Below are 57671 nucleotides of genomic sequence, written 5' to 3'. Positions count from 1 at the left end.
CTATCACACCTTGATGTAAAAACACCACTTTGTTTGAGACTTCACGAGCAAAGCGCATTTCGTGAGTGACAATTAACATCGTACGTCCCTCCTCTGCTAAGTCTCGCATAACGGTCAGCACTTCATTGACCAGCTCAGGATCAAGCGCAGAAGTTGGCTCATCAAACAACAATACGCGTGGCTGCATAGCAAGTGCACGAGCGATAGCAACACGCTGACGCTGACCACCTGACAAGTTGGCAGGATAAGCGTCTTTTTTGTCAAGCAAACCAACTTTATCTAGCAGTTTCTCTGCATCACTGATGGCTTGCTCTTTTTTAATTTTTAATACTTGCGTTGGCCCTTCAATGATGTTTTGTAGAATTGTCTTGTGTGGCCACAAATTAAAGTTTTGAAAGACAAAACCCACACGGGCACGTAAGCTGTCGAGCTGCTTATTGTCTACCGCCTGCATCTCACCGGACTTGGTTGGCTTTAGCATGAGCTCTTCATTGCCAACACTGATATGTCCTTGCGTGGGCTTTTCAAGTAGATTAATACATCGTAGTAAAGTCGATTTACCAGAGCCAGAAGATCCTAAGATAGAGATGACATCGCCATCGTAGGCAGTCAACGATACACCTTTGAGCACAGCCAATGAGCCAAAGCTTTTATGAAGATCTTGTAACTCTAAGGCAATAGGGCGAGTCGAGTTTGCGGCAGTCTCAAGCATGGGTTAGCAGATTTCCAATAAAAATAAATAAAGGGAGAAGCGTCATAATAACTTAAAATGATACTAATAAGTTTTATAGGGCTATTGCGCCACATTGTCGCTTAAAACAGGACCAAAAGGCAAACTTTCTATCTGTTTTTTATGCTTGATACATCTTGTTTCTGTACCCATAAAAATAGCTCAGATAGCATTGGCATATCTGAGCTCACATATATTAGTAGCGTTTGTTATACAAAGGTAGTAATAGTCAGTTCAACTACTAGCTCAAGTAATAGACACTCTATAAGCTTATTACTCATGACTTGATAGGTTAAAATTAGTAGGTTGAGACATGTTCTTCTGATTCGCTACCATCTAGTATTTCAGATTCGTCAGCTACTTCAGACTCATCAGCCGTAGCAATGGCAACGTCATTGTTCATCATATCACTATCAGCGTCGCTAGGCATATCATCCGAGGCGTATGCTGTATCTTCACTGGTGGCCATGGCAGTGTCATCGTCTACATTGGTGACACCCTGCTCCACTTCTGCTTGAGCATCCATAGCTGTCTCATCTTCGTTCACTGGTGTCTCATTGTCCGCACAAGCGCCTAAGGCTAAAACAGATGCTGCTAACGAAGCAAACAACCACTTTTTGAGCATTGGTTTATGCATTGTTGTCTCTATTGTGTTGGTTTTTTTCATGGTCTTCATTTTAATTCTCCGCGGCTCTTTGGCACTGGTAGGATTCGAAATTTTCTAAACGCATTCAGTGATTATTGAGTTTAGTAAATGCTTGGTGATTTAGTACTCAACTATACTGATAACCGCTTGTCACTACCTTAGTAGTTACAGCACAGTTATGTTAAAAGTGCGTAACCACGTACGTATTAAGTTTTTTGTATTATTATTTTGAGTTAACACTCTTACAAATAGATAGTATTTTGAATTAACTCTTATGTTTATAAAAACTGATAAAGTCAGCATAAGTGACAAGAATTGCTGAGTAAAGGCAGTTACTGTTCACAAATTCATCTTTACTATCGACTGTAACTCCTCTATGTTAAATAGCATAACGCTGTGAGTCCGATAAAACGTAAACTCTGGCCAACGATACTCAATTATTAATGAAAAACTCTCATCCACAGACACAAGGAAAATCTTTTATGAGTCAATCAAATACCGCAGACGTCGCTACTTATATGCAACAAGTCGGCAAACAAGCACGTGCAGCGTCGCGTACGCTTGCCGCTGCTAATACTGGCGATAAAAACTCAGCATTGTTAGCGATTCATGATGTATTAGTTGATGCAAAACAAGATATTTTATCTGCTAACAAAATCGATATGGATAACGGTCAAAAAAACAACCTTGAAACAGCGCTTCTAGATCGCCTAGAGTTAAATGAAGATCGGTTTGAGGGCATGCTCCAAGGCCTAAAAGATGTCGCAGCACTACCTGATCCTATCGGTGAAGTCACAGACATGACCTATCGTCCATCTGGTATTCATCTAGGTAAAATGCGCGTGCCACTTGGCGTCGTTGGCATGATTTATGAGTCGCGTCCAAACGTTACTTTAGAAGCTGCTTCTTTAGCTCTAAAATCAGGCAACGCCATTATTCTACGCGGCGGCTCAGAAGCATTTGAATCCAATCAAGCAATCGCGAAATGTATTCATCAGGGCCTAAAAAAAGCTGGCCTCTCTGAGCATAGCGTGCAAGTATTACAAACCACAGATCGCGCCGCTGTTGGTGAACTTATTACCATGACTGAATATGTCGATGTCATTGTACCGCGTGGTGGCAAAGGTCTGATTGCCCGTATCAGTAATGATGCCAAAGTGCCTGTAATCAAACATCTAGATGGCAATTGCCACACCTTTATCGATAGCGATGCCGATCCAAAAATCGCCATCGATGTCAGCGTCAACGCTAAAACGCATCGCTATGGCACGTGCAATACTATGGAGACGTTATTGCTCGATGATACAGTTGCAGACGAGCTATTACCGCAGATTGCTGAAGCCATTATCCAAGCTGATGACGCCATGCAACTACGTCTCGATGACAAGGCGCAAGCTATCTTAAGTGATAATGCTAAGCTCGAAGGTCATCTATCGGCTGCAACTGATGAGGACTGGGATACTGAATATCTAGCGCCTATTTTAGCGATTAAAATCGTGTCAGGCATTGATGAAGCCATTGAACATATCAACACCCATGGCAGCCATCATACCGATGTCATCATTACTGATAACTATACTAAGTCGCAGCGCTTTATCCGTGAAGTGGACTCAGCCAGTGTCATGATCAATGCTTCTAGCCGTTTCGCAGATGGTTTTGAGTATGGCTTAGGCGCAGAGATTGGTATCTCAACCGACAAGATTCACGCGCGTGGCCCTGTAGGTCTTGAAGGCTTAACTTCACAGAAGTGGATTGTCTATGGACATGGCGAGACGCGCGCTTAACTTGTTGTCTCTTGTTAACTTATTACCCCTTAACCTACCATTTATGGCGTAACCTCAAGTATAATCCACAAAAAAACGTCAGCTTAATTGCTGGCGTTTTTTTATTAATGGTAAATGGGCCATAAAAAATCAGTTACTCAATAAAAAACCAAGATAAAAGTCAGGTTGCAACATAACGAAAAAAACCATATAGGAACGTGGCCTTATGCAAAGTGGCAAAATCAAGCACTATAACATCGATAAAGGCTATGGCTTTATCGATGTCGATGAGCAAAATGAAGATGTCTTCTTTCATGTCAGTAAAGTGAGGTTGTCACAACCAATCACTATAGGTCAACGAGTCTATTTTAATAGTGAACGTAACGATAAAAGTCAATTGAGAGCAACTAAGGTGACTGATGCTTCGTTGAGTATCGAGCAGAGTACGTCAAGATCAAAACATACGTCAGTACATTCAAACCAAAGTAATCAGAACGACGGCCGGAGACCAAGTAGCGTGAGTAGCCGTAACCGCCATCATACCTCTAGCAATCAACATCAGAGGCATGGCAATAAAAGCTGGAAATCAACTGCTCTTAGCGTACTTATTCTTATTGCCGTTATATTCTTTGGCTATACTGAATTAAAGCCTGCGTTACTCGGTGATGCTCCATCTAATACTACGTCAACCTCTTCTTATGTTGAGACAGATACAAGCGCTATCACAGGCGACCCTCAGGTAGACCAAACCATTGCGCTGATTCAACAAGGTGGGCCTTTTCCGTATCCGAATAAAGACGGTACTACCTTTTATAATCGTGAAGGCAGACTGCCTGCCGAGTCCCAAGGGTACTACCGCGAGTACACAGTACCCACGCCTGGGGTGTCTCATCGAGGAGCGCGGCGTATTGTCACTGGGGGCAACCCTCCTACCGTCTATTACTTGACCATCGACCATTACGACAGCTTTCGAAAGCTTAAGGTAAATTAATATGAGCCAAGCCATTTATTTTATTGATCAAAGCAGTGCAGCACTAAGTGACAGCATTCCTAAGCAGGCTGTTAGCATCCCAATCGGTAAAACGCTTGATAAAAACACCCTTTTGATCAGCTTAGCCAAAGCGTGCGATTTTCCCAGCTACTTTGCTCATAACTGGGATAGTGCGTGGGATTGTTTGACAGATAGTGAAGTTGCGTATCTAGAGCTTAATTTGGCTGAGGTAGAGAACATAAACACTGAGGACTTTAACGTTTTTAAAGGTATCGTTGAAGATGCCTATAAGGACTTCGGCAAGCCGCAACTTTGGGTGGTTGTGCCGACAAGAGACAAGGATTAGTCGCTAATTATCACAAAACCTAAATTTAAGATAAATATAATTTTGTCCCAAATTTAGGTTAATTTATATTTAGAAAAAGGATTGATCTATGGAAATTACTTTAAATGGCTATTACACCTTGATATTAGCCACTTTAGTACTATTGCTAGGGCGGTTTTTGGTTAAGAATATCAAGTTTTTAGAGAATTTTAATATTCCAGAACCAGTTGCAGGTGGTTTAGTAGCTGCAGTCGTTGTTTATATATTAAATATATTTTGGGGATTTAGCTTTAACTTTCACCAAGGATTGCAAACGGCAACCATGCTGATGTTCTTTGCCTCCATCGGTCTGAGTGCTGACTTTAGTAAGCTCAAAGCAGGTGGCACGCCATTATTAGTTTTCACCATTGTGGTGTCCGTTTTTATTATCTTGCAGGATATCGTTGGTGTCGCGATGGCGAGTGCTCTTGGACTTGACCCTTTACTTGGGTTGGTCACAGGTTCTATCGCGCTTACTGGTGGACATGGTACAGCAGGCGCATGGGGCATTACTTTAGAGGAGCAATATGGCGTAGTCGGTGCAACGACTCTAGGTATCGCTGTTGCAACTTATGGTCTAGTCGCAGGCGGCGTAGTCGGTGGGCCTGTAGCTCGTCGTTTGATCCAAAAGCTTGGTATAGAGCCAACTCCCTACAATCAAAGTCCAAGTGATATTGAAAAGGTAACAGGTGCGCAGTCACTATATAGTACCAAGCACGACGAAGACGACATTTTAAATGACAAAGAAATCTTTGAAAGACCTGACCACATTCGTCTTATTACTGCGTCCTCTACCATTGAAACTTTGGCACTGTTTGCCGGTGCACTGGCGTTTGCAGAAACCATGACATTGGTTGCAGCCGATACTTGGTTTGAGTTGCCTACCTTCGTTTGGGCGTTAGCAGGCGGTGTGATTATTCGCAACGTACTAACGATATTTTTTAACTTTGAGATGTTTGACCGTGCCATTGATGTATTAGGTAACGCCTCTTTGAGCCTGTTTTTGGCCATGGCATTGTTGTCACTAAAACTATGGCAGCTGACTGATTTGGCAGGACCTGTACTGATTATCTTAATCGTACAAACGGTGATTATGATTATCTATGTGTACCTAGTAACCTTTAAGGTAATGGGCAAAAACTACGATGCCGCTGTCTTGTCAGCAGGACATTGTGGTTTTGGTATGGGAGCAACGCCGACTGCGATTGCAAATATGCAGGCGGTCACCGATCGCTACCTGCCTTCGTATAAGGCGTTCTTAATTGTGCCAATGGTTGGTGCATTCTTTGTCGATATCGTCAACGCTACAGTATTGCAAATATTCGTTAATTTGCCGTTTATGTAGAAACAAGACTTTTTAGACCAGTCTTAGTAATAATTAAAGCCCCAACTACACTTCGGTTAGTTGGGGTTTTTGGTTAGCGTGTTTACTGATCACGTAGATTAAAGAACAAACCTTACGTTTTTGTTACGCAACTTCTAATGACACCAAAACCATTAGCCGTTATCAATGGTGTATAAAAATATTGAGGTAAATTATGTTAGTGTTTGCAGTAATCATTGTTGTATCAGGTGCCTTATCGTCGGGGCGCTTTGGGGGTTGTATGGGCGACTACCTAGCTGGCTTGAAGGCAACTTGCTGGCGGTCGCAGGCGGCGCACTAACGATATCAGTGGTCATCGAGCTATTACAACCAGCCGTGACTGATAGCGGAATTTGGATCACAGCGGCTTTCACTTTATTAGGCGCCATCGTATTTACAGGTATTGACTACTTGATTGATGAAAAACTCAACTCGGAAGGCGGTGGTGGACTATTGGCTGCTATCACACTTGACGGAGTGCCTGAAAATTTGGCGCTAGGCGTATCACTTTTAAGCGGCAACGTAATGCAAGTCGCTGCATTAGCAGGTTCTATCTTGTTGTCCAACCTTCCAGAAGCGGCCGGCGGTGCCAAAGAGATGCGTGAAAATGGCAAAAGTAACAAGAAAGTGCTCATGCTTTGGATCGGTGCTGCTGTTTTGTTATCGCTTGCTGCTATCTTAGGTAAGGTGCTGCTCAAAGGCGTTGATGAAGAGGTTATTAGTGCTATCGATTGTTTCGCTGCTGGGGCTGTTATTGCTTCTCTAGCGACTGAGGTGTTTCCAACTGCTTTTAAACGCGGCAACCACTGGGCGGGTATCAGTGCGAGTGTTGGCCTGATATTGGCGTTGGCCTTAAATCAGCTTGGTGGTTGATGTGTTTGGTATGGCTGATACGTTGGCTGCCTAATCTCCGTGTACTATAATTCTGAATACTATGACCAAACCATCAATGTTCCAAAGACTCGACTGAGAAGTTCACTATAAAAAGACAGATTGCTTATAACAAAGAAAAAACCGCCCAGCCTAAACTAAGCGGTTTTTTTATCCAATGCTTGATAAGCGCTGGCTTAAGTTAAGAGAACTGGCTTACTGGTTTTTTTCGTAAACTGGTAGCTCTTTACAGATAGCTTCTACTTTACCACGTACATCAGCCAAGACTTTTTCATCACCGCGGCTATCTAGTACGTCGCAGATCCAGCCAGCCAAATCGCTAGCTTGTGCTTCGTTAAAGCCACGTGTAGTAATCGCTGGCGTACCGATGCGGATACCAGATGTGACGAATGGAGATTTTGGATCATTTGGTACAGCGTTTTTATTCACAGTGATATGCGCATCGCCAAGCCATTTGTCCGCTTCTTTACCCGTCATTTCTTGCTTAACCAAGCTTATCAGCATTAGATGGTTTTCAGTACCACCAGAGATGATTTCATAACCACGATCTTGGATGACTTTAGCCATCGCTTGGGCGTTTTTGACAACTTGCTGCTGATAGGTTTTGAAATTATCTTCTAAGGCTTCTTTGAAGCAAACCGCTTTTGCAGCGATTACATGCATCAATGGACCACCTTGGTTGCCTGGGAATACCGCAGAATTGAGCTTTTTCGCCAGCTTCTCATCACGAGCCAAGATCATACCTGAACGCGGGCCACGTAAGGTTTTGTGCGTTGTCGTAGTGACTACATCAGCAAATGGTACTGGGCTTGGGTAAACACCACCAGCGATAAGACCCGCAACGTGTGCCATATCTACCAGTAAGTACGCACCTACTTCGTCAGCGATTTCACGGAAACGTTCCCAATCTACAACCTGTGAGTAGGCTGAAAAACCAGCAATAATCATTTTAGGCTTATGCTCTTTTGCCAAACGCTCAACTTCGTCATAATCGATAAGGCCAGTGCCCTCAACCAATCCGTATTGTACAGCATTATAGTTAAGGCCTGAGAAGTTGATATGCGCGCCATGCGTCAAGTGGCCACCCGCGTCTAGGCTCATGCCAAGTACTGTATCATTAGGCTCAAGAAGTGCTAAAAATACTGCTGAGTTCGCTTGGCTGCCTGAGTGCGGCTGTACGTTGACATACTCGGCACCGAACAATTCTTTTGCACGATCAATAGCCAACTGTTCAACGACATCAACGTGTTCACAACCACCGTAATAACGCTTGCCTGGATAACCTTCAGCATATTTATTGGTAAGGTCTGTACCTTGCGCTTCCATCACAGCTTGCGAGCAATAGTTTTCTGAAGCAATAAGCTCGATATGGTTTTCTTGACGTACACTTTCAGCTTCCATGGCTTTTGAAAGTTCTGGATCAAAATCCTTGATAGATATATCTTTAAACATATAAATGTCCTATATATTGACTATTGTTAGAAAGGAGTTGGTAGAGATAAGAAGCCTAGAGGCGGCATCTCGGTATCAGCAATAGTTTTGATGTGCTCCTGCATTCAGGATATCGCTATAACCAAGTGTAACATGAAAATTTACGTTATGAGCGCAAAAAAGCCCCACCTTCAGCTGGGCAAATCAAATGGTTTTATAACACAAATAAATAGCCAATAAAATAAGTGTTTTACCAGATTTTGGCATGCGCTAAAAACGACTAAATACTTTGTAGATAGTGATGTATATCTGAAAAGGCTGTCTTTAGCTTTGCTAGACCAAAACAACAACAAAAAACCTCATTGATAAATATTTCGAAACCATGTTAGCCATGACCCTCAAATCGTGTCATGATCATATCAATCATGATCGGTAAACTCTGGCATATTATCAATATTGAAAGGTAGTGCATCGTGCGCATGCTGGCGATAATGTGCCATATGTAGTCGATCTTTCGCGCAAAAGTCTGCAATCGCTGGTACAAAACGCGGATCATAAATACGGTGCAACGAATGTGTTTTGGTTGGAATAAAACCGCGTATTAACTTGTGCTCACCTTGAGTACCGGGATCAAAATATGTCAAACCTTGTTCAATGGCAAACTCAATACCTTGGTAATAACATAGCTCAAAATGCAAGCTGTCATACTCCCCAAGCGCGCCCCAATAACGACCATATAAAGTCGCGTTTTCGCTATGAGGTGTGTCGTATAAAAACAAGCTACTGGCGATAATTTCATCATTCTCATTATAAGCTTGCGCTAAAAATAAGTGCTTAGGCATCTCTTTTGCCAATGCCATAAAAAATGCTTCTTTTAAGTATGGCTGTTGTCCGCGAACTGCATAGGTCATTACATAGCAATGATAAAACGTCTTCCAATCCGCCTCAGTAATCTCATCTCCGCATTTACGAACGCAACGAATCCCTTGAGCAGTCACTTTTCTACGCTCAGCACGGATATTTTTACGTTTTTTGGCCGTTAATGTCATTAAAAACGCATCGAAGTCCGTAAAAGGCTGATGGTCTTGTGATAAGTCTATATTTTGCCATAGAAACTGACAACCTTGGCGCTCAAGGATAGGATTGTTTACAGTGAGAGCCTCTATGTCCGTATGAGTTATTTGTGCAGGATTATTCACATTATTAGCAGGCATTAGTGACGTTGCCAGCTTGGCCAATGTAGGGGTTACAAACAATCCATGCCAGCTTGATGCTCCTACTTGCTGGGCAATATCATCTACTCCTGCCATCGCCGTTTTTAAAATATCGGCATCAAGCGTTTCACCAGCTGCCAACCATAAACGCTGTCCCGTAATTGGGGTATAAGGAGAGCTTGTCACCAAACGCGGATAATAATCAAGGCCATAGCGCGCATAAGCCTGCGCCCATGCATGATCAAACACAAACTCACCGCGATGGTGGTCTTTTACAAATACTGGCATGACAGCGACCGCTTGGGAGATATCTACTGGTTCTGTGATGGTGTCATTTGTGGCCTCTTGAACCATACCCTCTGTACGATAGACCAAAACAAATATAGGCAGCCATCCTGCTCGCTCGCCAATCGCTTGTGTATCTATTAGTGCTTGCCAAAAAGCAAACGACATAAAAGGCGTATCAGGCAACTGCCAATCGACTTGACTCTGCCAGCTTGTATCCTTAAGTAGTGCATACTGTAAATTCATAACTCTCACATTGTTTTTTCTTTATGGTTTAGCGTATCAAACGTCAATTATTTTGCTGTCACAATTTGCAAAAGACACGGCCAAAGCAAACAACAAGACTCAAAATCTTTGTTATATCTGTTCAACAAGCATAAAAAAGTCATCTACAATGATGCAGATGTCTTCACTTGTTATATTATATGTTTATACTCATATTAGGGCGTGTTGAACGTTTGACCATGGTCCTGTTAGCCCTTTAACCAAAGGTTTTTACGCTATTGATCAGTTTTATAAATTATAATAAATGAGCTGCAACTAAATAACAGCAGCAAAAAAATGATAATTGCATGGAAAAGATGATATCAGTGTCGATGACTGGTAGAATAAAGCTGTTATTAGATTAATATAATTTAGATACATAGGATATGAGCAAGAACAGTACACTTAGTTCATTATATGAGATTGACATTGAGCGAATTTGTAGTGGATTAGCTATAATATGCGGTCAATCAGTTACTTTTGGATAACTGTCATTAGATAATTTAAATGAAAGTAAAAGGTAACTTTTTAAATATCGTTTTATCGAATATAAATGAACGTTAGTAACAGAAAATTTTTAAGCAGTCTCAAACTTTGGGACTGCATGATGTACTTGATATAGCCATATAGTTCGTTATCGCTTAGTATGATTTGACATTAATAATCATATTTGAGCCTTATTATTAACTACCGACTAAAGGATTACTTTACTAAAATGTCAAAAATTATTTATACAAAAACTGATGAAGCCCCAGCGCTGGCGACTCTGTCGTTCTTACCTATTGTTGAAGCCTTTACGCAGACGGCAGGGATTGTTGTTGAAACCAGTGATATCTCTGTTGCCGCCCGAGTGTTGGCTGAATTTCCTGAATACTTAAATGAAGAACAACGCGTTCCTGACAATCTAGCTGAGCTTGGTCGTCTAACGCAAGAACCTGACACCAATATCATCAAACTACCTAACATCAGTGCTTCTGTGCAACAGCTTAAAGCTGTGATTAAAGAGCTACAAAGCAAAGGTTACGCGATACCTGATTTTCCCGAAGATCCACAGACTGATGAAGAAAAAGAGCTGCGCAAGCGTTTTGGTAAAGCGCTGGGTAGTGCGGTAAACCCTGTATTACGTGAAGGCAACTCAGATCGCCGTGCACCAAAGGCCGTCAAAAACTATGCGCGCAAACATCCACACTCTATGGGTGAATGGAAGCAATGGTCAAGCACGCACGTATCACACATGCATGGCGGTGACTTTTATGATGGTGAGCAGTCTATAACATTGGATAAAGCTCGTACCGTCCGTATGGAGTTGTTGCTCGATGATGGCACCAAAAAGGTCTTAAAGCCTGAGATTGCGTTACAAGACAAAGAAGTTATCGATTTGATGGTTATGAGTAAAGACGCCCTGCTAGAATTTTATGAGCGTGAAATGGAAGACTGCCGCGAAGCAGGAATTTTGTTTTCATTGCATGTAAAAGCCACCATGATGAAGGTTTCACACCCTATCGTCTTTGGTCATGCAGTAAGAATTTACTATAAAGAAGCGTTCGAAAAACATGGTGCTTGTTTTGATGAGTTAGGTATTAACGTCAACAATGGCATGGCTGATTTATACGATAAAATCTCAGTATTACCAGCATCAAAGCGTGAAGAGATTGAGCAAGACTTACATGCTTGTCAAGAGCATCGCCCGCGTCTGGCTATGGTCGACTCTGCAAAAGGTATTACCAACTTCCATTCTCCAAGCGACATTATCGTAGATGCTTCTATGCCTGCTATGATTCGTAATGGCGGTAAAATGTGGGGCGCTGATGGCAAATTATACGATTGTAAAGCCGTTATGCCTGAATCTACTTTTGCTCGTATTTATCAAGAAATGATTAATTTCTGCAAATGGCATGGCAACTTTGATCCAACTACGATGGGTACTGTGCCTAACGTCGGCCTTATGGCTCAAAAAGCTGAAGAGTATGGCTCGCATGATAAGACTTTTGAATCTAGCGATACCGGTATGGCGCGTATTGTCGATGTTGACACCGATGAAGTATTGCTCGAAAAAGACGTCAAAAAAGGTGACATTTGGCGCATGTGTCAAACCAAAGACTTACCGATTCAAGATTGGGTAAAACTTGCTGTACGCCGCGCCCGTGAATCAAATACGCCTGTTATCTTTTGGTTAGACCCATATCGTCCGCATGAAAATGAGCTAATCAAAAAGGTTAAAACCTACTTAAAAGATCATGACACTGATGGTCTCCACATTGAGATCATGTCACAAGTTCGTGCGATGCGTTATACCTTAGAGCGTGTGGCTCGCGGTCTTGATACCATTTCTGCGACTGGTAATATCTTGCGTGATTATCTCACGGACTTATTCCCTATCTTAGAATTGGGCACGAGCGCAAAAATGCTCTCAGTTGTACCTTTAATGAAAGGTGGCGGTTTGTTTGAAACTGGTGCAGGTGGTTCAGCACCTAAGCATGTCGAGCAGCTGGTAGAAGAAAACCATCTACGTTGGGATTCGTTGGGTGAGTTCTTAGCCTTGACTGAATCCTTGGAGCATTTGGCCAAAAACGATGACAATGCCAAAGCGCAAGTATTGGCAGATACGCTTGATAAAGCGACAGAAAAACTGTTATTGAATGACAAATCACCATCACGCAAAACAGGTGAGTTAGATAACCGTGGTAGTCATTTCTATCTAGCTATGTACTGGGCTGAAGAGCTTGCGGCACAAGAACAAGACAGCGAGCTAAAAGAGAAATTCTCTAAACTTGCTCAAAGTCTTGAGAGCCAAGAAGAAACTATCGTTAAAGAGTTTAATGAAGCTCAAGGTAAATCTGTAGATATCGATGGCTACTACTTTGCTGACGAAGAGCTGGCTAAGCAAGCAATGCGTCCAAGTAAAACGTTCAATGAGACTATAGCCTCACTATAGTTTTACTTGCATAACTGAGCTTTAAATCAAGGCACCCCAATGGTTGATTAACCATTGGGGTGTTTTTTTGGCTTAAAAGTTAGTAAAACAAAAGCTCAAGTTAGAGCCTCACAAGCAATGCAAACATAACGCTTGCTTTTTATGAGATTTCAAGCATCCATATGCTTGATGACTGCTTTGCCAAATTCAGAAGTACTAAGTAAAACGGCATCGGGCATTAAACGCTCAAAGTCATATGTCACAGTTTTGTTAGCGATTGCGCCTTTTATACCTTCGATAATAAGATCTGCTGCTTCAACCCAGCCCATATCACGTAACATCATCTCAGCAGACAGTATCAACGACCCTGGGTTTACTTTATTTTGACCAGCATACTTAGGGGCCGTACCATGGGTAGCCTCATAAACAGAGACAGCGCCGCCTTTATTCGCGCCTGGGGCGATACCAATACCACCAACTTCTGCAGCCAATGCATCAGAGATATAGTCCCCATTTAAGTTAAGTGTTGCAACCACTGAGTAGTCAGCTGGACGCATTAGTATCTGCTGTAAAAACGCATCAGCGATGACGTCTTTAATGATAATCTCGTTACCTGTTTTGGGGTTCTTCATCGTCATCCAAGGCCCACCGTCTAACAACTCAGCACCAAAACGCTCTGCAGCTAACTCATAGCCCCACTCTTTAAATGCACCTTCAGTAAACTTCATGATATTACCTTTGTGAACTAGAGTTACATTTGGCAAATCATTATCGATAGCATATTGGATGGCTTTGCGCACTAGGCGCTGTGTGCCTTCTTTTGATACGGGTTTGATACCGATGCCGCAGTTTTCAGGAAAACGTATTTTATCGACACCCATCTCATTTTGTAAAAAGTCGATAACCTTTTGCGCATCCTCGCTACCTGCTTTCCATTCGATACCAGCGTAGATGTCTTCTGAGTTTTCACGGAAAATGACCATATTGGTCAGTTCAGGATGTTGGACTGGGCTTGGTACACCTTCAAACCAACGTACTGGACGCTGACAAACATACAAGTCAAGCTCTTGACGTACTGCGACATTTAGTGAACGAAAGCCGCCACCAACGGGTGTGGTCAGCGGCCCTTTGATGCTAATGACATAGTCTTTTAATATCTCTAGTGTCTCGCTTGGTAGGTAATCGCCCTCATAAATTTTGGCAGCTTTTTCACCAAGGTAGGCTTCCATCCAGATGATTGATTTTTTACCATGATAAGCTTTGTCTACAGCAGCATTGACCACTTTTATCATGACAGGTGTGATATCTATACCGATACCATCACCTTCAACGAATGGAATAATAGGATTATTAGGAACATTTAACGATAAGTCAGCATTGACAGTCACTTTTTCACCGTCTCTTGGTACGATAACCTTTCTATAAGACATAAATAAAACTCCTTGATTATATGTTATGGTTCGCAAGCATACTTAGCGCTCTGCTATAGATATCTCAATGACCAGTACTACAAACACCTTTATTCCATCATGGTTTTATAATTGCAGTTATTTAGCATGATGTTTATTTAGTACACTATCTACTCAATAATGCTGTTGTTGTATCTTACAATGTTAGATGGTTAGTTACTTATTGGCTGAAATATTTATGAGCGATCACTGTTCATGGACAGTATGAGTAGATGCTAGTGCTTACTTTAACATCTATTGTCAGATGGTTTGGTTTCAAAATGTCAGACGATGATATGTGACTCAATTTCTCTTTTTTATGTTATCAAACCTTTTAACTTTTTCTTTTGTTTGGATGTATCTGCCCTATGTCGACATCAAGCCTTATTTTATTTAACAAACCTTACGGGGTACAAAGTCAGTTTCGTGACGATAGTAACAACGACCATACCACTTTATCTGAATTCTTCACTGATAAGTCTTTGAGAGTGGCTGGTCGCTTGGATGCAACGTCAGAAGGGTTACTTATTTTGACAAGTGATGGACGGATAAACAAAGCCATCACGCATCCACCAAAGGCCCCATCACGCATCCACCAAAGGCCAATAAAGGGCATAAACAAGGCAAGACTTACCTAGTACAGGTAGAGGGTATCCCAGCCCCTGAGCAACTACGTCAACTTGAAAAGGGTGTAGTTTTAAAAGACGGTAAGACGCTGCCTGCTAGCGTCAAATATCTAAACGAAGATGAGTTACCGATGCCTCTTTGGCCGCGTAACCCGCCCATACGTAAACGTAAAAGCGTACCAGACTCGTGGCTGATGCTAACCATCTACGAGGGAAAAAATCGGCAAGTACGTCGTATGACAGCACATGTTGGCTTGCCTTGCCTGCGCTTAATCAGATGGTCAGTTGCTGGGTTTGAATTGGGCGATTTGGGTGTTGGTGAGTTTGTACGTATTCACTTAAATAAAGAGCGTTGTCAGCAGTTGGGTATCATGAAGTAACTCAATAAAGATTAAAGCAAATTTGGTGATGATATTTGAAACGTTAGCGTCTCGAATTAGCAAGATTAACCTGCTAATATTCATTATTTGTTGTGTTTTAGCCATCTAGTTTGTCAATTTATTATTCTATTTGACTATTGATTGGCTTATTTATGTTAAGGACATATTATGGCCGCTTGTTATCGTTACCCTCTTTCTGCTCTAGCTATTAGTGTTGCAGCGCTACTTTTTCTTAATGCTTGCCAGCCGGTCACTGAAAGCCCAGAAAGCACAGCTCTCCAAAACGATGAGACGACGACCATAGAAGAGGTAATAGCGCCCTCAACCAATACACAGGCGTCTGAGGTAGATGAAGCGCTTGATTCGCATACAGACCATGATATGCCAAATACAGCGATAAGCGCTGATGATAGACAAGTAAGCGACGTGCTCAAAGATTACACCAAATCGATGACTAGAATGCACGATGAGATGATGATCGGTATGAATTACAATGATCCAGATACCGCTTTCGCTAAGGGTATGCTTGGGCATCATCGCGGTGCATTAGATATGGCAAAAACTCAGCTCAAATACGGCACCGATGAAACTATGCGTAAGCTTGCACAAGAAATTATCGACTCGCAGCAAATCGAGATTGATATCCTAAACAAGTGGCTTGCTAGTCATCCCGATGCTGCTAAACCAAAGCCTGATACTCAAGCCATGCAGCGTGCATACGCTGAAGGTATGGTTACTATGCATGATGAGATGACACTTGGCATCGCAGACCCAGTGCCTGATATGGCGTTCGCTCGCGGTATGCTGCCACACCATATAGGTGCAGTAGATATGGCGATGGTTCAGATGGAGTATGGTAAGGATACAGAGATGCGTAAGCTTGCACAGCAAATCATTGATACACAGCAGCGCGAGATTGAGCTTATGCAAGATTGGATTGCTCTACAAGAGATCGATAATAATGAGCTTAATCAATAGCCGTCGCCAGCACTACGACTAGACTTTTATATATTCTCATATAAACCCCGTGTTAAGAATAACCGCTTAGCAAGGGGTTTTTATAGTGCTACATGGTTGATAGTTATTATCTAAACGCTACGATATTGATAGGCTTGTTCTTGATGATATTGATAGGCTTATTTTTGATAACGCTTCATGCCATCAAGCCACGCTTGCCAAGCCAGAACGGCCTGCTGACTCGCATCGTCCTGCTCTTGGGAGCTCTCTGTTTTCGCCAAACGCAAATTTACCTTATGTGGAAACGCTTTTTCTACTGTATCTTGCGCTTGCATGGCTACGCTAGGCAATACGCTGACACATACTAACTCATCACGGCGGAATAAATAGCAAGTAATCTTGTGCTGAGCATTACTTAAGGCGGTTAGTTGTTTATTATCAGCCTTAATACCATCAATAGCGATAATAACGTCATGAGCCGATATCCCAGCTTTTGCTGCTACGCTACCGCGTTTTACTCGATTGACTTTAAGACCTGCTGGTGTCTCGGTGCAACGTATGCCCCAAGGTATCTTTTTATCAGCCGTCTCTTTGACATCTTCATGAATGGTAATACCGTTTTTCGTCAGTAAGCGCTCAAGGGGTAGCTCCTCCACCCCATTGACATAACGTTGCTCAAAGTCTTCCCAATCGGCTATCGGCATAAACTGACTGATCACTGTACCTATATCAGCACTACTGATACCAATACGCTTGTTGTCGTTTTGCTTTGCTTGCGTATAAAAGGCTTTTACCACATCGAATAGGCGATAGCGACCAGCGCTTTTTTGCTGTAGCGTCAAGTCTAAGCAAAGAGCGACCAATGCCCCTTTATTATAATAACTGATCCCTGCGTTGCCAGTGTTCTCATCGCTACGATAAAGCTTAATCCATGCATCAAAACTGGATTCTGCGACACTTTGATGAGTGCGACCATCGGTTTGGTAATATCTATTAATTTGTTCAGCCAACAGTTTTAGATAACTGGCTTTATCAATCACGCCTGAGGCTTGCAGCATAAAATCATCAATATAAGAGGTAAAGCCTTCAAACACCCAAAGTAGTGGCGTAAACGCTTCCTTACGCAGATCTACGTCTAGCATGACATCTGGACGTACAGTCTTGACCCACCACGAATGAAAGTACTCATGACTACATAGACCCAAGAAGCGCTGATAGTCGCTACTTGGTATCTTAGGCTCATCAATGCTTGGTAAATCGCGGCGCGGGGTGATCAGGCTGGTAGAGTTGATATGCTCAAGACCGCCATAATCTTGACCACTGGCATAAGTCATAAAGGTATAGTCGTCGAATGGCGCATCACCCAGCCAACTGACATACGCCTGACAAATCTGGGTCACATCTTGCTGCAAGCGTCCCATGTTGGCATTGTGTTTGCCAGAGATAAAAAATCGATGACTCAATGCTTGATGCATCTCGTCTTGAACGATAAAATTAAATGAGGTTTGGGCGGCAATCTCAAAAGGATGATCTATCAGCTCATAGTAACTGTCTGCTTGTAAACTATAGCTATGCTTACCATGACCGTCCTGCGAATCAACAGATAGATGCGTGGCCTCAAGACCGCATGCCAATGTGATATCACCATCATCATCAGTCGCCAGATTCTGCTCTGCCAAAAATGTGGCTGGTACGATAAGGCTTACTTGTACCGGTTTTTTCTCTTGCCCTTCTACAGCTAAGGCAAGCGACGTAAAGTTTCCGTACAAACGCTGCTGATCGACATAGGCAGTGCGCACTGATAAGTCGTAACAATAAACTTCATAATGGACGCTTAGTAGCTGCCCAGCTTCAACCTGTGGCAGTTGCCACGTATTTTTATCAATCTTTTGAGCGCGTTGTTTAAAAGAGCTGTCATCACTATGTTCTTTACCCTCTTCATTCTCTATTCGGTAATAAACTGCCGTAATGTTGCGAGCAAACTCACGCATCAAATAACTGCCTGGTATCCATGCGGGCAGCCATAAGCGCGGCGATGCCGTATCTGCCGTAAAGTTCAGAGTAACATCGACTAAATGCTCAAAAAAGCGGTCAAAATCGAGCTGATAACTGATATCAGCGGTAAGTTTTGGTGCAGGCTCGCGGCTTGATGAGCTGTCTTTGGATACGGATAGTGTTGTCATATTAAATACTTATTATAGTGTTTAACTTATGGTAGAAGCCTCAAGTCCAAAACGCAACCAATAAACAACGAGTAATATAGTCAATATTCTCTAAATAAATACAGAGTTACGGTGATAAGCTTTTTGATGCTTCTAATTGGCAAAACATATAGCAAGCAAGGCAGGTTTGTGTCAGTAACGCATTAATCTGACTATATCGACTCGCTTTTAAACTGCCTATAAATAACCTATATAATGAAATTTGAATTAATTTCACTAATATTGGCATTTTTTATGTTTTTTGCCTTGAAAGTTATTATTACCATCTCAATTAAAGATGCTAACTGCTAAAGTTACTTTTATAAATTGAAATAAACTGATGATAATTGACTAATGATTTGGCTTTTGGCTTACTGATTGGCTTTTTTAGGTTTATTACAACCGCATTTAATTTTTTACATAGATATATTTAGGATAATTTATGACTACTATCGCAAAAGACACTGCCGTCAAATTCAATTACACTTTAAAAGACGACGAAGGCAACATTCTTGACCAGTCACCAGAAGGTCAACCACTTGCTTATTTGCATGGCCATAGCAATATTATTCCAGGTCTTGAGCAGCAGCTAGAAGGTAAATCTGCTGGCGAGAAAGTCAATGCAGTCGTTGAGCCTGCTGATGGCTACGGCGAATACCAAGAGCAAGCAGTACAGCACGTGCCACGTGATAACTTCCAAGGCGTTGATGACATCCAACCTGGTATGCAGTTCCAGTCAGAAGCCGGTGGTCAAGTCATGTTAGTTACTGTTACTGAAGTAAACGACAACGAAGTGACTGTTGATGCCAACCATCCACTAGCTGGTAAGCGTCTGACTTTTGATGTAGAGATTCAAGAAGTACGTGCAGCCACAGAAGATGAATTAAACCACGGCCATGTACATGGCGCAGGTGGCGTTGAGCACTAATTTATCAAAAATTAGCTAAAGCGTTTAAAGATGAGTGACACGCGTTACTTATCTTTTAGACCAAAAAACCAGTAGCGATGTCTACTGGTTTTTTTGGTTTAAATGATAAGAGCAGTTGTCTTTAAACCTTATCGTAAAAAAGATGTTATGAATGTCTTGGTAATAGAACACCCTTCTTTCAAACGTAATAAAACCGCACAACGACAGGCGCTATGCGGTTTCTATCACCAACCATCCTTGTTTACGTTATGCTACACCCAATCCCAAGACATAGTATAACTATTAGGCATCCAGCCTTATCATCCGTAATGAGCAATCCATCCCTGAAACAATTTATAAACAACCTACAAATACCAATCCCTAGTATCAAACATAGTATCGTCAAACTGTGCAGTGGGTCTATAATCGCAGATTGCCCTTCGCTTAGTAAGAGGTTGAAACGACATTATCTGTAAGCATATGCTTACAGATAATGTCATATGCTTACAGATAATGTCCGAAGTATTTAGGGCTCTATCGTTGCTTGCAACTTTTCTTTAGGACTAAGTGTCGCTTTCGAATCCGCACTGAGCATCAAGTAGGCAGCCTCGCTGATAAAAGCTTCATCCTCCGGTAGCTGCGGACGTTCATCAGCCTTCATCTTGCTGCGCTCTTCAAATTTTGCATCCATGGCTGCTTGGTAGGTATCCCAATTGGCATACGGGCTCTTACCAGTCGCTATTAGACGTTTGTTTTCAGCTTGCAATGAGCGCTGCTCAATCAACTCCATCTTCGCTCGGCGACTATTTATATCCAAATCAATGGGCTTTTTTTCATCATCCATATCGCGTATGTCATTTAGAGTAGATAGATAAACAAACTGCGGATTTTGCTGTTGACGTATTTTAGATTGCTGGTTCAAGGTGGCAAGAGTGTCTGAAGAAAACTTACCTTCAGGCTTATATGCCGCTGTTTTAATAGTATCCCATGGTAGCGCTTTTTTCTGTGCGCGCTCACCAAAGGTAGCGTCATCATAAATATTGACCAGCTCTACATCAGGTACAACCCCTTTATTCTGTGTACTACCCCCTGTGATGCGATAAAACTTACGCTGAGTTAATGTTGCAGAACCCAGCGCTAGATTATCCAACTGAATTTGTGCAGAGCCTTTACCAGTTGTAGTACTACCAACCACTAGACCTCGGCCATAGTCTTGTATCGCTGCCGCGAAAATCTCACTAGCAGACGCTGAGGATAAGTTTGTGAGTACCACTACCTTGCCATCATATAGCTGTTTACCACCATCATCATCGCGATATACTTGGACATTGCCACGGTTATCGCGTATTTGTACTAATGGTCCACTTTTAATAAATAACCCTAGCATCTTTGCTACTTCATCCAAAGAGCCACCTGGATTGTTACGCAGATCCACCACCAGACCATCGATATTTTCTTTATTTAGGGCTTTGATTGCCTTTTCAGTATCAACACTGACGCTACGATAATCCTCGCCATTGCGACGCGCACGATAGTTCAAATAAAAGCTTGGTATCTCGAGCACACCAATGCGCTTTGGTGTCTCATCAATGTTGGGACGTTGTACCTCTACGACGCGATGAGTGACTCCTGACTCTTCTTGCTCAATAATGTCGCGTACGACAGTAATAGTACGGGCGCTCGCTTCTGGCGTATTAGGCTGACGCACTTTTAGAGTCACTGAAGTGCCACGCTTACCGCGAATCAGACCGACAATCTCGCGCGTTGACCAGCCGACCACATCAGTCATGGTTTTGCCATCTTCAGCGATGCCGATGATGAGATCGTTGGGTTTGATTTGACCAGTTTTGGCCGCAGGTCCACCATCGACTAAAGTGACGATACGTGTATAGTCTGGGTTTTTTCGATCTGGACGAATAGAGACCCCAATACCTTCTAACTGTAAGCTTGACTGAATCTGTAGCTCCGTCGCCTGAATAGGAGCATAATAATTACTATGTGGATCATAAGTGAGCATGGCAGTATTTAGTACTGTCTCCATTATCTCATCGTCTTTTAAACGTGACATCTGCCCTTGTTGACGTGATAAACGGTTTAATAAAATCTCACTTGGCGTACGCTGATCATCACGTACTAAATCTTGACCACGAGTGATATCAGGGTTGTCTAAAAATATCTGCTCTTTGCCTTTTTCACTCTCTTTACCCAAAGAGATACTTATTAACTGAAATTTTAACTGACGCGCCCAATAGTCACGCTGGGCTTTTTTGGTCTTAAAATGTCCAAGTTTTTCGCGGTCGAGAATAATAGTCTCATCGCTTGTCAAATCAAGATCCGTTTTTAGCATTCTTGTGGCCATATCGAAGTACTCATTTGAGCGTTTGCGATAGCGCTCAAAAATATCGACACCAGCAGATAGATCGCCACGTTTGAGACGATTGCCAAACTCGCTTGCATATTTCTTTTTGAATTCATCAACATCAGATTGTAAAAACAACGTATGGTTTGGATCAAGACTGTCTATATACATAGACAAAATTTCACTGCCCATTTCACTATCAAGTGGTTGGTTTAAATAATGACTGCGGTCTAACAGTGCCGCGACTTGCCTGGTTGTAATTTTTTGCTCAGGAGTTTGGACGAAACCTTCAGTGCCGGTATCTGCTACTGCTGTACCATAGCTTTGTGTCAAAATAAGCCCAGCCACGCCAACTGACGCCACGCTGAGTAACCACTGTGCTGGTTGTTTTTTCATCATATGTACCTAGTTGTTTTAAGTGATAAAATACCTAAAATGGGACTTAAATTGTCTTATCAATGTATCTTAAATGAGTTTGTTAATAGAAAATACGTTTCATTCGATATTAGCATGGTCATTAGTTTACAACTGTCTCAAACTGTATAAACAATCTTACACGCTACGTCTGTACATACCAAACTTTCTATCGTCTTTATTGTACGTGCTATCATGTTTGTGTTAGTTATTTAACCGATGCCAGTTATGCATTTATGTTGTGGTCATAACTTTATACTTAAACGGTAACTACGATAAATGTGCTATTACCTATGCCGTTTGCCGAATTATCTGCCGGATCAAAATAGGTCTTACGATCGATAACGGGGATGATATCTTAATAGAAGAAGACAGTTTTCAATCATATTATCCCGATGATGTCGTGATTAAACTAACCATAAAATCAGTAATCAATCACTAATCGAAATTAACAATATAAGTGCATAGCACTCTAAGGATTTTGCCATGTATGGTGTCTTAATGATCGATATCGATAGCACCACATTGACAAACGAAGATGTCAGTTTGCTCAAACAAGCTCAAGTTGGGGGCGTAATTTTGTTTGCTCGTAATGTCGTAGATGCCGCGCAAGTACGCGCGCTATGTGACGATATTCGCTATCATAACCCTGATATTCTCATTGGCGTCGATCAAGAAGGGGGGCGCGTTGCACGATTACGTAATGGGTTTACACCGCTACCTGCTATGGGTAAGCTTGGCGAGTTATTTGATCATGATCCTACGCAAGCTTTAAGCTGCGCCTATGATTGTGGTTATTTGATGGCCGCTGAGGTGTTAGCAGTGGGTATCGATCTTAGTTTTGCGCCAGTACTTGATAGAGATGGAGTTAGTCAAGTAATCGGTGATCGTAGTTTTCATAAAGATCCCCAAGTAATCGTCGCTTTAGCCACGCAGTTTATGCGAGGTATGAGAGCCGCCGGTATGGCAACCACAGGCAAGCACTTCCCCGGTCATGGCGCTATCGCTCCTGATTCTCATGTAGCAGAAGCTATTGATGATCGTAGCCTTGATGAAATACTAGCAAGTGATATGCAGCCTTTTGCTCAGACACTACCGTGGCTTGATGCCCTGATGCCAGCACATGTGATATTTTCGCAAGTAGATGATAAGCCTGCAGGCTTCTCTAAAGTTTGGTTACAAGACATCATCCGCGACAAGCTCAAATTTGACGGTGTTTTATTTTCTGATGATCTATGTATGGCAGGTGCGCAAGCGGCTGGCGACATTAGTGATCGTGTACGTGCAGCCATTAAGGCAGGTTGTGATATTGCTCTAGTGTGCAACGATCGTATTGCCGCCCATGAAGCAGCCAAAACTGCACAAGAACTGCCGTATCCTAATCAAAGCCGCATTAAAACCATGCGCGGCCAAGTGCCATCATGGCAAGGAGATATCGAATCTACTTGTAAACAGTTTGAATATTGGCAACAAGCCAAGGACAGTGTCCTAAAAACGTTCTTTAATGCTCAATCTAATGTATCGCTATCTCAAAGTGAGCATAAAGTACTAGACCCAACTGACTACAGATAGTTTTAATAAGTAAATAGTTTTTATCTTTAATAACGATATTTTGTACAATAAAAAACCGCCCCTTTAAAAGGCGCGGTTTTTTACATTAATGACCAAATTCAATTTTTATTGTGGATCTAATGCTGTACCTTGAGTAGGATCATCACTATCTGGTAATACATCATCGTTGTTGTTATCTAACGGGTTCAAATCTGGGTCTGGCATAGTAGCGTCTACACCGTTGTCATCACCATCCACCGTCATATCATCATTGTTGCTATCCAAAGGATTTAGATCTGGGTCAATAGAGTCGTTGGTAATTGCACCGCTCGCACCAGTATTATTTATTGTCGCTTCGTCATTGACAGAAAACTCGATACGGCGATTGCGGAAACGTCCTTGCTCGGTTGAATTATCAGCGATAGGATCACTCTCACCCATCCCTTTAGTTGTAAGCTTACTAGCGTCAACACCTTTAGAGACAAGATACTCTTTTACCGACTCAGCACGATCACGAGACAACTCCATATTATATGCATCTGACGCTAGGTTGTCTGTATGACCAATAATCACTAATTCGATGTTAGGTACTTCTTGAATAATATTAGCAGCACGGTCAAGGAAAGGTTTATTCACCTCTGGAATAACTGCTTTATCAAGCTCAAAGTTAATCACCTGAATACTTAAAGCACGAGCAACATCACGAGGATCTGGGTTTTCACCAAGATTGTCGACAGCAGCCTCTGCTGCAACTAAACTATTATCAATTTCACTTTGCAAGTCTAGTGGGCCTTCTGCTCTTATAGTCATTGCTGGAGCAGCTGCTTGTAAATCAGAGACAAGCTTATCAAGTACATCTGCATCAGCAGAGTTGACCACGATCTCATCGCCTTTGATAATCATACTGGCGTTTGGCACACTTTTGATAATTGGCAAAATAGAAGCCAATTGTGCTGCAGCTGGCATATCCGTTGCAAAGTTATCATCTACATCTGCACGGCACTTATCAGCCTCATTACCAAAGGTGCTACTCATAGCATTCATAACGGTCGTCTGCAATGTCTCATCACCAACATTCATACGGCAAGCATATAAGGTATTTGCCTCACCAGTAGCAATACGGATAGAGGCAGGTTCCGCACTAGCGGCTACTGCTGCTACCGCTTGACTATCATCTTCAGCTTGCTCTTCAGTAACGACTGGAGTTGCGACAGGTTCGGGGTTATCTTGACAGCCTCTTAATAATGCCCAAGCTAATGCACCTAAGATAATCAGACCTATAATAGGTAGCAAGGCTTTCATGAAACTGCCCGATTCTTCTTCTTTATGCTGTAGTGGCGCCATACTAGTAGTATCAGAAATACGTGTACCAGCGGCCCCAGCGCTAGCACCAATCATGCCAGCGGGAACTACCGCACTGGCCCAAGCGGGAATATGATGCTGATAATCAGCAGAATTGTCATTCAAGAACTGAGGTACAGGCGTCGTACCTGCTAAATTTTTGATTTCATGATAAGCAAGTGGTGCTGCCATAGCGACCAAACCACGTGCTGCTGTTGCATCGACGTTATGAGCGCCAGCAAGCTCACGAGAAATACTGTCACGATGCGAGCCATCAGTCCACACCCGATCATAAAAACTTTGATCATCGCGGGCTATATTTTCATTAGCAAAACGACCAAAAGTGTCTTTGTCTGCTAAACGCGCAGCAAAAATGGCATAAAACTGTTCTAGTAAACTCTTTTTAGCTGGAGACTGATCATCTCCTAGTACCGCTGGGCTAACTGTACGTGTCAAATGACCAATAATATCCATAATATACTCCCTCCAATCACTATTATTTTGTATATGATTAGTTCAAACAAAATGCAAAAACTAACTTTTATAAGTTTTCATATAAATGAATAATCTAAATAAAAAATATTAAACGCTTTATATGTCAATCAATTTTGATAATTTATTAACTACATTTAATTATTCATTTATAGAACTTAACTATCAAGTATTATATGGGCAATGTACAAGTCAACTCTACAAACGCGCTGTTGTGTAAATGATACATTAGGTAATTTTTGAGTTGTGGCGCGTAACCGTATCGCTATTACCGTACAGTTTATTAACACAAAGATAAAAATAGTATTAAAAACAGAAGTTATCGATCATATGACTTCTTGAGTTAATCCGTAAAATATACCTTAGTCGTCTGTTACAAACTTATTTGTCTCGAATGAGTTCCTTATCAACTGGCCTCTCATTACGTAGCTTTTCAGCGACGATAGTAGTATTGGCCAAATCATCAACCTCTGCTGTTGACATAGAACCGCCTGAAGTAGTAAACGAGCGATCATTGTTAGGCTGGCTGTTAATGTCCTTATTAGCATTGCTATTGTAGGGTATTGCTTCTATTGTATTATTGGTAACGTCACTTGATTGCTGAGCATTCTGATTAAAACTCATATCGTTATTTTGAAGGTCATTATTTTTAGGATAGGTATCGTCATAAGTATTGTTTAGGGGCATATTTTCATTGACAAACTGATTGTCACGATTATTCATCATGCTTATATCATTGTCGTTATTGACGATTATTTCGTCGCTATTCGCTAACGATAAGGGCGCAGCACTAGTGATCGTTGCTGTCGGTATTATGGTCCGTATATCAGTCAGCAAGCGCTGGAGCAATATGCCATCAGGCGCCTCTAAGTTAAGCTCAGCATTTTGTAGTTGTAATCGTGCAAAAGGAACTGAACGCAGTAGCGTAAATACACGAGGAAGCGCTTCTATATCGATATTAGATAAACGTTTAGCAACGCCTGGTTTTACTTCCAGCTCACAAGTACTTGCTTGCTCTCCAAAGCTGACATTCAATGCTTGCTTAAGCGCCTTTTGTAACGCTGTATCCCCCACAGTCGCTGTACAGTTATATACATCCCCACTGTCATCTATCACGATCAATAGCTCTACGGGTAACAACGTCTCTACGGCCGGCTCACTTATTGGCTCAACCGCGACAGGTGAAGTAACAACTGGCTCTACAGGTGCAGATGCAGGTGTTAGGTAATTAGGCTTAATAACTAATATCCATGCTAGCCCGATGGCGGTTAGTGCACCAATGAATAGCAAGACCTTTACTATCAGATTATTCCTTGGGTTACGAGTACGGCCTTTTAAACGACTCTCAGAAGTCTCTGAGTCACGATAGTCCGATGGATTAGCATAAATAGTATCTGTCGTATCGACTAAAAGGGGTTGTTTATCTAAGTTTATAGCGTCGTTGTCTGTGTCTTTTGGCACTATGACTTTCTCTGCCCATACTGGCAAATAAGATCTTACCGACAGTTGCTGTGTCTGTAAAAAAGCAGGTAAAAACTGCCCATTAGCTAAAATATTTAACTCTTGATAGATCAGCGATGCAGCATTGATTAATAGCTTTTGGGTGGTCTGTGTATCAACATGATGGCTTGTCGCCAATTCATCAATTAACCATTGACGCAGGCTTGCCTTTTGCCATAGCTGCTCAAACATCGTGATGCTTGAGATCTCAGGGCTCAAAGTTGCTGGTACTGATATGTTTTGATCAGCATGTAACAACTGCGTATATACATCAGGCTGAGCTAAACGTGCAATAAAAATGGCATAAAACTGTTCAAGTAAACTAACATGCGCCACGTTATTATTATTACCTAACACCGCTGTCGTTACCGTTTGGTCAAGCTGATCAATGATAGTCATAAATATTGCCTTTGAAGCGAGATAATATATAGGGGATTCACGTCAAAACCGATGTAATACAACTGAGATGAAATGGCCGTATTCTTAGTCATAGTAGCGCGCAGAAAATACTTATCTTGTTTGTATGGGATTATTAAGGTAACGATTTTATTTTGAACTGACTATAGTTAATTTGCTATAAAAACGATACAGCAAGACTGGTATAAATTTTTTACAGGCTCTGTCAGCGTAGACACAGCAATCAAGAAAAATTTATATCAGTTGTGCATCACGTTACAACGTATCGGTCTGATTCGGTATCGCCTATACATCCACATTCTCTTGTATATAATGATGCTGCCAATGCTACGAATGTCACAAACCCATCTACTAATATTTGACCCGAGGCTTTTATGAGTCAATCTGACGTAACTAAAACCTCTGCCAATCTTAAGCTTGCACAACCATTGACTCCGCCCAAGCGTAAGACGTTGCTGCGTTTGTTAAGATATTTAAAACCCTACTGGTGGGCGCTTCTTTTAACAGTGTTAGGCTTTGCTATCAATGCGGCAACAGAGATATGGATTGCCAAACTATTACAGTATATTACTGATGCTATTAATCAAAACGATCAAGCAAAGCAAAATTGGTTTCCTGCTTTAATTATTGCGTTGTTTTTTGTACGCGGTGTTGGCAGCTTTTTAGGTAACTATTATTCTGCGTTAGTCTCAAGAAATCTGGTTTATGAGCTACGGGTACAAGTGTTTAATAAGTTATTACGCTTGCCAAGCTCTTTTTATCTGGCCAATCCTGCAGGAACCATCTCTTCCAAACTAATATTTGATGTCGAACAAGTAACGGCGGCTAGTACCGACTCTATGAAGACTGTGTTGCGCGATGGCCTGACAGTCGTCGCTTTGATTGGTTTTTTGCTTTATAGCAATTGGCGCTTGACGTTGATTTTATTTTTGGTATTGCCACCGATCTTATGGTTGATTCGCTTTGCCTCTAAGCGTTACCTAAAGCTGTCCAAAGGTATCCAAGAAACCATGGGTGATGTGAGTCACATTACTAATGAGGTAATTGGCGGCTACCAAGTAGTGAAAAACTATGGCGGGCAAGCTTACGAGGCTCAACGCTTTAACGTCACATCAAAAAAGAATCTGCGTCAAGGCATGAAAGTGGTCGTCACTAATAGCATCAACACTCCAGCGGTGCAGCTATTGATGGCAATGGCGATGTCTGTGGTAGTCTGGCTTGCTCTACGTCCATCGGTGATTGACAATATCTCAGCAGGCGAGTTTATATCTTACATTGCAGCAGCAGGTCTTCTGAGTAAACCTGTACGCTCATTGACCGATGTCAACCAAAAACTGCAAAAAGGTATCGCTGCAGGCGAGTCTATATTTGCATTGCTTGATGAGCCTGAAGAGCGCGATACGGGTACGCTTAGTCCGTCATTATCAGGTGAGATTCAATTGGATAACGTTAGCCTAATCTATCCTGACTCAACCGTGGCGTTACAGGACTTTAGCTTAGATGTACGGGCAGGTGAGACTGTCGCATTGGTTGGTCGTAGCGGTGCTGGCAAGTCATCCTTGGTTAATTTACTAACGCGCACCTTAGCCACAACTTCAGGGCAGATTACGATGGACGGCATGCCTATTGAAGACATTACTTTGGAGAGTCTGCGTGCGCAAATTGCCATGGTCAACCAACAGGTAGTACTATTTAATACCACCGTTTTTAATAATATTGCTTATGGCAGTTTGGCGGCTAAGTCACAGGCTGAGGTTGAAGCTGCGGCTAAAGATGCCTTTGCTCATGACTTTATTATGAAAATGCCGCAAGGTTATCAAAGTCAGATTGGAGCAGAAGGCTTGCAGCTGTCTGGTGGTCAACGCCAACGCCTATCGATAGCACGCGCCTTATTAAAAGACGCCCCAATCCTAATATTAGACGAGGCGACCAGTGCGCTTGATAATGAATCAGAGTATTTTATCCAGCAAGCGCTCGACAATGTCATGAAAGATCGTACTACTTTAGTCATTGCGCATCGTCTCACAACGATTGAGTCAGCAGATCGTATTGCAGTGTTGGACGGCGGACGAATCGTTGAAATTGGTACCCATAATGAGCTTATGCAAAAGCAAGGTCATTATGCGCAAATGTATGATCGAGATTTTGAATAACAAACAATCTGGGTTACAAATTACGGGCAAAACTGGATGGATGCTAAATAATGAGTATTGAGACGACAATTACTCGTGCTTGGCAGCGAAAAGCAGCTTGGCTTTGGTTACTATTGCCGCTTAGTTGGCTATATGGCTTGCTTGTTTGGTTGCGTCGTCAGGCTTATAAACTGGGAGTATTGACAAGTTTTCGTGCCCTTGTACCAGTTATGGTCATCGGTAATGTTACGGTTGGCGGTAGTGGCAAAACGCCTTTAATTATCACTTTGGTCAGTTATTTGCAAAAACAAGGCATAAAGGTTGGTGTGATTAGCCGTGGTTATGGCGGCGATACATCCCAAATGCCAGCGTTAGTAACCAAAGAGAGTTTGCCAAGTACAGTAGGCGATGAGCCGTGTTTGATTGTCAACACCACTGCTGCGCCAATGGCCGTATGCCCAAACCGCAAGCAGGCAATTACGACTTTGCTAAACGCGCATCCTGACTTACAATTAATTATCGCTGACGATGGTTTACAGCATTATGCGTTGCAACGTGATATCGAATGGATAGTAGTAGATGTTGCACGTGGATTTGGCAATGAGCAGCTATTACCGACAGGGTTTTTACGTGAACCGATAGCGCGATTAAAGAATGCCACTGTCATTTATCATGAAAAACCAGTTGCCCTACCATCTTTTAGCCATAAAGTCTTTAATAACGAAACCTTCAGTAACAAGACTAGTAACGAGATTTCGGCCCAGCGTTTAACCATGCAGTTGCAGCCGGATGAACTGTATCCTTTGTTGTCTGATGATGAATTAGTCGAGTTGAACGTTTCAAACATAACCATACCTTTGTCAGCTAAGGTAGTGCCGTTACAAGGTGACAAGGTACATGCAATTAGTGGTATCGGCTATCCTCAGCGCTTCTTCGCCACCCTGAGCACGCTTGGTTTTGATGTCATAGGACATCCTTATCCAGATCATCATAACTTTAGTCTGAGCGAACTACTACAGTACACCGAGCATCCTATGATTGTGACGACTAAGGACGCTGTAAAAATTCGAACAGTGCTATTAACAGAGCTTAGTAAAATAAATGCTATAAAATCGAATGAATCCATTGGTAGTCACAGTGGTAATGATATTAGCGTTTTGGTAAACAGGCTATGGGTATTGCCTGTGACTGCCCAATTATCTGATACTTGCTATCAGACATTGCAGCAGCAATTGAACGCGCATGACATCAACATGGCTACGTCAAGTCACAGTTAAGATTGTCGATGCATGTAGTTGTTTTTATATCTAAGCGTTCGTCTAAATTACCCGCTTATTTGTATATTACCTATTTAAATTTATGAACTATTTGTTATAGGAATTATGTATGTCATCTGCTTTAGCACCCACCAAAACTCATATCGTTATTCCTGCGCGCTTTAAGAGTACACGTCTACCAGGCAAGCCTTTGTTAGATATTCATAGTAAGCCTATGATACTTTGGGTCGCTGAAAAGGCTCAAGCCGCACATTTTGCCGATGATATGTGCATTGCGACTGATGATGAACGTATCGCTAAGGTTTGTTTGGATGCAGGATATGAGGTGGTTATGACAAGTGTTGACCACATATCAGGCACAGATCGTTTGGCTGAAGTTGCGACGATCAAAGGCTGGGCTGAGCACGACATTATCATTAATATGCAAGGAGATGAGCCATTAGTGCCGCCGTCGTTGCTACAGCAAGTCAAAGACTTGTTGGTACAAGATGATGACAGCGTTATGGCGACTTTATACGAGCCTATTGAAGATTATCAGACGTTCATAAGACCGTCGGTGGTCAAGGTTGTGAGTGCAATCGTTGGTGACACTCAGCGCGCGCTGTACTTTAGCCGTGCACCGATTCCTTGTGATCGTGATGTGGCGTTGACAATGGCTGCCGGTAGTTTAGATATAGCAGAGCTACCCGCCCCAAAAGAGGCTTACCGTCATTTGGGATTGTATGCTTATCGGGTAAGTTTGTTACAACAATTTGTCCATTGGTCTCAAACACCGCTTGAAACGCTTGAGAGCTTAGAGCAATTACGCATTTTAGAAAACGGTGGCAACATAGCTATTGCGGCTGCAAAAGTTCAGCTACCTGCTGGCGTGGACACGCAAGAAGATTTGGATCGTTTAAATGCAATGAGTGTCAATAAGTTTATAAGCAATACATAATAAATAGCCTAAGCGTTTACTTAGCAATTGATATTTGAAAGAAACTATAAGATAAGATAAGTACCAAGCTTAGTAAATTTTAAACGAAATAGTAGGCAACAAGCGTGAATCATATGACAGACAGTATTTATTTTGCGCCACTATTACCATGGCAGCAAGCATTGTGGACGCAGCTTACAAGTCGTGTACTATCACCGCCCCATAATTTGCCGCATGCATTACTTGCCGCTGGTATGCAAGGAATGGGTAAGCGTGCTTTTGTTTGGCGACTGATAGCTTGGCTATTGTGTCAAGAGCGTCAGCAGCATCCGCTTGGAGCTTGTGGTCATTGTCAAAGCTGTCAATGGCTTAGATCTGGTACGCATCCAAGCTTACAAGTATTGCCTATTACCAGTATGCCTATTAGCACTGAAAGTCAGGAAAATAACCAAGCTGTCAGTAATAATAAAAAAACGAAGACCAATACCAAGTCGGTAAAAGCAACCAGTAGTGCTGCGTTGACAGTAAAGGTAGATGATATTCGCGCATTGCAGCCTTTTATCTACCAGGGCGGACAGGGGATGCGCATTTGCGTATTAGATCATGCTGAAAAAATGACTATCGCAGCGGCCAACGCCCTTTTAAAAACGTTAGAAGAGCCACAAGCACAAGTTCATCTTTTTTTAATCAGTGACATGCCAGCAAAACTACTGCCAACGATTAAAAGTCGTGTACAGCAGTTACCATTGCAGGGAGTAGAACCAACTATTGCAAATGACTATGTGGCTCAAGAGCTTGGCAATACGATTAATCGTGAAGTGGTAAGTCCGATACAAATTACCCAGTTGTTACAGTTAGCAAACGGTGCACCACTTGCAGCAATAGAGCTGGCAAAAGCTACCTGGTATAGCAAACGCGCTCTATGGTTGACGACATGGCAAGCCTTACGTAGTGGTAAGCGTAGCAGTGTAGCGGCTAGTGACTATTGGCAAGCTGAGATTGATCTACCAGAGTTTCTCAAGCTGACTGAGCTTATGCTGATTGATATTCGGCGCGTTTGTTTAGGTCTTGATAGTAACCAAAAAGATATTGCTCTATCAGCCGCTTTAGAAAAATATCAGCCTACAGACAACGCATTAGAAACATTGCTAAGCCAGTTGCAGCAAACAAAAACAGCCCTTCAACAAAATGTGCAAGAAAAATTTGCCTATGATAAGCTGATGCAAGACTTGGTTTATCTATAGAATCTATCTGAGCATATAGACTCTATATAGTAAAACTAAAGTGACAATCAAGCGATATCTAACCGTATATCAAAATTAAGGATGTTATTATGGCAATGCCAGGACGTGGCGGTATTATTACCTGTCATATTGAAGATGTCGAAAAACTATATGCCAGCTATTTATCTTTTGTAGATAATGGTGCCCTGTTTGTACCCACCAATCGTGTCCAGGAGTTGGGTGATGAAGTCTTCATTGCGATTACCTTACCCAATTCTAGCGAACGCTTACCGATGAATGGCAAAGTGGTTTGGATCAATCATAAAGCACAGGCCAACCGTCCTGCAGGGTTTGCCGTCCAAATCGGTACGGATGTTGCGGGACAAAAAATAAAACATGAAGTTGAACGAAATAAAACTGAAGTTGAACGCTTACTAGTAGGCAAGATTGATAGCCAGCAAGCGACTTATACTATGTAAGATAGACTATAGTGTAAGACAGACCATAGTAGGTCACATTATATAAGTAAACGTCTTGTCAGTTATTGACTGTGACATTACGAAGGTCTAATAACGTGATGGAACGTACATATCGTCTGGAATAGGCTCTCGATAATATTCGTCATCGCGTTTACGTTCGGGCAATTCTACTTCCTCGCGCGGCACTTCTTTGTAAGGTATCTGCTCAAGCAAATGAGCAATACAATTTAAACGCGCCCGTTTTTTATTGTTGCCCTCAACCACCCACCACGGCGCTTCTGGAATATGAGTACGCTCAAACATAGTCTCCTTGGCTTTGGTATAATCTTCCCAACGCCGCCTTGATTGCAAGTCCATTGGCGACAGCTTCCATTGTTTGAGTGGATCATGAATCCGGCTCATAAACCGCGAATGCTGCTCATCGTCAGTGATAGAAAACCAATATTTAACCAACCTAATACCAGAACGCACAAGCATACGCTCAAACTCAGGTACAGATTGAAAAAACTCCTCATACTGGGCATCGGTACAAAACCCCATTACGCGCTCAACACCGACACGGTTATACCAACTTCGATCAAACAACACAATCTCACCAGCTGCTGGTAAGTGCGCCACATAACGCTGAAAATACCATTGTGACTGCTCACGCTCAGTTGGTGCGGGCAGAGCAGCAACTCTACAAACGCGTGGGTTAAGACGTTGAGTAATACGCTTTATAGCACCGCCTTTGCCTGCTGAGTCACGACCTTCAAATATCACGACAATGCGCTCACCGCGATCGACTACCCAATCTTGTAATTTGATCAACTCACGCTGCAAGCGGACCAGTTCTTGAAAATAAGTACGACGATCAAGCTTTTCTTGCTCTGTCATCTCAAGCCCATCAAAACGAAAATCACGTACATAATCGTCTATTTCATTTTCAAGCTCTTCATCATAACCGTCAATTAAATCCTGATGCATCTTACGACGTAGCTCATCATTGAAGACTTCTTTGTCCATGCGTGTAATGAAGTTGCCTTGTTCAGGTTTGCTTAGCTCGGCATGTTCCTGCGGTGTCAAAGACTTTGGGTCAATTGCCGAGGGAATCTTACTCATAGAAAACTCCTAATAACTATTCTTATCATTGTATTAATTGTGGTCTTTACTTTAGCATATCTGATGGCGAAGCTATGCGGTGACTGCGTTTTATTATTGTGTGATGCAACCTTGTATTGCTCATTATCGCGCTAGCAGATTTGTCACTGCATTTAAAAATAAGGAAGCATAAAAAACACCCTCTAACCAATCGATTAAAGAGTGTCAAAAATTCAAAATATTTAAGCTATTTGTCTGATAAGCACCAGATTATTTTTCTAGGATACAAGTGACACCTTGACCGCCAGCTGCGCAAATAGAGATAAGCGCACGACCTGAGCCTTTTTGATCTAGTAGCTTAGCTGCTGTCGCAAGGATACGACCACCAGTTGCTGCAAACGGATGTCCAGCAGCAAGTGATGAACCATTCACATTTAGCTTACTACGATCAATAGAGCCCAACGGCGCCTCAAGTCCTAGGCGCTCTTGGCAAAATGTCTCATCTTCCCAAGCGGCAAGGGTCGATAACACTTGTGAAGCAAAGGCTTCATGAATCTCGTAAAAGTCAAAGTCTTGTAGAGTAAGACCAGCACGCTCAAGCATACGCGGTACTGCATAGGCCGGTGCCATCAATAAACCTTCTTTATTGCCAGATTTACCGATAAAGTCAACAGCCGCTGTTTCTTGGTGAACGATATAGGCTAAAGGCTTCAGACCATGTGCTTCTGCCCACTCATCATTGGCTAGCAGTACGCAAGAGGCACCGTCAGTTAGTGGCGTTGAGTTGGCCGCTGTCATGGTTGGGTTGGCGTTCTTTTTACCAAATACTGGTTTCAGCTTGCCCATCTTTTCAAGAGTAGAGTCTGGACGTAAGTTATTGTCACGAGTCAGACCTTTATATGGCGTGATAAGATCGTCAAAGAAGCCTTCATCGTAGGCGCGAGCCAAGTTTTTGTGGCTATTAAAGGCCAATTCGTCTTGGTCTTCACGGCTGATATTCCATTCAAGAGCAGTAATCGCTTGGTGTTCACCCATAGACAAGCCAGTACGTGGCTCACCGTTTTGTGGTGATTCAATTAAGTCTTTTGGGTTCAGACCCATCAGGGCTTGCAAGCGCTGTTTGTTGTTTCTTGCCGCTCCTAATTTTAAGATGACTTTACGTAGGCCATCGCCAACCGCGAGGGGTGCGTCTGAAGTCGTATCGACACCGCCCGTAATGGCTGAATCGATTACTCCTAAAGCAATTTTGTTTGCAGAGGCAAATGCAGATTGAAGGCCAGTGCCACAAGCTTGTGAGACATCATAAGTAGGTGTATGCGGGTCTAAAGCGGTATTTAAAGCAGCTTCACGAGTTAAGTTAAGATCGCGGCTAAGCTTTAAAACAGCGCCAGCGACCACTTCACCCACACGCTCATCTTGCAAGTTATAACGTTCGATAAGACCATTAAGTGCAGCGGTTAACATATCGATGTTACTAGCATCAGCATAAGGACCATTTGAGCGAGCAAATGGAATACGATTGCCTCCTAAAATGGCAACGCGATGTTGGCCTGAGCTTAGTTTGGTAGCGCGGCTCTTTTTAGAGGCAGTATTTGACTTGCTAGTCTTAGCCGCTATTTCATCAGTATTAGTATCAGTACGATCATCTGATTTTATGGACTGGCTTTGTGTATCGTCTTTACGTGTCTCGCTCGCTTCAGACTGCGCAGTCGTATCAAATACATTAGTGTCTTCAAGCTCACTGAGATCAGACTCATTAACTAAGTCTTCTTTAATTTTTGCTTTTTTCTGTGCCTGATCGTTTTCAGCATTGCCATCAGCATCAACAATATCAGTTGCTTCTTTTAGCTCAGCGATTGAGTCGTAATGAGCATTGTTCTGTTGGTCATCTTTGTTTGGTTGAGTATCTTTCTGTGTGCTATCCGCCGCTGGAGTGTTACCTTTAACAACCGTACTCTCGACGATAGGGCTATTTTTTTTGTTACTCATAAAGTTATCCTTAAAACGAGTGAATGTAGCAAATGATAAGGTAATAAAATATCGTGATAAACAAATTAGGTCATCAATATATAAGATGTTAGCCGTTTATCGTAATAATTTTTACCCTGTTATTGTATGTCTTTAGCAAGTCTGGTAACAGAGGCTCAGATTTACGTAAATGACAAATACATAGACTGAGCAGTATTGCTTATTAGTATTTGCCTAACTAGGCATCTGATAATATATTGTTATCAGTATTTGATTGAGTCATAACTTCTAGGTTTTATTTTAGCATATAAGTTTATTTTTCAAAGAAAGAGAAAGTAACTGCTGCGTTTGTAGGTCCGTCCGCTTATCCATGTTTATACCGTTGACTTTTGGACTTGTTTAGCTTAGGCGTGTATAGTTGTGTCAACTTTGAATTCACTTACTAAAGTCTCATTATTATTATCCGTGTTTGCGGAGATAATAAGCTTTTATAGTAAGGACGTTAAGATTAATGGACCCATCCGTTTTCATTCATTATTTATTGTTCTAATTTTAGATACAGGAGTATTTTATGTCAGACCGTTATGGTGATTTTGTTCAATCCTCGATTGGTAAAAAAGTGGCTAAAAACTTAGGTCTACCGTTACCAGTAAGTCTCGATCGTTTTGAGAGTGGTCAACGTCTTGTACGCGGTAGTGTGCTCGTTGGCTCAGCCGCTGGTGATGACAAGCGTGTTAGTGAGTCTATCGCTCGTATCTTGTCAGAGTTGCATGCTGAAGTGTTTGTTAATAGCAGAGACAGTATCAAAGATGCGCTTGCTGATGCAAACGTAGAAGCAAAAGCCAATACGGGCAGTGAAGATAATTTTAAGGTATTATTGTTTGATGCCAGCAATATCAGTAATGCAGATGAGCTCAAGCAAGTTTATGAGTTCTTTCATTTTGTAGCACGCCGCGTAGAGAAGTCAGGGCGCGTCATTATTATTGGTCGTCCACCTGAAGAAATCATCGATGTAGAGACAGCATTAGCCCAGCGTGCGCTCGAAGGTTTTGTTAAGTCGGTTGGTAAAGAGCTTAAACGCGGTATTACCGCTCAACTGATTTACGTTGCTGAAAACTCTGAAAGCAATCTGGATTCAACATTGCGCTTCTTTACCTCAGCGCGTTCAGCTTATGTCTCAGGTCAAGTAGTACGTGTGAGCATGGGTGATGCGGTTGAAGTCGATTGGACACAGCCGTTGGGTGGTAAGACCATGCTGGTTACGGGTGCGAGTCGCGGTATTGGTGAAGCGATCGCTCGCGTATTGGCTCGTGAGGGTGCGCATGTCATCTGCTTAGATGTACCACAGCAACAAGCTGATTTACAAAAGGTTGCAAGTGAGATTAGTGGATCGACTTTGATGGTTGATATCACCAGTGATGACGCTGGCGAGCAAATCGCTGAAGCTGCCAAAAAGCGTGGCGGTCTAGATTCTATCATTCATAATGCAGGGGTAACTCGTGATAAAACACTTGCCAAAATGGATGAAAAAAAGTGGGATATGGTCATCAATATCAATCTTACTAGTATCGCTAGGTTGAATCGTTATTTACTTGATAATGATGTACTAAAAGAAAATGCGCGCATTGTCTGTGTGTCTTCAATCTCAGGCATCGCAGGTAATCTCGGTCAGACCAACTATGCTACCTCCAAAGCTGGTGTCATTGGACTGGTAAATGCAACTGCTAAACAATTGACAGAAAATAACAAAGGCATGACGATTAATGCGGTCGCTCCAGGCTTCATTGAGACTCAGATGACCGAAGCAATCCCATTTGCTATTCGTGAAGCAGGTCGCCGTATGAACTCAATGAGTCAAGGTGGATTACCAGTCGATGTGGCTGAAACGATTGCATGGCTTGCCTCTCCTGCATCAGGTGGCTTAAACGGCAATATCGTACGTGTCTGTGGTCAAAGCTTGTTAGGTGCATAGTATTTATATGCACAACAGGTGTTTATCGTACTTAGAGATATAAATATATTGATGACTTTCTAAGTCGATGATATTACTAGTGATTTATTGTATACATCATTGTTACTTACGACAAATTTGCTAACTTATTGTAATAAAGCTGCCTATAGGTGGCTTTTTTATGTTAAAACCACAAGGCTTATAAGGTAAATTAAAAGTATTGTTTTTGATGGATATTTTTATATATGTCTTTAGTTTTGCTTATTTAGTAACTTTTTAGTTCTGTATTTTTGGGTTAAGATGTTGCAAAATAAGCGACTAAATAGCCAATGGATGTGCTAAAAATTCGCTTAAGCCTCAATCAGGATAGATTTATGTCAGATAAACACTATGATGCGTTGCCAAAAGCGCATACCACTTACGCTAATATCATAAAGAGCCTGTTGCCTATTGGTGACAACGCAAAAGTTGGCAAAGATGAGCTGCCGCAAGCGACCTACTATGTGGATGATCTGCACATCGATCAAAGTAATTTAGAAGATTACCGTAATATTTGCGGTTTTGCTGATGATGGAAAAATTCCAGTTACTTACTTTGCAGTACTCTCCCAAGCCTTACAAATGAACATGATGGTTAAAGAGCCGTTTCCTTTTGCGATGTTAGGGCTGGTGCATGTAGATAATAAGGTCACGCAGTATCGTCCTGTAGGCGAACGTGAGACAGTGGCTATGTCAGTGTCATTCGATAACTTACGTGACCATGCGCAGGGTCAACAGTTTGACTTTGTGACTACGGTCAAATCACAAGACGATGTCGTTTGGGAAGGGGTCTCGACTTATCTAGCCCGTGGTAAAAAACCCGACAGTAATGCAATTAGTAAAAACAAGCCGCGCGCGGTAACTGTTAAACCAATGGTCGATGAAGAAGGTACCCATGCGGTCTTTGAAGTGCCAGAAGATATCGGACGTCGTTACGCCTTTATATCTGGGGACTTTAATCTTATTCATTTACATCCTTTGTCGGCACGAGCTTTTGGATTTCCTAAAGCTATTGCTCATGGAATGTGGTCTAAGGCCAAATGTTTGGCAATGATGGGCGAATTACCTGATGCCTATACTGTTGAGGTATCATTCAAGCTACCTATCTTTTTGCCATCTGAGGTGGAGCTTATTGCCGAATCGGTGGCCAAGCTTGATACTACTAACGATCATTGTAACTTTGGCTTATATAGTGCCAAAAATGACAAGCCGCATCTTGCTGGTGTGGTGAAGCTAAATGAAACAGAGTAAGCAGTAAAAGCTTGTTTTTAACCTTTGTATTCAACTAACATATATATGACTATGACTTTAAATATAGACGCCCAATCTTCCACCGATGTAGATGCTGCTCCAGCATCAGTAGCTGATAATGGTATTAATCTCTCAAAGGTACTTGAGCCTTATTTTCGCCCTGACGAACAGACAATCGTTTGCGGTGCACTTGATGAATCCAGAGTAAAAGCTCTCGCCAATGCTGGGGTTGAGCTTGTCATTAACTTGCAGCCTGATGATGAACTTAGTTTTGATGAAGCAGAGGCAGTAACGCGCGCTGGCATGTATTATGAACAGCTACCTATAAGTGGCGCTCAAGATTTAAAGCAGCTTAACATCTTAGCGTTTGATAACATACTACGTCAGTATCATGGCAAAAAAACCGCATTGCATTGCGGGTCGGGAAATAGAGCAGGGGCAGCAATTGCCTTGCGTGCTGGCTGGTTACGTGGGCGTAAGATGGATACGGCTATGGCGCGAGGTCGCAGTCATGGATTGGCTGGTCTTGAGCAAGAAGTACATAACCGCCTACTAGTGCCGCGTTAATGTGTTAGTAGGGTTAGAAGTGTGTTTTTAGAAGGCGACCAGTGGGTGGCCTTTTTTATTGTTGTCTGATAAAACTATCTATCATCAAAAACCAAGTGATAATCAATAAGTGAGTGAAACGACAATGCAAGATACTACTAACAACTATGATCGAAGCGGTAGGATTGATACCAAAATACAGCAGCGCCTGCAACAATTGCTAACCGATCTACAGCTAGATGATGCCCCAGCAGGTGGATCACTGATCGTTTATCAAGCTGGCAAGTGTATTGCGCAGGCCAGCGTCGGTATGGCACAACCTGATATCTTATGGCAACCGGAAACTCTATCCCTAAATTTTTCAACAGGCAAAGGGATATTAGCAACGTTGGTTCATGTCTTAGTGTCACAAAAACTACTGAATTATGATACACCAATTGCCAACTATTGGCCTAAGTTTGCCTCTAATGACAAAGCTGATATCACTTTACGCTCATTAATGTCGCATCAAGCCAATTTGTTTTCGATCAACAGTATTGATGCTGATAGCGAAACCTTGCTCGACTGGGACAGTATGCTTGCTAAGGTCGCTGCAATGCCCATAACTTTGCCTGAGGATGCAACGCGATATGACAGTGCTTATAGTGCGCTGGTTTATGGCTGGATATTAGGAGGTGTTATAGAAGCGGTCACCGATATGACGTTGGCCGAAGCGTTACGTCATTATCTAACGGAGCCGCTAGGTATCACTAGTAGTTGCTATTTTGGTGTACCAAGCGATAAAGCAGATAAAGTGGCTATATTGGTAAAAGATTTTTAAAACCCTTAAGCAAGATCATAGTGTAGAGCGTCCCCAGCTTCGTTCTCGTCGAAATAAGCCTGTATTAAAACCTGACTCTAAAAATACATTGCGTACCTATGCAAATCTGTCAATTTATAAATGCTGGAAGCAACATGCTATAAAACTTCAAACAACTAAAGAATATAGTAATGACGAAAGTATAGATGAATTGTCGATCTTAGATACCGCTCAGATCAACCGCTTATACCTTAATACAAGTCAGTTAAACTTAAAAAACTATAAGGCTGCACTTATACCGGCCAACAAGCAACCTATAGATTACTATAACCGTCAAACGCTGCAGGCAGTTATTCCAGCCGCAAATGGTGTGGCTTCAGCCAAAGCCTTAGCGACCATCTATGCTATGTTAGCAAACGGTGGTAAATGGCAAGGGCAAACTCTAATCGATGAAGCAACATTCGAGCAGCTATCTACTCCGCAAGTCACAGGGATGGATGCAGTAATGCCTGCTCACATGCATTGGCGCTTGGGTTATCATCGTCTGTTTAGCGTTTGTGCTAATACCGAAGCGGGTTTTGGACACATGGGCTACAACGGCTCAGTCGCTTGGTGTGATCCTACTCGGCAGCTGTCTTTCGCTTTTGTACACAACTTTGATGTAACTATGCTAAATGATGTCCGCCAGTTTGCACTGACGGAAGCGGTATTAGATTTAATCAATATAGATTGAGCATACGAATTAAGTTTACAAACTTGAACTATGAGCGTGGTTTATTTGCTGTCATTTTTAGTAATTTGGGCGCACTTAAACCATGCATAAAGATAGAGGATAAGATAACAATAGAGCATACCACCCAAAGCTTAAGCACGTCTTCTTCCCCAAAAAATCCGTGATTAAGGGCATAAGACAAATAATATAAAGTACCAATGCCTCTAATACCAAGGGCAGATATTGCATATTTTTCTGTTCGAGGTAGGTTTAATCCTGTCAGTGCGATAATACCCCCTAGCGGACGGATGAGTAGTAAGAAGGTAAAGCTTACAATATAGACCCGCCATGTCAGCTCAACACCTGATTGCAACCCTTGTCCAATAAGTATGCCAAAAGCTACCAGTACTAAAGACATCAATAGACCTTCTGATTGCTCAGCGAAGTCATGCAGTTTTTCATGATAACTGTGTTCGTGCTCTGAACGGCGAAAGGCAAAAGCGGCGATAAAGACAGCAATAAAACCATAACTGTGTATATACTCAGCCAAGCCATAAGCTAACAATGTCAATGCAATGACCACGTAACCTTGAGAGATGGTAGTCTCACGAGTATGCTTAGAAAACACCACTTTTGCCAAAGTCTTTCCAACGACTATACCGACCACTAAACCTGCACCAATCTTCCATAATACGTCATGTGTAAACCAAGTCCAGAGTAGCTCGCCTGAGAATCCTTGACCTTCACTATAAGCTTCAGCTATCTTGATGGCTAAATATACAAAGGGAAATGCCAAGCCATCATTGAGTCCGGCTTCTGATGTCAAGGTAAAACGCGGGGCATCTTCACCCCCAGTATTAGGCGGTCCAACTTGAATGCTAGATGCCAATACAGGATCAGTAGGCGCAAGTACAGCCCCTAGTAAAATTGCTGCACCTATAGTCAGACCAAACGCGTAATAGCCTAAGACAGCCATTGCAAAAATACCAACAGGCATAGTAATAAGTAACAGCCGGGTAGTAGGGCGCCACAAACGCCAAGATAATGGCGTATCGATTTTGATACCTGCTCCAACCAGTGATACAAGTACCACAATCTCGGTGAGTTTCTCGATAATAACGCCATGTTCCATAGGGTCCAAAAATGACAAGGAGAGCCATAAATAGCCAATCACAATGCCAAAAGTAACTTGAAGCATGGGTAGAGATACAGGTAGAGGCTTAAATACGATAGGAAAAATGGCACCAAATAAAAAGGCGATGCCGCAGACTAATAAGAATAAATTATAATTTTCAATCATAAGGTTTGTGCATGCCGCTTGGTCCATTTAAAATATTTATGAGCTTTTAAATAGAAAGTTGATAATAGCTATCTCTAAAAGTTGTAAGGTGTAGGACGTAAATGTAATCTATGAAAGCGTTCAAAAACCTAAGGTGTAGGACGTAAATGTAATCTATGAAAGCGTTCAAAAACCTATAGTGACGAAAAAACGCAATGAGTTTCGCAAAAAATCGTTATCAAAACGACAGCTGCGTTGTTTTTTGGTGAAAAAAAGCCAGCATGAAAGCTGGCTTGATTTAAAAAATTAGTTCATTGCTCTGTAGTTAGCGCTCCACTTGACTCACATCTCGTATCGCACCAGTGTCCGCACTGGTAGTCATAGCAGCATAAGCACGTAGGGCAGGCGTGACATAACGCTCACGACTTACAGGCTTCCATGCATCGCGGCCGCGTGCTTCCATCGCCTCACGACGTGCTGCTAAATCTGCATCGCTGACCTGCATATTGATGGTACGGTTTGGGATATCAATATGGATGGTATCGCCTTCTTCGACCAGACCAATCGTACCGCCTTCAGCAGCTTCTGGACTGGCGTGACCGATAGATAAGCCTGATGTACCACCAGAGAAACGACCATCAGTGAGTAGCGCACATTCTTTACCCAAGCCTTTTGACTTAAGATAGGTGGTTGGATAAAGCATCTCTTGCATGCCAGGACCACCTTTTGGACCTTCATAACGAATGATGACCACGTCACCCGCTACGATTTGATCATCCAGTACCGCTGCTACCGCCGCATCTTGTGACTCAAAAATACGCGCACGACCAGTAAAGGTTAAAATGCTCTCATCGACGCCTGCAGTCTTGACCACGCAGCCACGCTCAGCGATATTGCCATAGAGTACGGCAAGGCCACCGTCTTCTGAATAGGCATGCTTGACGCTACGAATACAGCCTGACTCACGGTTGACGTCGAGGTTTGGCCATTCTTTTGACTGTGAAAACGCTTCAGTGGTACGTATGCCGCCAGGTGCAGCAATGTAGCGGGCACGCGCCTCAGTATTATCAGGATTCATGATATCCCATTTATCAATGGCTTCTTTCATTGAGGAGCTATGGATAGTCGGTATATCGGTGGTAAGTAACCCTGCTCGATCAAGCTCAGCAAGTAATGCCATCACGCCGCCGGCACGGTGCACATCTTCCATATGATATTTTTGCGAAGCAGGAGCGACTTTAGAGAGACAAGGGACACCGCGACTTAAACGGTCGATATCTGCCATTTTAAAATCTACTTCCGCTTCATTTGCTGCAGCCAATAGATGCAAAATAGTATTGGTCGAGCCGCCCATCGCAATATCTAAGCTCATCGCATTTTCAAAGGCGGCTTTAGTCGCGATAGAGCGCGGCAATACAGAATCATCGTCCTGCTCATAGCGGCGTTTGGCCAAAGATACAATCGTACGGCCCGCTTCTAAGAATAACTCGCGGCGTAATGCATGAGTTGCTAATAATGAACCATTACCAGGCAATGATAATCCCAAAGCTTCGGTCAAGCAGTTCATTGAGTTGGCAGTAAACATACCAGAGCATGAGCCACAAGTTGGGCACGCTGAGCTTTCAATGGCTAAGACATCTTCATCGCTAATGGTGTCATCAGCGGCATCCATCATCGCATCAACAAGGTCAAGCTTACGAATCGCATTGCCTTTACTATCAGTAGCATGTACGTCGCTGCCGCCATCATTGTTATGGCTGTGGGCAACGGTACTAGCAACAACTTTTCCCGCTTCCATTGGTCCGCCAGAGACAAATACCACGGGCACGTTTAGGCGCATGGCAGCCATCAGCATGCCAGGTGTGATCTTATCGCAGTTAGAGATACAGACCAACGCATCGGCACAGTGAGCATTGACCATATATTCTACCGAGTCAGCGATGAGGTCACGGCTTGGCAGTGAATACAACATACCGCTATGACCCATTGCGATACCGTCATCGACGGCGATAGTATTAAACTCTTTTGCCACACCGCCCGCTTTTTCGATCTCACGCGCTACCATCTGTCCAAGATCTTTTAAGTGCACATGTCCAGGTACAAACTGCGTAAATGAGTTGGCAATCGCGATAATCGGTTTGCCAAAGTCGCCATCAGTCATGCCAGTGGCGCGCCATAGTGCGCGGGCACCTGCCATATTACGACCACCAGTAGAGGTTTTTGAGCGATAATCCATATGATATTCCTTACAAATAGGCGAGGCTCGTTAAAGATATAGCCTCAGCTTTAGCTTTGATGTTTATAGTGTGCTTTTTATATAAAGTGAATACTAGTGAATAATACTAAGAGGTTACCATACCATTAGATATGAATAACTAAAAACAATTCGTAGTTGATGTTAAGGTGTCTCACATAAAAACTTACGTCATATTCTTAGGCGATTCGTTCTAAAATAGCTGCTTCAAACCAAGGTAATTCTGCTTTCTCCGCTTCTAATTTAGCAATAAGTGTCAAAGCATGAGTGGCTGACAGTTGTTGATATTCTGTACTAGCATCAATAGTGAGGAGCGGCTCATCGCTTGCGTTTTGCTCATCGATACTGACAAGGGCTTGTTTATCATTTTTATATAATACATCGACACGGCCAAAAAACTGCCATTCATTAAAAGCCGCTATCATCGCATCGTCTGCGTCCTTGGTGTATATCTGCTGCGTTGCTTTGCCCGTATTTGTCCAATGTAGGCGCACCGCTAATTGCAGAGCTTCGCTAAACACAACCAGCGAGCCCATGACTTTTACATGCCAAGGGCTGGTTACTAGCGCTTTATCAATACCGATAAGCTTAGCAGCCTCATCCGCTGTCATAAGTGTATTAAACTGAGCAAGTAGAGCAGGTGTCAACGGATGGGTCTGCTTGATCGCATCGTCTAAACTGTCGTAGTAATATAAAAACGCTAAAGGCTTATCTTGAGTGAGCGTTTTTTCACTAATTTTACAATTATGAATGCGCCAACTGATGGTTGTATCGGTTAGAGCGTCCGCCAAAATGATAGCATTTGGCGTGATGGTTTTTGGGACGGCACCACTTACTGATGAATCCATATAATCTGACGATGCAGATGATAGTTTATCAGAGTTAGAAAATGTATCGGCATTAGAATTGGATGATAAATGAGTAGGTAAGGTAGTCAAATTCATAAACCTAGCATTGGCAGAGTGAAGGCTTAATATAACATTTAACGCACATACATCGCGAACAAAATAAGCATTTAAACGATCGATATAGCGATTTAATATTTGATAAATACGCCTTGTTATAAACGATAATAGTGAGAAGGTATCTTGTACTCAAGCTCTATTTCGTCCACTATATATGGCAGATAATAGGTAACTAGATAAGATGATGCATTAACCGCTAATGAGTATTTAAGGAGTAATATAATGAGTCAGGACAATCAGGTAGTCAAGTACGATGACAATAACATCTTTGCTAAAATGTTAAACGGTGATATTCCGCACCATAAGGTGTATGAAGATGATAAAACTCTCGCCTTTATGGACATCATGCCGCAAGCAGAAGGTCATGTATTGGTCATCCCTAAGCAAAAGGCCGTTGATTTGGTGGATCTTGAGCCAGAATATGCGGCAGCTGTTTTGATGACCTCAAAAAAGGTCATGCAAGCGCAGCGTCAGGTCTTTGCACGTGAAGGTATTATTCAGATGCAACTAAATGGCGCGCAAGCAGGTCAGACGGTGTTTCACTACCATGTGCACCTGATACCAGGGAATATACATGAATTGGGTATTCATGCTGCCAAGCAAGCCGATAGCGATGAGCTTGCCCATACTGCACAGCAACTGGCAGCAGCGATTTCAGATTCTTAATATAGTGCTATTATTTTTGGGCTATATAAATTAATTACATCGGATAAAGGCGTTAAGTCCTAGTAAACTTGTCATAAATATAAAAAGGTAGCTAACAAGCTACCTTTTTTATTGCTTGGTAATAATCATGTAACAAGCGTTAAATTAGTGTTACAAGCTATAAGTTCTTCTGGGGTTTGGTACAAGAGTGTGGTAAAAAACATGCTTTATTGGGCGCGTTTGTACTACTTCATCTATACGAATGAGTTTTTCGTTCGATAAAAGTGCCTTTAATTTGAGGACTATATCTTTTATGAGTAAATTACCTCGCTCCACTATTTTGTTGCCAGTATTTGTACCAGCTGCTGCCATTATGCTGTTATTGGTAATTGGTACCGCAATTAATCCAGAGGCTGCTGGCGAGCTATTTAGTTCAGTACTGGCATTTACCACCGATACTTTCGGTTGGTTTTATATGTTGGCAGTTGCTATATTTTTGATGTTTATTATTGCTTTGGCTTTTTCGCCTTATGGCGGTATTAAGCTGGGTCCTGACCATGCGGAGGCTGAGTATAATTTTCTTGAATGGTTTGCCATGCTGTTCTCAGCAGGTTACGGCATTGCGTTGCTATTTTATGGTGTCGCTGAACCTGTGCTACATTTTGCCAGTCCGCCACTCTCAGAGCCTCAAACGATTGCTGCTGCTAAAGAGGCGATGCAGATTGCCTATTTTCATTGGGGATTCCACATTTGGGCGATATATGGCGTGGTAGGTTTGTCATTGGCATATTTCTCTTTTCGTCATGGGTTGCCATTGTCAGTGCGCTCAACGTTATATCCATTAATTGGTGACAAAATCCATGGGCCTATTGGGCATACGGTCGATGTGTTTGCAATTGTGGGTACTATGTTTGGTATTGCCACCAGTTTGGGTTTATCGGTAGCGCAAATCAATGCAGGTTTGAATTACTTATTGCCTAATATGGTGCCAGTAAGCACGACAGTGCAAGTCATTATTATCGCTTTGGTTACCGCAGCGGCCCTCGTCTCTGTACTGGCTGGAATGGACAAGGGTGTTAAACGGTTGTCTATTCTAAACATGGTCTTGGCAACAGCGCTGATGCTATTTGTATTTGTCGTCGGTCCATCAGTATTTATCTTAAACGCCTTTATGGAAAATACGGGCAGCTATTTGGGCAATATTGTTGAGCGTACTTTTAGTTTGCAAGCCTATCAATCTAGTGATTGGATTGGTAGTTGGACGTTATTTATCTTTGCTTGGACGATTGCATGGGCGCCATTTGTCGGTTTGTTTATTGCTAAGATTAGTCGTGGTCGTACCATTCGTGAGTTTGTACTGGGTGTGATGTTAGTACCAACGCTGTTTACATTCTTTTGGTTCTCGGTATTTGGTGATACCGCACTACATATGATTATGGTTGATGGTTACGATGCTTTGATTGGGGAGGTGCAGAATAACCAAGCGATAGCACTGTTTAAACTGTTAGAGAATTTGCCGTTTACACAGATAGTTTCATCATTGACCGTACTATTAATTATCACCTTTTTTGTGACGTCATCAGATTCAGGGTCGCTGGTCATTGACTCACTTGCTGCAGGTGGTCGCAGTGACACGCCGTGGTGGCAGCGTTCGTTTTGGGTGGTAACCGAAGGTGCAGTCGCGGCAGCGTTACTTATTGCTGGAGGTCTGAGCGCTCTACAAACTGCTGCTATCGTCAGCGCGCTACCTTTTGCAGTCATCATATTGATCTCTACATTTGGCATGTGGCGTGCGCTACGTATCGAGGGGCATCGCAACGCGAGCTTAGCCAATGACAATCATCTGCCACCGCATTTACTCAAACTAGATGCATGGCGTGACCGTATTGATTATATAACCCATCAACCAACGCGTGACAAGGTACTGGACTATATTAAAGGCACGGTTTTATCTTCAATGCATGAAGTTGCAGAGAAGTTTGAAGAGACAGGTTGGTTGCCTGATGTGAATTATGATGAGGTTAATGATCGTGCAGTGCTTGAATTAAGACGCGGCGAAAACGTTGAGTTTTGGTACGAGGTTCGTTTGTCCGAGCATGAGATTCCTGATTATTATACTGAAGATATGGCCAATACATTACCGCAAGAGCATCACCATCGTGCTGAGGTATATCTGCGCCGTGGTGGTCAAACCTATGATTTGTATGGTTATCAATCAGAATCGGTGATTAACGATATCATCGATCAGTTTGAGAAATATCTACACTTTGTTAATGTGTCGCCAGACATTCTGCCTTGGCGTATGCAAGAGCATGATGATGATATTACGCTTGAGCAAGGTAGTGTGTTTGATAAGTAAGTATCGAAACATCTGATTGTCACTAAAGGCAGCTAGATGGCTGCCTTTTTTGCTATAGAAAATGCCCTTTTCATTATAGTTTAAAAGCGCTATGGTTAACGCTATTTTAAACTATCGCTTACTGGGCTTATATATGAATGAATTGTCGACAAGCGTTATTTGTGCATACTAAAGACATATAAATACTTTAAAAAAACAGATGTTATATAAGCGTATCATACACCTATTCAAATTTATGATTTTTGAGAACCTTTTATGAGTAAGCTATCTCGTTCGACTATTTTGATGCCGGTATTTATACCGACCGCTGTGGTCATGGTATTGTTGGTGATCGGTGCTTCGGTCAATCCACAACTGGCAAGTGGTTTGTTTGCACAAGTGCTGGGCTTTACCACCGAGACTTTTGGTTGGTTTTATATGCTGGCCACAGCGCTGTTCTTGATGTTTATCGTGATTCTGGCGTTTTCGCCTTATGGCGGCATCAAGCTAGGACCTGACCATGGCACGGCGCAATATAATTTTATTGAATGGATCTCTATGCTGTTTTCGGCAGGATACGGTATCGCTTTATTGTTCTATGGCGTTGCTGAGCCTGTGATTCATTTTGCCACGCCGCCGCTGTCAGAGCCGCAAACGATTGCTGCAGCCAAAGAGGCGATGCAAATTGCGTATTTTCATTGGGGTTTTCATATTTGGGCCATTAACGGTGTGGTGGCACTCACTTTAGCTTATTTTGCTTTTCGACATGGTTTGCCTTTGTCGATGCGCTCGACGCTGTATCCGATAATCGGCGAAAAAATCCATGGCCCCATAGGTCATGCGGTTGATGTATTTGCTATTTTAGGCACTTTGTTTGGTCTGGCAACCAGTTTGGGTATCTCTGTCTCGCAAATTAACACAGGCTTGAACTACTTGGTGCCGAGTATTCCAGTTAATACCACCGTACAGGTTATTGCAATCACCGTAATAACAGGCTTGGCACTGATATCAGTATTGGCGGGTATGGATAAGGGCGTAAAACGCCTGTCTATCTTAAATATGACACTCGCAACCTCTCTGATGCTGTTTGTATTTATCGTCGGTCCTTCAGTATTTATTCTAAATGCCTTTATGGAGAACACAGGCAGCTATTTGGGCAATATCGTTGAACGTACCTTTAGTTTGCAAGCCTATCAGCAAGGCGATTGGATCACCAGTTGGACGTTGTTTATCTTTGCATGGACGATTTCATGGTCACCGTTTGTCGGTATCTTTATTGCCAAGATTAGCCGCGGGCGTACCATTCGTGAGTTTATCGCCGGTATAATGCTAGTACCGACTATTTTTACCTTCTTTTGGTTTGCCGTGTTCGGTGATACGGCGCTAAACATGATTATGGTACAAGGCTATGAGTCCCTCATTAGTGAAGTACAGAATAACCAAGCTATCGCTTTATTTAAGCTGCTTGAAAACCTACCATTTACTCAAGTGGTATCTGGTCTAGCAGTCGTACTTATTATTACCTTTTTTATCACTTCTTCTGACTCTGGATCGTTAGTGATTGACTCGCTAGCTGCAGGGGGGCGTAGTGACACGCCAGCATGGCAGCGTACGTTTTGGGTGGTAATATTGGGTGTTGTCGCTTCGGTACTGCTGCTGGCAGGTGGGTTACAAGCTCTGCAAACGGCAGCCATCGTCAGTGCCTTACCGTTTACGATGATTATCTTGATTGCGATGTTTGGTATGTGGCGGGCGCTGCGTATTGAAGGTCACCGTGATGAAAGCTTGGCAAATGAAAACCGTTTGCCGCCACATCTGCTTAAGCTTGAGTCATGGCGCAATCGGATTGATTACATTACTGAACAACCCAGCCGTGAAGATGTTTTGAACTATATTAAAGGGACGGTCATGTCATCGATGAAGGAGGTGGCAGAGAAGTTTAAGGAAACGGGTTGGCATCCTGAAGTCAATTATGATGACACCAATAACCGGGCGGTATTAGAGCTACAGTATGGCGATGATGTAGAGTTTTGGTATGAAGTGCGATTGACGCACCAAGACATACCTGTTTATTATAAGGACAGAGTCAGCAGTGAGATATCGCAAGAACACTATTACCGTGCCAAGGTCCATTTGCGCCGCGGTGGTCAGGTTTATGACTTGTACGGTTATCAATCAGAGTCGGTGATTAACGATATCATCGATCAGTTTGAAAAATATCTATACTTCTTAGAAGAGTCGCCGAACAGCCTACCATGGCGTATGCAGGAGCATGATGACGATATCACGCTTGAGCAGGGTAGTGTGTTTGATAAGTAGCATGTTTGATAAATAGTTGGTTTCATTATTAAAACTGAGTATTAGTTGTTGCAAGTTATTCGCTTGAATGGCATTCGCTTGAATGGCTTGCATTAAAATCCAGAACCCTTAGAATAACGGCTTGTTTTTACCGTTAATCAAGCCGTTTTTTATGTCTATAAATAATCTAACTCATTCTGAATCGGTCGTACAACCTATCAGCGATCATCCATTGTTGCAGCCGCTTAATATTGGCGGTCTGACGATTGAAAATCGTCTGATGGTCGCACCAATGGCAGGCGTGACGGATAATCCTTTTCGCAGGTTGTGTAAGTCATTTGGCGCAGGTCATGCAGTTAGCGAGATGATTATCGCTGATACGGCGCTTTATGCTCGCAAAAAATCTCTTTATCGGGCCAATTTTGACAATGAAATCGCGCCAATTTCTGCCCAGATAGCAGGAGCTGAGCCGGATAAGCTCGCTGAGGCAGCGCGTTATCAGATTGATAATGGTGCGCAGATTATCGATATCAATATGGGTTGTCCTGCCAAAAAAGTCTGTCGCAAGCTGGCAGGTTCTGCACTATTACAAGACGAAGATTTGGTTGCGCGTTTGCTTGATGCTGCGGTAGGCGCAGTCGATGCCCCTGTCACCTTAAAGACGCGTTTGGGGTTTGAGAATGGACGAGAAAATATTTTGCGGGTGGCAAAGCGAGCAGAGCAAGCGGGAATCGCAGCGATTGCCATTCATGGGCGCACGCGTGAGGACATGTATACTGGCGTAGCACGTTATGAGCTGATACGAGAAGTCAAAGAGAGTATCAGTATTCCTGTCATAGCCAATGGCGATATTGATAGCGCGCAAAAAGCGCAGCATGTCTATGAGATGACAGGATGTGATGCGGTGATGATAGGACGCGCCGCCCAAGGGCAGCCGTGGTTATTTCGTGATATTGAGCATTTTCTACGTACTGGTGAGCGCCTTGACGCGCCAAGTATCGGCGAGATAAAAGACATCGTACTGGCGCATCTACAAGAGCTATATGATTTTTATGGTGAATACTCAGGTTGCCGTATTGCCCGTAAGCATATTGCTTGGTACACCACAGGTATTCCTAACTCTAATGCCTTTCGTCAAGCAATGTATGGCGAGGAAAGCACCGCTGGGCAGTTTCGCGTGGTCGAAGATTTTTTGCAAACGCACGAATGACTTAAATAAATGTCATACCAAGAGCATTATTTATAATGCGCACTTCGAGTCTGAGCTTAAGGGTCTAACTCTGGGTTAGATTTATCAGAATTTTCATTATAAAGTTTTTGATTCACACGCTGTGCCCCCTGCGGTGATTTTTCTTTTTGCCACGGGAAGCGTCCTTCTAGCTCGACTTGTAGTGATAAGCTCAAAAAAGTTCGAATGAGTACGATAAAACCCAATACCAAAACGCCGCGTAACGTCGGCTCTGTGACCACGGTTGCCATAATGTCGGCAGCGATAAGTACCTCTAAGCCTAGTAAAATAGACTTACCAACGGTCTGTCTAATCTCGACATAGGTATCATGATTGAAGCCATTAGATAATCGAATGCCGCGATAAAACGCAAAGAACAAACCGAAAAACATAATAAGTACACCAATGATCTCAACTACCTTGGCAACCAAATCGATATAATGAGCTAGCATTTCTATCAAAATATATCCTTATTATCAAAAAACTTAGTTAAGTAAAAAACTAATTAACCAAAGACCCGCCATAATATCCAAAACAATCCTGCCATAATGGCTGCAATCACTAAAAGCCTCTTAGCCCAGTAGGGGACAAGTGATTTTTTGTAGCCTATATCATCCAATTTGCTATCGACGCCTCTTTGTAAGCTTTTAAAACCTTGTTCAGATTGCGTTGTTTTGACGCGGTGCTTGACAAGCGTTTCAGGCGTGGTCTCTACTTCTGGTTCTCTATCGAAACTTAAAGCTTCATTTGGGATGCCTTGTTTATTGGCAATTGTAGTTAGGTTTTGATGTTGTTTATTCTTAATCTCGGTCTCATAGGCGTCAATACGTAATTTTGCTGCGTCCATGCTGATGTTTTCGTCTTGAGCCAACGTCTTGATGGCCATCACTAGATTGCCTTTTTCGACCATCATACCAATAGACTTGGGTAGCTTTGCACTGGCAGGTTTTGAGTTTGAGTCGGAGTTAAACATGATAGTCCTTGCTATTTAATGACGTTAGAGCGCTTGTTAAGAATGTCAACCATTATAGCAATGTTATCTCTATAAAATTATTGTTCGATGGTATCGTTAATACTAAATCAATTGAATACACCAGATTATGACGCGAGACTGGGAAAATTTTTTCTTGCGTGCTATGTCTCTTTTATATTAGCCTGACTATGAGGCAAGACCTTTATAACTTGATAGTTTTTCAATATGACCTAAATTTACACAAAAAAATACCGCCGTCATAGAGATGATGGCGGTATTTTAAATGGTGCTTGTTGACTATCTAAAGCGACAATTTACATATCTTTCCAGCGCTGGATAGATTCTTTGATGACTTCTTTCGCTTCGCTAACGTCACCCCATGATTCGACCACAGTAGTACCTGCTTTTTTTAGATCTTTATAGTGGCTAAAGTGGAAGTGTAATTGCTTGATGAGCTGTTCTGGTAGATCTTCTAGGCTGTTATAAGCGTTACCATTGTTACGATCATCAGCTGGTACGACGACGATTTTGTCATCCACTTCGCCATCATCAACGAACTTCATCACACCAATGACTTTGGCTTTTAAAAAGACACCGGTCGTTAATGGCTGCTCTGTAATAATCAATGCGTCAAGCTCATCGCCATCTTCATCAAGGGTTTGCGGGATAAAACCATAGTTACAAGGTTTGGCAAAAATCTGTGGATCAATACGATCAAGCTCGAACACGGCCAGCTCGCGATTCCATTCAATTTTGTGACTGCTGCCGGTTGGGATTTCGACTACGACATTGATAATGCCGCCATCAACATCGCCTGCGTCTAAGATTTTATTGAAATCTGCCATAAAATACTCCTATTTGCTTTTGTTATAAATGCTTGATTGGCTAAAAATGTTTACAGGATGATATGCGGCGTAGGATGTGTATCACTGCGCCTAATTTGTGCCGCCTGCGAGTATAGCAAGTTTGACTTAAATTTTCTTGTTAAGCTTAAGTCTAAGAAGGCACGATATTATGCAAAATAAGACTCAATACTTTAGATTGGCATAAAATAATTAATATAAAGTAGTAAGACAGCTGCTACTTATAAGAAGTAATCGGGCGCAATTCGATCAAACCAGCATGACGTTTGGCGACATTATCGATAAACTTTTGGGTAATTTGCTCATAACTCAATGCTGCGCCTATTTGCTGATCTTGCTTTGCATCATTATTCATTGCTACAAAATCCGCCAATCGCAGCATTTGCATGCCAGCATAACCGCAAGGGTTGATGGCATTAAACGCCGACAAGTCACAATCCAAATTAAGCGCAATGCCGTGATAACTAAAACCGTGTTTAATCTTAAAACCTAGTGAAGCGACTTTTCCTAGCATAATGGCATCTCCTGCTGAAGAGACGGGTTGATGGTTTTTGTCATCGTCAGTATCTCTATTATGAGCATGAGACATATCAGCATATAGATAAACCCCTGGTGCATCACGGCGCGAATGAGCACTAATAGCACTACTAACATCGTTACTATTCGATGGCGGCAGGCTTTTTAGACAGTCGTTAACGACATCTTCTATCGCTTGCTCAGCATGTGATACCAGATTTCGAACACTCCAGCCAAGGCTGTGTAAGTCAAATAGCCAATATACTACCAGTTGTCCATGGCCATGCCACGTCACTTGTCCACCACGATCAGTCTTGATAATGGGTGTGTCTGTATGCTGTAAGATATGCTCTTCTTTACCTGCCTGACCTAGAGTATAGACATCATTATGATCGACTATCCATAACTCATCAGGCGTACGTAAGCTTTGCTCTTTTTTCAAATTGATGCGCTCAAGTGTGCGCTCAAGCATGGCATCGTGAGTGGCATTATAGTCTGCAGAAGATAACGACTTACTAATGAGCATATCGCTTATTTGCGACGTTTCTTGTGAGGTTGTTTGCATGGTTTCTATAGTGGGATTTTTCATGAGAGTCAGCTTCTTATTGTCATATGAGCAATTTGCTTAGGATAAATAATGTTACTAGCGAGTTTAGCAGTTTTTGCTATTATCACCCAACCTATAGGCGAATGCTTCTTTCCTAAATAGGTAAATAGGGACAAATGCTACTTTAATAGACCGTTTATGCAAACCTGCCAGTATGTGAATCGACCTTTTCATTCCCTACTCGATACGCTACATTAAATAGCAACTGGCTAGGGTGCGTTCACTTTAGCGTGTATGACAAGGAAGAAACATGATAGATCACGACCAGACTATAGACGACCAAGCTACAACCAATCAAGCAACAACCGGCTCTAATAAGCCGCTGAGTACTATTACAACGATAGAGCAATTGCAAAAAAAGTTTTCGCGCATGCAAACCTTAAGCCGTCATCAGCCTATTACTGATTGGGCCACGCGTGAGAGTCAGTTAGACAATCTAGAAGCGCTACTAAGCGATAATCAAAAAAACTTAGCCAAGGCTATCAGTGCAGACTTTGGTCATCGTAGCGAGTCAGAGACGCAGTTTGCAGAGCTGTTTCCAAGCTTTACTGGTATCAGTCATGCCAAAAAACATGGCAAAGCATGGATGAAAACCCGCCGCGTTTCTATTTCAGCATTATATATGCCTGCACATAATGAGATTCAGCCGCAGCCGTTAGGCGTGGTCGGTATTATGGTGCCATGGAATTACCCATTGTATTTGGCAATAGGACCGATGATTGATGCATTGACTGCTGGCAATCGGGTAATGATTAAAATGAGTGAGGCTGCACCAAAGTTCGCTGAGGCGTTTGCTAAAGCAGTCGCGCATTATTTTTCACCCGATATGGTCTGTGTCGTATTGGGCGAGGTTGATATTGCGGAAGCTTTTAGTAAGCTGCCGTTTGATCATCTGCTTTATACTGGCTCTACTGCGGTCGGCAAAAAAGTCATGGCAGCAGCCGCACCGAACTTAACGCCAGTAACACTTGAGCTGGGCGGTAAGTCGCCAGTCATCGTACTCGATGATGTGAATTTAGAGAATGCAGTCAATCGAGTAATGATGGGTAAGACCCTAAACGCCGGTCAAACTTGCATTGCGCCTGATTATGTATTGATTCAGCGTCAATATCACAAGCGCTTTATCAGCTTAGCAAAAGAGTGGATGCAAAAACATTATCCTAATATTGGTAACAATCAAGACTATAGTCACATTATTAATGACGACCAGTTTAAGCGTGTAGCAGGTTATCTACAAAAACTGCCAGAAGATCGTGTGCAGCCGCTTACTGATGTTGAGGCAAGTCTCGATACGCGCTTGATGCCTCCGGTTGTCGTCACTGATCCTGAGACGGACAGTGACGTGATGCAAGAGGAGATTTTTGCACCGATTCTGCCATTGATGGATTATGAAACGCTTGATGATGCCATTCGTTTTATTAACGAGCGTCCTCGTCCATTAGCATTATACGTATTTGGTAACAACGAGCGCGATGTGGAAAAAGTACGCACGCATACGGTATCGGGCGGTGTTTGTATTAACGAGGTCATCTTACATGTTGCCCAGCATGATATGCCATTTGGCGGAGTAGGTCACTCAGGTATGGGTGCTTATCACGGTAAAGCAGGGTTTGAGCGCTTAAGTCATATGAAGCCTGTCTTTGTACAATCAAAACTTAATGGTATGAATTTGTTGTTGCCGCCTTATGGTGAGCTATTTAAAAAAGGTATGGCTCTGCTGTTAAAGTAGTTAATATTTAAACTTAATTATTTAAAGTACCAAAGCGTCTATTGACATAGGCGCTATTTTTTTATTTGAAATATAGTCAGTTTTTAAAAAAAGAGCTAAAACCATTAGCATGTACTACCAAAATAAGCTTTTTTTGGAGTTTGAGGAACCCGGGG

Annotated in this window: 42 protein-coding genes and 1 pseudogene (1 of these 43 running past the window's edge); 25 read left to right on the top strand and 18 right to left on the bottom strand. The window is 42.4% G+C overall.

What is annotated here, in order from left to right; genetic code table 11:
* Together PENNN9_RS02010 and PENNN9_RS02005 are read right to left on the bottom strand one after the other, a co-directional pair.
* Positions 1-712: the 5' portion of an ABC transporter ATP-binding protein gene (locus PENNN9_RS02010; RefSeq protein WP_058368088.1), read on the bottom strand. It extends 86 nt beyond the left edge of the window; the window shows 712 of its 798 coding nt (coding positions 1-712); the start codon lies at positions 710-712; its stop codon lies off the left edge, out of view.
* 316 nt (positions 713-1028) lie between these two features.
* Positions 1029-1406, bottom strand: coding sequence for a hypothetical protein (locus PENNN9_RS02005; protein ID WP_143505728.1), 378 nt, complete (start codon positions 1404-1406; stop codon positions 1029-1031).
* Between the two features lie 452 nt (positions 1407-1858).
* Between PENNN9_RS02005 and PENNN9_RS02000 the strand changes: the two genes are divergently transcribed.
* From PENNN9_RS02000 to PENNN9_RS01980, 5 genes are all read left to right on the top strand, one after another.
* Positions 1859-3160 carry a glutamate-5-semialdehyde dehydrogenase gene (locus tag PENNN9_RS02000; protein WP_058368086.1) on the top strand — a complete coding sequence of 434 codons (1302 nt, stop codon included), beginning with the start codon at positions 1859-1861 and terminating at the stop codon, positions 3158-3160.
* A 205-nt stretch (positions 3161-3365) separates the two neighbouring features.
* Entirely contained in the window at positions 3366-4130 is a 765-nt protein-coding gene (locus PENNN9_RS13215; protein ID WP_075103428.1) for a ribonuclease domain-containing protein, read from the top strand.
* Between the two features lies 1 nt (position 4131).
* Positions 4132-4476: a barstar family protein gene (locus tag PENNN9_RS01990; RefSeq protein ID WP_058368085.1), complete on the top strand. Its 345-nt coding sequence runs from the start codon at positions 4132-4134 to the stop codon at positions 4474-4476.
* 88 nt (positions 4477-4564) lie between these two features.
* Positions 4565-5839, top strand: coding sequence for a sodium/glutamate symporter (gene gltS / locus PENNN9_RS01985; protein WP_058368084.1), 1275 nt, complete (start codon positions 4565-4567; stop codon positions 5837-5839).
* Positions 5840-6004: 165 nt separating this feature from the next.
* Positions 6005-6730, top strand: coding sequence for a ZIP family metal transporter (locus tag PENNN9_RS01980; protein WP_264752882.1), 726 nt, complete (start codon positions 6005-6007; stop codon positions 6728-6730).
* Positions 6731-6943: 213 nt separating this feature from the next.
* On the opposite strand, the gene glyA is transcribed toward PENNN9_RS01980, so the two are convergent.
* Positions 6944-8200, bottom strand: coding sequence for a serine hydroxymethyltransferase (glyA, locus tag PENNN9_RS01975; RefSeq protein WP_058368083.1), 1257 nt, complete (start codon positions 8198-8200; stop codon positions 6944-6946).
* Between the two features lie 398 nt (positions 8201-8598).
* Complete coding sequence (locus tag PENNN9_RS01970; protein WP_058368082.1) at positions 8599-9924, bottom strand: GNAT family N-acetyltransferase; 1326 nt, start codon at positions 9922-9924, stop codon at positions 8599-8601.
* Positions 9925-10657: 733 nt separating this feature from the next.
* Between PENNN9_RS01970 and PENNN9_RS01965 the strand changes: the two genes are divergently transcribed.
* Complete coding sequence (locus PENNN9_RS01965) at positions 10658-12877, top strand: NADP-dependent isocitrate dehydrogenase (protein WP_058368081.1); 2220 nt, start codon at positions 10658-10660, stop codon at positions 12875-12877.
* Between the two features lie 149 nt (positions 12878-13026).
* Here PENNN9_RS01965 and icd read toward each other — a convergent pair whose 3' ends face one another.
* Positions 13027-14286: an NADP-dependent isocitrate dehydrogenase gene (gene icd / locus PENNN9_RS01960; protein ID WP_058368080.1), complete on the bottom strand. Its 1260-nt coding sequence runs from the start codon at positions 14284-14286 to the stop codon at positions 13027-13029.
* A 386-nt stretch (positions 14287-14672) separates the two neighbouring features.
* Here icd and PENNN9_RS12915 point away from each other — a divergent pair, with 386 nt between their 5' ends.
* The 3 genes from PENNN9_RS12915 to PENNN9_RS01950 all read left to right on the top strand — a co-directional run bounded on the left by PENNN9_RS12915 (position 14673) and on the right by PENNN9_RS01950 (position 16288).
* Complete coding sequence (locus PENNN9_RS12915) at positions 14673-14942, top strand: pseudouridine synthase (protein WP_227511686.1); 270 nt, start codon at positions 14673-14675, stop codon at positions 14940-14942.
* 119 nt (positions 14943-15061) lie between these two features.
* On the top strand, positions 15062-15310 hold the full coding sequence (locus PENNN9_RS12910) for a hypothetical protein (protein ID WP_227511685.1): 249 nt from the start codon (positions 15062-15064) through the stop codon (positions 15308-15310).
* Between the two features lie 168 nt (positions 15311-15478).
* Positions 15479-16288 (top strand): DUF305 domain-containing protein, encoded by an 810-nt coding sequence (locus tag PENNN9_RS01950; protein ID WP_058368079.1) that lies wholly within the window; start codon positions 15479-15481, stop codon positions 16286-16288.
* A gap of 158 nt (positions 16289-16446) precedes the next feature.
* Here the strand turns inward: PENNN9_RS01950 and PENNN9_RS01945 are convergent, their stop codons facing one another.
* Positions 16447-18450 carry a M61 family metallopeptidase gene (locus tag PENNN9_RS01945; protein ID WP_058368078.1) on the bottom strand — a complete coding sequence of 668 codons (2004 nt, stop codon included), beginning with the start codon at positions 18448-18450 and terminating at the stop codon, positions 16447-16449.
* Between the two features lie 460 nt (positions 18451-18910).
* Here PENNN9_RS01945 and PENNN9_RS01940 point away from each other — a divergent pair, with 460 nt between their 5' ends.
* On the top strand, positions 18911-19396 hold the full coding sequence (locus PENNN9_RS01940; RefSeq protein ID WP_058368077.1) for an FKBP-type peptidyl-prolyl cis-trans isomerase: 486 nt from the start codon (positions 18911-18913) through the stop codon (positions 19394-19396).
* A 505-nt stretch (positions 19397-19901) separates the two neighbouring features.
* Here PENNN9_RS01940 and PENNN9_RS01935 read toward each other — a convergent pair.
* Positions 19902-22130 (bottom strand): carboxy terminal-processing peptidase, encoded by a 2229-nt coding sequence (locus PENNN9_RS01935; protein ID WP_058368076.1) that lies wholly within the window; start codon positions 22128-22130, stop codon positions 19902-19904.
* Between the two features lie 504 nt (positions 22131-22634).
* Here PENNN9_RS01935 and nagZ point away from each other — a divergent pair.
* A complete protein-coding gene (nagZ, locus tag PENNN9_RS01930) occupies positions 22635-23720 on the top strand; it encodes a beta-N-acetylhexosaminidase (RefSeq protein ID WP_058368075.1) in 1086 nt (361 codons plus the stop codon).
* 105 nt (positions 23721-23825) lie between these two features.
* Here the strand turns inward: nagZ and PENNN9_RS01925 are convergent, their stop codons facing one another.
* The gene (locus PENNN9_RS01925) at positions 23826-25514 is read right to left on the bottom strand and encodes an OmpA family protein (RefSeq protein WP_075103422.1); all 1689 of its coding nucleotides are present in this window, start codon (positions 25512-25514) and stop codon (positions 23826-23828) included.
* A gap of 399 nt (positions 25515-25913) precedes the next feature.
* Positions 25914-27431 carry a hypothetical protein gene (locus PENNN9_RS01920; RefSeq protein WP_058368074.1) on the bottom strand — a complete coding sequence of 506 codons (1518 nt, stop codon included), beginning with the start codon at positions 27429-27431 and terminating at the stop codon, positions 25914-25916.
* A gap of 392 nt (positions 27432-27823) precedes the next feature.
* Here PENNN9_RS01920 and msbA point away from each other — a divergent pair, with 392 nt between their 5' ends.
* The 5 genes from msbA (at position 27824) to PENNN9_RS01895 (ending at position 33476) form a co-directional block, all read left to right on the top strand.
* Complete coding sequence (gene msbA, locus PENNN9_RS01915; RefSeq protein ID WP_058368073.1) at positions 27824-29602, top strand: lipid A export permease/ATP-binding protein MsbA; 1779 nt, start codon at positions 27824-27826, stop codon at positions 29600-29602.
* Positions 29603-29652: 50 nt separating this feature from the next.
* On the top strand, positions 29653-30858 hold the full coding sequence (gene lpxK / locus PENNN9_RS01910; protein WP_058368072.1) for a tetraacyldisaccharide 4'-kinase: 1206 nt from the start codon (positions 29653-29655) through the stop codon (positions 30856-30858).
* A 109-nt stretch (positions 30859-30967) separates the two neighbouring features.
* Positions 30968-31795, top strand: coding sequence for a 3-deoxy-manno-octulosonate cytidylyltransferase (kdsB, locus tag PENNN9_RS01905; RefSeq protein WP_058368071.1), 828 nt, complete (start codon positions 30968-30970; stop codon positions 31793-31795).
* A 104-nt stretch (positions 31796-31899) separates the two neighbouring features.
* The gene (locus tag PENNN9_RS01900; protein ID WP_413771729.1) at positions 31900-33018 is read left to right on the top strand and encodes a DNA polymerase III subunit delta'; all 1119 of its coding nucleotides are present in this window, start codon (positions 31900-31902) and stop codon (positions 33016-33018) included.
* A gap of 89 nt (positions 33019-33107) precedes the next feature.
* Entirely contained in the window at positions 33108-33476 is a 369-nt protein-coding gene (locus PENNN9_RS01895; RefSeq protein ID WP_058368070.1) for a PilZ domain-containing protein, read from the top strand.
* 87 nt (positions 33477-33563) lie between these two features.
* Here PENNN9_RS01895 and ppk2 read toward each other — a convergent pair whose 3' ends face one another.
* Together ppk2 and PENNN9_RS01885 are read right to left on the bottom strand one after the other, a co-directional pair.
* The gene (gene ppk2, locus PENNN9_RS01890; RefSeq protein ID WP_256713825.1) at positions 33564-34577 is read right to left on the bottom strand and encodes a polyphosphate kinase 2; all 1014 of its coding nucleotides are present in this window, start codon (positions 34575-34577) and stop codon (positions 33564-33566) included.
* A gap of 249 nt (positions 34578-34826) precedes the next feature.
* Complete coding sequence (locus tag PENNN9_RS01885; protein WP_058368069.1) at positions 34827-36545, bottom strand: acetyl-CoA C-acetyltransferase; 1719 nt, start codon at positions 36543-36545, stop codon at positions 34827-34829.
* A 550-nt stretch (positions 36546-37095) separates the two neighbouring features.
* On the opposite strand from PENNN9_RS01885, the gene PENNN9_RS01880 reads away from it, so the two are divergent.
* From PENNN9_RS01880 to PENNN9_RS13605, 4 genes and pseudogenes are all read left to right on the top strand, one after another.
* Positions 37096-38496: a 3-oxoacyl-ACP reductase gene (locus tag PENNN9_RS01880; protein ID WP_058368068.1), complete on the top strand. Its 1401-nt coding sequence runs from the start codon at positions 37096-37098 to the stop codon at positions 38494-38496.
* Positions 38497-38849: 353 nt separating this feature from the next.
* The gene (locus tag PENNN9_RS01875) at positions 38850-39764 is read left to right on the top strand and encodes a MaoC family dehydratase (RefSeq protein WP_058368067.1); all 915 of its coding nucleotides are present in this window, start codon (positions 38850-38852) and stop codon (positions 39762-39764) included.
* 51 nt (positions 39765-39815) lie between these two features.
* Complete coding sequence (locus PENNN9_RS01870; RefSeq protein ID WP_058368103.1) at positions 39816-40331, top strand: beta-lactamase hydrolase domain-containing protein; 516 nt, start codon at positions 39816-39818, stop codon at positions 40329-40331.
* Positions 40332-40455: 124 nt separating this feature from the next.
* Positions 40456-41842: pseudogene (locus PENNN9_RS13605) on the top strand (serine hydrolase domain-containing protein).
* Positions 41843-41870: 28 nt separating this feature from the next.
* Here the strand turns inward: PENNN9_RS13605 and PENNN9_RS01860 are convergent.
* From PENNN9_RS01860 to PENNN9_RS01850, 3 genes are all read right to left on the bottom strand, one after another.
* Positions 41871-43121, bottom strand: coding sequence for a cation:proton antiporter (locus tag PENNN9_RS01860; protein ID WP_058368066.1), 1251 nt, complete (start codon positions 43119-43121; stop codon positions 41871-41873).
* Positions 43122-43425: 304 nt separating this feature from the next.
* On the bottom strand, positions 43426-45336 hold the full coding sequence (gene ilvD / locus PENNN9_RS01855; RefSeq protein ID WP_058368065.1) for a dihydroxy-acid dehydratase: 1911 nt from the start codon (positions 45334-45336) through the stop codon (positions 43426-43428).
* 197 nt (positions 45337-45533) lie between these two features.
* A complete protein-coding gene (locus tag PENNN9_RS01850) occupies positions 45534-46298 on the bottom strand; it encodes a hypothetical protein (protein WP_058368064.1) in 765 nt (254 codons plus the stop codon).
* Positions 46299-46541: 243 nt separating this feature from the next.
* Between PENNN9_RS01850 and PENNN9_RS01845 the strand changes: the two genes are divergently transcribed.
* From PENNN9_RS01845 to dusB, 4 genes are all read left to right on the top strand, one after another.
* Positions 46542-46985, top strand: coding sequence for an HIT family protein (locus PENNN9_RS01845; protein ID WP_058368063.1), 444 nt, complete (start codon positions 46542-46544; stop codon positions 46983-46985).
* Positions 46986-47277: 292 nt separating this feature from the next.
* On the top strand, positions 47278-49323 hold the full coding sequence (locus PENNN9_RS01840; protein ID WP_058368062.1) for a BCCT family transporter: 2046 nt from the start codon (positions 47278-47280) through the stop codon (positions 49321-49323).
* Positions 49324-49578: 255 nt separating this feature from the next.
* Entirely contained in the window at positions 49579-51621 is a 2043-nt protein-coding gene (locus PENNN9_RS01835) for a BCCT family transporter (protein WP_058368061.1), read from the top strand.
* Positions 51622-51772: 151 nt separating this feature from the next.
* On the top strand, positions 51773-52810 hold the full coding sequence (gene dusB, locus PENNN9_RS01830; RefSeq protein WP_082637950.1) for a tRNA dihydrouridine synthase DusB: 1038 nt from the start codon (positions 51773-51775) through the stop codon (positions 52808-52810).
* 56 nt (positions 52811-52866) lie between these two features.
* Here the strand turns inward: dusB and PENNN9_RS01825 are convergent, their stop codons facing one another.
* The 4 genes from PENNN9_RS01825 to PENNN9_RS01810 all read right to left on the bottom strand — a co-directional run bounded on the left by PENNN9_RS01825 (position 52867) and on the right by PENNN9_RS01810 (position 55745).
* Positions 52867-53280, bottom strand: coding sequence for a DUF1622 domain-containing protein (locus PENNN9_RS01825; protein WP_227511687.1), 414 nt, complete (start codon positions 53278-53280; stop codon positions 52867-52869).
* Between the two features lie 53 nt (positions 53281-53333).
* On the bottom strand, positions 53334-53801 hold the full coding sequence (locus PENNN9_RS01820; RefSeq protein ID WP_058368060.1) for a hypothetical protein: 468 nt from the start codon (positions 53799-53801) through the stop codon (positions 53334-53336).
* A gap of 314 nt (positions 53802-54115) precedes the next feature.
* A complete protein-coding gene (locus tag PENNN9_RS01815) occupies positions 54116-54646 on the bottom strand; it encodes an inorganic diphosphatase (RefSeq protein WP_058368059.1) in 531 nt (176 codons plus the stop codon).
* A gap of 235 nt (positions 54647-54881) precedes the next feature.
* A complete protein-coding gene (locus tag PENNN9_RS01810; protein ID WP_058368101.1) occupies positions 54882-55745 on the bottom strand; it encodes a lipoyl protein ligase domain-containing protein in 864 nt (287 codons plus the stop codon).
* A 292-nt stretch (positions 55746-56037) separates the two neighbouring features.
* Here PENNN9_RS01810 and PENNN9_RS01805 point away from each other — a divergent pair, with 292 nt between their 5' ends.
* Positions 56038-57516 (top strand): coniferyl aldehyde dehydrogenase, encoded by a 1479-nt coding sequence (locus PENNN9_RS01805; RefSeq protein WP_058368058.1) that lies wholly within the window; start codon positions 56038-56040, stop codon positions 57514-57516.
* Positions 57517-57671: the final 155 nt, after the last annotated feature.

It is taken from the genome of Psychrobacter sp. ENNN9_III (genome assembly GCF_001462175.1).
Classification (GTDB): domain Bacteria; phylum Pseudomonadota; class Gammaproteobacteria; order Pseudomonadales; family Moraxellaceae; genus Psychrobacter.
Note: the sequence above shows the minus strand (reverse complement) of the source record. Positions and strands in the feature narration are given on the sequence as shown.

Bases quoted from the DNA above. Each gene is read 5' to 3' on its own strand.
- PENNN9_RS02005 (WP_143505728.1), bottom strand. From the start codon at position 1,406: ATGAAGACCATGAAAAAAACCAACACAATAGAGACAACAATGCATAAA.
- PENNN9_RS02000 (WP_058368086.1), top strand. From the start codon at position 1,859: ATGAGTCAATCAAATACCGCAGACGTCGCTACTTATATGCAACAAGTC.
- PENNN9_RS13215 (WP_075103428.1), top strand. From the start codon at position 3,366: ATGCAAAGTGGCAAAATCAAGCACTATAACATCGATAAAGGCTATGGC.
- PENNN9_RS01990 (WP_058368085.1), top strand. From the start codon at position 4,132: ATGAGCCAAGCCATTTATTTTATTGATCAAAGCAGTGCAGCACTAAGT.
- gltS (WP_058368084.1), top strand. From the start codon at position 4,565: ATGGAAATTACTTTAAATGGCTATTACACCTTGATATTAGCCACTTTA.
- PENNN9_RS01980 (WP_264752882.1), top strand. From the start codon at position 6,005: ATGGTGTATAAAAATATTGAGGTAAATTATGTTAGTGTTTGCAGTAAT.
- glyA (WP_058368083.1), bottom strand. From the start codon at position 8,200: ATGTTTAAAGATATATCTATCAAGGATTTTGATCCAGAACTTTCAAAA.
- PENNN9_RS01970 (WP_058368082.1), bottom strand. From the start codon at position 9,924: ATGAATTTACAGTATGCACTACTTAAGGATACAAGCTGGCAGAGTCAA.
- PENNN9_RS01965 (WP_058368081.1), top strand. From the start codon at position 10,658: ATGTCAAAAATTATTTATACAAAAACTGATGAAGCCCCAGCGCTGGCG.
- icd (WP_058368080.1), bottom strand. From the start codon at position 14,286: ATGTCTTATAGAAAGGTTATCGTACCAAGAGACGGTGAAAAAGTGACT.
- PENNN9_RS12915 (WP_227511686.1), top strand. From the start codon at position 14,673: ATGTCGACATCAAGCCTTATTTTATTTAACAAACCTTACGGGGTACAA.
- PENNN9_RS12910 (WP_227511685.1), top strand. From the start codon at position 15,062: ATGCCTCTTTGGCCGCGTAACCCGCCCATACGTAAACGTAAAAGCGTA.
- PENNN9_RS01950 (WP_058368079.1), top strand. From the start codon at position 15,479: ATGGCCGCTTGTTATCGTTACCCTCTTTCTGCTCTAGCTATTAGTGTT.
- PENNN9_RS01945 (WP_058368078.1), bottom strand. From the start codon at position 18,450: ATGACAACACTATCCGTATCCAAAGACAGCTCATCAAGCCGCGAGCCT.
- PENNN9_RS01940 (WP_058368077.1), top strand. From the start codon at position 18,911: ATGACTACTATCGCAAAAGACACTGCCGTCAAATTCAATTACACTTTA.
- PENNN9_RS01935 (WP_058368076.1), bottom strand. From the start codon at position 22,130: ATGAAAAAACAACCAGCACAGTGGTTACTCAGCGTGGCGTCAGTTGGC.
- nagZ (WP_058368075.1), top strand. From the start codon at position 22,635: ATGTATGGTGTCTTAATGATCGATATCGATAGCACCACATTGACAAAC.
- PENNN9_RS01925 (WP_075103422.1), bottom strand. From the start codon at position 25,514: ATGGATATTATTGGTCATTTGACACGTACAGTTAGCCCAGCGGTACTA.
- PENNN9_RS01920 (WP_058368074.1), bottom strand. From the start codon at position 27,431: ATGACTATCATTGATCAGCTTGACCAAACGGTAACGACAGCGGTGTTA.
- msbA (WP_058368073.1), top strand. From the start codon at position 27,824: ATGAGTCAATCTGACGTAACTAAAACCTCTGCCAATCTTAAGCTTGCA.
- lpxK (WP_058368072.1), top strand. From the start codon at position 29,653: ATGAGTATTGAGACGACAATTACTCGTGCTTGGCAGCGAAAAGCAGCT.
- kdsB (WP_058368071.1), top strand. From the start codon at position 30,968: ATGTCATCTGCTTTAGCACCCACCAAAACTCATATCGTTATTCCTGCG.
- PENNN9_RS01895 (WP_058368070.1), top strand. From the start codon at position 33,108: ATGGCAATGCCAGGACGTGGCGGTATTATTACCTGTCATATTGAAGAT.
- ppk2 (WP_256713825.1), bottom strand. From the start codon at position 34,577: ATGAGTAAGATTCCCTCGGCAATTGACCCAAAGTCTTTGACACCGCAG.
- PENNN9_RS01885 (WP_058368069.1), bottom strand. From the start codon at position 36,545: ATGAGTAACAAAAAAAATAGCCCTATCGTCGAGAGTACGGTTGTTAAA.
- PENNN9_RS01880 (WP_058368068.1), top strand. From the start codon at position 37,096: ATGTCAGACCGTTATGGTGATTTTGTTCAATCCTCGATTGGTAAAAAA.
- PENNN9_RS01875 (WP_058368067.1), top strand. From the start codon at position 38,850: ATGTCAGATAAACACTATGATGCGTTGCCAAAAGCGCATACCACTTAC.
- PENNN9_RS01870 (WP_058368103.1), top strand. From the start codon at position 39,816: ATGACTTTAAATATAGACGCCCAATCTTCCACCGATGTAGATGCTGCT.
- PENNN9_RS01860 (WP_058368066.1), bottom strand. From the start codon at position 43,121: ATGATTGAAAATTATAATTTATTCTTATTAGTCTGCGGCATCGCCTTT.
- ilvD (WP_058368065.1), bottom strand. From the start codon at position 45,336: ATGGATTATCGCTCAAAAACCTCTACTGGTGGTCGTAATATGGCAGGT.
- PENNN9_RS01850 (WP_058368064.1), bottom strand. From the start codon at position 46,298: ATGAATTTGACTACCTTACCTACTCATTTATCATCCAATTCTAATGCC.
- PENNN9_RS01845 (WP_058368063.1), top strand. From the start codon at position 46,542: ATGAGTCAGGACAATCAGGTAGTCAAGTACGATGACAATAACATCTTT.
- PENNN9_RS01840 (WP_058368062.1), top strand. From the start codon at position 47,278: ATGAGTAAATTACCTCGCTCCACTATTTTGTTGCCAGTATTTGTACCA.
- PENNN9_RS01835 (WP_058368061.1), top strand. From the start codon at position 49,579: ATGAGTAAGCTATCTCGTTCGACTATTTTGATGCCGGTATTTATACCG.
- dusB (WP_082637950.1), top strand. From the start codon at position 51,773: ATGTCTATAAATAATCTAACTCATTCTGAATCGGTCGTACAACCTATC.
- PENNN9_RS01825 (WP_227511687.1), bottom strand. From the start codon at position 53,280: ATGCTAGCTCATTATATCGATTTGGTTGCCAAGGTAGTTGAGATCATT.
- PENNN9_RS01820 (WP_058368060.1), bottom strand. From the start codon at position 53,801: ATGTTTAACTCCGACTCAAACTCAAAACCTGCCAGTGCAAAGCTACCC.
- PENNN9_RS01815 (WP_058368059.1), bottom strand. From the start codon at position 54,646: ATGGCAGATTTCAATAAAATCTTAGACGCAGGCGATGTTGATGGCGGC.
- PENNN9_RS01810 (WP_058368101.1), bottom strand. From the start codon at position 55,745: ATGCAAACAACCTCACAAGAAACGTCGCAAATAAGCGATATGCTCATT.
- PENNN9_RS01805 (WP_058368058.1), top strand. From the start codon at position 56,038: ATGATAGATCACGACCAGACTATAGACGACCAAGCTACAACCAATCAA.